At 69.4% G+C, this 55,693-nt stretch carries 56 protein-coding genes (2 of these 56 running past the window's edge); 36 read left to right on the top strand and 20 right to left on the bottom strand.

Annotation, left to right across the window (positions count from 1 at the left end):
• Positions 1-1,891 carry the 5' portion of an elongation factor G-like protein EF-G2 gene (locus ACFWN2_RS37195; protein WP_382435249.1) on the bottom strand. The gene continues 164 nt to the left of window position 1, outside the view, so the window shows 1,891 of its 2,055 coding nt (coding positions 1-1,891); the start codon lies at positions 1,889-1,891; its stop codon lies beyond the left edge, outside the window.
• A 371-nt stretch (positions 1,892-2,262) separates the two neighbouring features.
• Here ACFWN2_RS37195 and pdxS point away from each other — a divergent pair, with 371 nt between their 5' ends.
• Positions 2,263-3,156, top strand: a complete 894-nt coding sequence (gene pdxS, locus ACFWN2_RS37190; protein WP_382435248.1) for a pyridoxal 5'-phosphate synthase lyase subunit PdxS — start codon at positions 2,263-2,265, stop codon at positions 3,154-3,156.
• A gap of 60 nt (positions 3,157-3,216) precedes the next feature.
• On the opposite strand, the gene helR is transcribed toward pdxS, so the two are convergent.
• Positions 3,217-5,394 carry an RNA polymerase recycling motor ATPase HelR gene (helR, locus tag ACFWN2_RS37185; RefSeq protein ID WP_382435247.1) on the bottom strand — a complete coding sequence of 726 codons (2,178 nt, stop codon included), beginning with the start codon at positions 5,392-5,394 and terminating at the stop codon, positions 3,217-3,219.
• A 178-nt stretch (positions 5,395-5,572) separates the two neighbouring features.
• Between helR and ACFWN2_RS37180 the strand changes: the two genes are divergently transcribed.
• On the top strand, positions 5,573-6,184 hold the full coding sequence (locus ACFWN2_RS37180) for a hypothetical protein (protein ID WP_382435246.1): 612 nt from the start codon (positions 5,573-5,575) through the stop codon (positions 6,182-6,184).
• Entirely contained in the window at positions 6,130-6,390 is a 261-nt protein-coding gene (locus ACFWN2_RS37175) for a hypothetical protein (protein ID WP_382435245.1), read from the top strand. The genes ACFWN2_RS37180 and ACFWN2_RS37175 overlap by 55 nt, the downstream gene beginning before the upstream one ends.
• On the opposite strand, the gene ACFWN2_RS37170 is transcribed toward ACFWN2_RS37175, so the two are convergent.
• Entirely contained in the window at positions 6,387-6,941 is a 555-nt protein-coding gene (locus ACFWN2_RS37170) for a helix-turn-helix domain-containing protein (protein ID WP_382435244.1), read from the bottom strand. The two genes, ACFWN2_RS37175 and ACFWN2_RS37170, sit on opposite strands and share 4 nt — an antisense overlap.
• Before the next feature lie 58 nt (positions 6,942-6,999).
• Between ACFWN2_RS37170 and ACFWN2_RS37165 the strand changes: the two genes are divergently transcribed.
• Together ACFWN2_RS37165 and ACFWN2_RS37160 are read left to right on the top strand one after the other, a co-directional pair.
• A complete protein-coding gene (locus ACFWN2_RS37165; RefSeq protein WP_382435243.1) occupies positions 7,000-7,701 on the top strand; it encodes an AzlC family ABC transporter permease in 702 nt (233 codons plus the stop codon).
• On the top strand, positions 7,680-7,988 hold the full coding sequence (locus tag ACFWN2_RS37160; protein WP_382435242.1) for an AzlD domain-containing protein: 309 nt from the start codon (positions 7,680-7,682) through the stop codon (positions 7,986-7,988). The genes ACFWN2_RS37165 and ACFWN2_RS37160 overlap by 22 nt, the downstream gene beginning before the upstream one ends.
• On the opposite strand, the gene ACFWN2_RS37155 is transcribed toward ACFWN2_RS37160, so the two are convergent.
• On the bottom strand, positions 7,985-8,425 hold the full coding sequence (locus ACFWN2_RS37155; protein ID WP_030478062.1) for an Lrp/AsnC family transcriptional regulator: 441 nt from the start codon (positions 8,423-8,425) through the stop codon (positions 7,985-7,987). The two genes, ACFWN2_RS37160 and ACFWN2_RS37155, sit on opposite strands and share 4 nt — an antisense overlap.
• A gap of 74 nt (positions 8,426-8,499) precedes the next feature.
• Here ACFWN2_RS37155 and ACFWN2_RS37150 point away from each other — a divergent pair, with 74 nt between their 5' ends.
• From ACFWN2_RS37150 to ACFWN2_RS37130, 5 genes are all read left to right on the top strand, one after another.
• Positions 8,500-9,687, top strand: coding sequence for a trans-sulfuration enzyme family protein (locus ACFWN2_RS37150; RefSeq protein WP_382435241.1), 1,188 nt, complete (start codon positions 8,500-8,502; stop codon positions 9,685-9,687).
• 140 nt (positions 9,688-9,827) lie between these two features.
• On the top strand, positions 9,828-11,162 hold the full coding sequence (locus ACFWN2_RS37145) for an amino acid permease (RefSeq protein ID WP_382435282.1): 1,335 nt from the start codon (positions 9,828-9,830) through the stop codon (positions 11,160-11,162).
• 69 nt (positions 11,163-11,231) lie between these two features.
• The gene (locus ACFWN2_RS37140; protein ID WP_382435240.1) at positions 11,232-12,095 is read left to right on the top strand and encodes a DUF1963 domain-containing protein; all 864 of its coding nucleotides are present in this window, start codon (positions 11,232-11,234) and stop codon (positions 12,093-12,095) included.
• Positions 12,096-12,119: 24 nt separating this feature from the next.
• Positions 12,120-12,752: a pyridoxal 5'-phosphate synthase glutaminase subunit PdxT gene (gene pdxT / locus ACFWN2_RS37135; protein WP_382435239.1), complete on the top strand. Its 633-nt coding sequence runs from the start codon at positions 12,120-12,122 to the stop codon at positions 12,750-12,752.
• Positions 12,749-13,498: a YebC/PmpR family DNA-binding transcriptional regulator gene (locus ACFWN2_RS37130; protein ID WP_382435238.1), complete on the top strand. Its 750-nt coding sequence runs from the start codon at positions 12,749-12,751 to the stop codon at positions 13,496-13,498. Before pdxT ends, ACFWN2_RS37130 begins: the two co-directional genes overlap by 4 nt.
• A 58-nt stretch (positions 13,499-13,556) precedes the next feature.
• Here the strand turns inward: ACFWN2_RS37130 and ACFWN2_RS37125 are convergent, their stop codons facing one another.
• The gene (locus ACFWN2_RS37125; RefSeq protein ID WP_382435237.1) at positions 13,557-14,030 is read right to left on the bottom strand and encodes an Imm1 family immunity protein; all 474 of its coding nucleotides are present in this window, start codon (positions 14,028-14,030) and stop codon (positions 13,557-13,559) included.
• Positions 14,031-14,381: 351 nt separating this feature from the next.
• Positions 14,382-15,305, bottom strand: coding sequence for an alpha/beta hydrolase family protein (locus ACFWN2_RS37120; RefSeq protein ID WP_382435236.1), 924 nt, complete (start codon positions 15,303-15,305; stop codon positions 14,382-14,384).
• 110 nt (positions 15,306-15,415) lie between these two features.
• Between ACFWN2_RS37120 and ACFWN2_RS37115 the strand changes: the two genes are divergently transcribed.
• On the top strand, positions 15,416-15,994 hold the full coding sequence (locus ACFWN2_RS37115) for a TetR/AcrR family transcriptional regulator (protein WP_382435235.1): 579 nt from the start codon (positions 15,416-15,418) through the stop codon (positions 15,992-15,994).
• On the opposite strand, the gene ACFWN2_RS37110 is transcribed toward ACFWN2_RS37115, so the two are convergent.
• Complete coding sequence (locus tag ACFWN2_RS37110) at positions 15,962-16,141, bottom strand: DUF397 domain-containing protein (RefSeq protein ID WP_382435234.1); 180 nt, start codon at positions 16,139-16,141, stop codon at positions 15,962-15,964. The genes ACFWN2_RS37115 and ACFWN2_RS37110 overlap by 33 nt on opposite strands.
• Complete coding sequence (locus ACFWN2_RS37105; protein ID WP_382435233.1) at positions 16,138-16,974, bottom strand: helix-turn-helix domain-containing protein; 837 nt, start codon at positions 16,972-16,974, stop codon at positions 16,138-16,140. The genes ACFWN2_RS37110 and ACFWN2_RS37105 overlap by 4 nt, the downstream gene beginning before the upstream one ends.
• Before the next feature lie 127 nt (positions 16,975-17,101).
• On the opposite strand from ACFWN2_RS37105, the gene ACFWN2_RS37100 reads away from it, so the two are divergent.
• Together ACFWN2_RS37100 and ACFWN2_RS37095 are read left to right on the top strand one after the other, a co-directional pair.
• Positions 17,102-17,602, top strand: coding sequence for a DUF4262 domain-containing protein (locus ACFWN2_RS37100; protein WP_382435232.1), 501 nt, complete (start codon positions 17,102-17,104; stop codon positions 17,600-17,602).
• Complete coding sequence (locus ACFWN2_RS37095; RefSeq protein ID WP_382435231.1) at positions 17,599-18,066, top strand: GNAT family N-acetyltransferase; 468 nt, start codon at positions 17,599-17,601, stop codon at positions 18,064-18,066. Before ACFWN2_RS37100 ends, ACFWN2_RS37095 begins: the two co-directional genes overlap by 4 nt.
• 337 nt (positions 18,067-18,403) lie before the next feature.
• On the opposite strand, the gene ACFWN2_RS37090 is transcribed toward ACFWN2_RS37095, so the two are convergent.
• Positions 18,404-18,967 (bottom strand): TIGR03086 family metal-binding protein, encoded by a 564-nt coding sequence (locus ACFWN2_RS37090; RefSeq protein ID WP_382435230.1) that lies wholly within the window; start codon positions 18,965-18,967, stop codon positions 18,404-18,406.
• A 143-nt stretch (positions 18,968-19,110) separates the two neighbouring features.
• Here ACFWN2_RS37090 and ACFWN2_RS37085 point away from each other — a divergent pair, with 143 nt between their 5' ends.
• Positions 19,111-20,586, top strand: a complete 1,476-nt coding sequence (locus tag ACFWN2_RS37085; protein ID WP_382435229.1) for a peptide MFS transporter — start codon at positions 19,111-19,113, stop codon at positions 20,584-20,586.
• Positions 20,587-20,751: 165 nt separating this feature from the next.
• Here the strand turns inward: ACFWN2_RS37085 and ACFWN2_RS37080 are convergent, their stop codons facing one another.
• Together ACFWN2_RS37080 and ACFWN2_RS37075 are read right to left on the bottom strand one after the other, a co-directional pair.
• On the bottom strand, positions 20,752-22,032 hold the full coding sequence (locus ACFWN2_RS37080; protein ID WP_382435228.1) for a cytochrome P450: 1,281 nt from the start codon (positions 22,030-22,032) through the stop codon (positions 20,752-20,754).
• Positions 22,033-22,063: 31 nt separating this feature from the next.
• Positions 22,064-22,657 carry a TetR/AcrR family transcriptional regulator gene (locus ACFWN2_RS37075; RefSeq protein WP_382435227.1) on the bottom strand — a complete coding sequence of 198 codons (594 nt, stop codon included), beginning with the start codon at positions 22,655-22,657 and terminating at the stop codon, positions 22,064-22,066.
• A gap of 140 nt (positions 22,658-22,797) precedes the next feature.
• On the opposite strand from ACFWN2_RS37075, the gene ACFWN2_RS37070 reads away from it, so the two are divergent.
• The 8 genes from ACFWN2_RS37070 to ACFWN2_RS37035 all read left to right on the top strand — a co-directional run bounded on the left by ACFWN2_RS37070 (position 22,798) and on the right by ACFWN2_RS37035 (position 33,738).
• Entirely contained in the window at positions 22,798-22,950 is a 153-nt protein-coding gene (locus ACFWN2_RS37070; protein WP_382435226.1) for a hypothetical protein, read from the top strand.
• Positions 22,951-23,679: 729 nt separating this feature from the next.
• Entirely contained in the window at positions 23,680-26,073 is a 2,394-nt protein-coding gene (locus ACFWN2_RS37065; RefSeq protein WP_382435225.1) for a PQQ-dependent sugar dehydrogenase, read from the top strand.
• A 147-nt stretch (positions 26,074-26,220) separates the two neighbouring features.
• Positions 26,221-27,420: a glutamate-cysteine ligase family protein gene (locus ACFWN2_RS37060; protein ID WP_382435224.1), complete on the top strand. Its 1,200-nt coding sequence runs from the start codon at positions 26,221-26,223 to the stop codon at positions 27,418-27,420.
• Positions 27,417-28,706 carry an ergothioneine biosynthesis protein EgtB gene (gene egtB, locus ACFWN2_RS37055; RefSeq protein WP_382435223.1) on the top strand — a complete coding sequence of 430 codons (1,290 nt, stop codon included), beginning with the start codon at positions 27,417-27,419 and terminating at the stop codon, positions 28,704-28,706. The genes ACFWN2_RS37060 and egtB overlap by 4 nt, the downstream gene beginning before the upstream one ends.
• Positions 28,707-28,710: 4 nt before the next feature.
• Positions 28,711-29,436 (top strand): ergothioneine biosynthesis protein EgtC, encoded by a 726-nt coding sequence (gene egtC, locus ACFWN2_RS37050; RefSeq protein WP_382435222.1) that lies wholly within the window; start codon positions 28,711-28,713, stop codon positions 29,434-29,436.
• On the top strand, positions 29,433-30,404 hold the full coding sequence (egtD, locus tag ACFWN2_RS37045; RefSeq protein ID WP_382435221.1) for an L-histidine N(alpha)-methyltransferase: 972 nt from the start codon (positions 29,433-29,435) through the stop codon (positions 30,402-30,404). The genes egtC and egtD overlap by 4 nt, the downstream gene beginning before the upstream one ends.
• A 63-nt stretch (positions 30,405-30,467) precedes the next feature.
• Positions 30,468-32,060: an alpha/beta hydrolase gene (locus tag ACFWN2_RS37040; RefSeq protein WP_382435220.1), complete on the top strand. Its 1,593-nt coding sequence runs from the start codon at positions 30,468-30,470 to the stop codon at positions 32,058-32,060.
• Between the two features lie 76 nt (positions 32,061-32,136).
• Complete coding sequence (locus ACFWN2_RS37035; protein WP_382435219.1) at positions 32,137-33,738, top strand: alpha/beta hydrolase; 1,602 nt, start codon at positions 32,137-32,139, stop codon at positions 33,736-33,738.
• Here ACFWN2_RS37035 and ACFWN2_RS37030 read toward each other — a convergent pair.
• On the bottom strand, positions 33,723-34,055 hold the full coding sequence (locus ACFWN2_RS37030) for a hypothetical protein (protein ID WP_382435218.1): 333 nt from the start codon (positions 34,053-34,055) through the stop codon (positions 33,723-33,725). The genes ACFWN2_RS37035 and ACFWN2_RS37030 overlap by 16 nt on opposite strands.
• Positions 34,052-34,771, bottom strand: a complete 720-nt coding sequence (locus ACFWN2_RS37025) for a TSUP family transporter (protein WP_382435217.1) — start codon at positions 34,769-34,771, stop codon at positions 34,052-34,054. The genes ACFWN2_RS37030 and ACFWN2_RS37025 overlap by 4 nt, the downstream gene beginning before the upstream one ends.
• A 63-nt stretch (positions 34,772-34,834) precedes the next feature.
• Between ACFWN2_RS37025 and ACFWN2_RS37020 the strand changes: the two genes are divergently transcribed.
• A complete protein-coding gene (locus tag ACFWN2_RS37020; protein ID WP_382435216.1) occupies positions 34,835-36,601 on the top strand; it encodes a LamG-like jellyroll fold domain-containing protein in 1,767 nt (588 codons plus the stop codon).
• On the opposite strand, the gene ACFWN2_RS37015 is transcribed toward ACFWN2_RS37020, so the two are convergent.
• Together ACFWN2_RS37015 and ACFWN2_RS37010 are read right to left on the bottom strand one after the other, a co-directional pair.
• The gene (locus tag ACFWN2_RS37015; RefSeq protein ID WP_382435215.1) at positions 36,561-37,481 is read right to left on the bottom strand and encodes a sigma-70 family RNA polymerase sigma factor; all 921 of its coding nucleotides are present in this window, start codon (positions 37,479-37,481) and stop codon (positions 36,561-36,563) included. The two genes, ACFWN2_RS37020 and ACFWN2_RS37015, sit on opposite strands and share 41 nt — an antisense overlap.
• The gene (locus ACFWN2_RS37010) at positions 37,478-38,440 is read right to left on the bottom strand and encodes a helix-turn-helix transcriptional regulator (protein WP_382435214.1); all 963 of its coding nucleotides are present in this window, start codon (positions 38,438-38,440) and stop codon (positions 37,478-37,480) included. Before ACFWN2_RS37010 ends, ACFWN2_RS37015 begins: the two co-directional genes overlap by 4 nt.
• A gap of 181 nt (positions 38,441-38,621) precedes the next feature.
• On the opposite strand from ACFWN2_RS37010, the gene ACFWN2_RS37005 reads away from it, so the two are divergent.
• Positions 38,622-38,813, top strand: coding sequence for a S1 RNA-binding domain-containing protein (locus ACFWN2_RS37005; RefSeq protein WP_089912976.1), 192 nt, complete (start codon positions 38,622-38,624; stop codon positions 38,811-38,813).
• Positions 38,814-38,851: 38 nt separating this feature from the next.
• Here the strand turns inward: ACFWN2_RS37005 and ACFWN2_RS37000 are convergent, their stop codons facing one another.
• Positions 38,852-39,709, bottom strand: a complete 858-nt coding sequence (locus tag ACFWN2_RS37000; protein WP_382435213.1) for a hypothetical protein — start codon at positions 39,707-39,709, stop codon at positions 38,852-38,854.
• Entirely contained in the window at positions 39,706-40,167 is a 462-nt protein-coding gene (locus ACFWN2_RS36995) for a hypothetical protein (RefSeq protein WP_382435212.1), read from the bottom strand. The genes ACFWN2_RS37000 and ACFWN2_RS36995 overlap by 4 nt, the downstream gene beginning before the upstream one ends.
• Positions 40,168-40,302: 135 nt before the next feature.
• Between ACFWN2_RS36995 and ACFWN2_RS36990 the strand changes: the two genes are divergently transcribed.
• The gene (locus ACFWN2_RS36990; RefSeq protein WP_382435211.1) at positions 40,303-41,037 is read left to right on the top strand and encodes a class I SAM-dependent methyltransferase; all 735 of its coding nucleotides are present in this window, start codon (positions 40,303-40,305) and stop codon (positions 41,035-41,037) included.
• Between the two features lie 4 nt (positions 41,038-41,041).
• Here the strand turns inward: ACFWN2_RS36990 and ACFWN2_RS36985 are convergent, their stop codons facing one another.
• Entirely contained in the window at positions 41,042-41,518 is a 477-nt protein-coding gene (locus tag ACFWN2_RS36985; RefSeq protein WP_382435210.1) for a hypothetical protein, read from the bottom strand.
• Complete coding sequence (locus tag ACFWN2_RS36980) at positions 41,518-42,951, bottom strand: helix-turn-helix domain-containing protein (RefSeq protein ID WP_382435209.1); 1,434 nt, start codon at positions 42,949-42,951, stop codon at positions 41,518-41,520. Before ACFWN2_RS36980 ends, ACFWN2_RS36985 begins: the two co-directional genes overlap by 1 nt.
• A 381-nt stretch (positions 42,952-43,332) precedes the next feature.
• Between ACFWN2_RS36980 and ACFWN2_RS36975 the strand changes: the two genes are divergently transcribed.
• The 7 genes from ACFWN2_RS36975 to whiA all read left to right on the top strand — a co-directional run bounded on the left by ACFWN2_RS36975 (position 43,333) and on the right by whiA (position 50,614).
• Positions 43,333-43,827: a hypothetical protein gene (locus ACFWN2_RS36975; protein ID WP_382435208.1), complete on the top strand. Its 495-nt coding sequence runs from the start codon at positions 43,333-43,335 to the stop codon at positions 43,825-43,827.
• Between the two features lie 3 nt (positions 43,828-43,830).
• Positions 43,831-44,235, top strand: coding sequence for a Rieske (2Fe-2S) protein (locus tag ACFWN2_RS36970; protein ID WP_382435207.1), 405 nt, complete (start codon positions 43,831-43,833; stop codon positions 44,233-44,235).
• Positions 44,236-44,341: 106 nt separating this feature from the next.
• Positions 44,342-44,809 (top strand): Rieske (2Fe-2S) protein, encoded by a 468-nt coding sequence (locus ACFWN2_RS36965; RefSeq protein ID WP_382435206.1) that lies wholly within the window; start codon positions 44,342-44,344, stop codon positions 44,807-44,809.
• Between the two features lie 42 nt (positions 44,810-44,851).
• Positions 44,852-46,753, top strand: coding sequence for an excinuclease ABC subunit UvrC (gene uvrC / locus ACFWN2_RS36960; protein WP_382435205.1), 1,902 nt, complete (start codon positions 44,852-44,854; stop codon positions 46,751-46,753).
• A 1,052-nt stretch (positions 46,754-47,805) separates the two neighbouring features.
• Positions 47,806-48,663, top strand: a complete 858-nt coding sequence (gene rapZ / locus ACFWN2_RS36955) for an RNase adapter RapZ (RefSeq protein WP_170176399.1) — start codon at positions 47,806-47,808, stop codon at positions 48,661-48,663.
• A 5-nt stretch (positions 48,664-48,668) separates the two neighbouring features.
• The gene (yvcK, locus tag ACFWN2_RS36950; RefSeq protein WP_382435281.1) at positions 48,669-49,637 is read left to right on the top strand and encodes a uridine diphosphate-N-acetylglucosamine-binding protein YvcK; all 969 of its coding nucleotides are present in this window, start codon (positions 48,669-48,671) and stop codon (positions 49,635-49,637) included.
• Positions 49,628-50,614, top strand: coding sequence for a DNA-binding protein WhiA (whiA, locus tag ACFWN2_RS36945; protein ID WP_030478101.1), 987 nt, complete (start codon positions 49,628-49,630; stop codon positions 50,612-50,614). The genes yvcK and whiA overlap by 10 nt, the downstream gene beginning before the upstream one ends.
• Positions 50,615-50,654: 40 nt before the next feature.
• Here the strand turns inward: whiA and ACFWN2_RS36940 are convergent, their stop codons facing one another.
• Positions 50,655-53,003: an ATP-binding protein gene (locus ACFWN2_RS36940; protein ID WP_382435204.1), complete on the bottom strand. Its 2,349-nt coding sequence runs from the start codon at positions 53,001-53,003 to the stop codon at positions 50,655-50,657.
• 90 nt (positions 53,004-53,093) lie between these two features.
• On the opposite strand from ACFWN2_RS36940, the gene ACFWN2_RS36935 reads away from it, so the two are divergent.
• From ACFWN2_RS36935 to tpiA, 4 genes are all read left to right on the top strand, one after another.
• Positions 53,094-53,300, top strand: a complete 207-nt coding sequence (locus ACFWN2_RS36935) for a hypothetical protein (RefSeq protein WP_382435203.1) — start codon at positions 53,094-53,096, stop codon at positions 53,298-53,300.
• A 116-nt stretch (positions 53,301-53,416) separates the two neighbouring features.
• Complete coding sequence (gene gap, locus ACFWN2_RS36930; RefSeq protein WP_382435202.1) at positions 53,417-54,421, top strand: type I glyceraldehyde-3-phosphate dehydrogenase; 1,005 nt, start codon at positions 53,417-53,419, stop codon at positions 54,419-54,421.
• A gap of 17 nt (positions 54,422-54,438) precedes the next feature.
• A complete protein-coding gene (locus ACFWN2_RS36925; protein WP_382435201.1) occupies positions 54,439-55,632 on the top strand; it encodes a phosphoglycerate kinase in 1,194 nt (397 codons plus the stop codon).
• Positions 55,632-55,693 carry the beginning of a triose-phosphate isomerase gene (gene tpiA / locus ACFWN2_RS36920; RefSeq protein ID WP_382435200.1) on the top strand. 727 nt of this gene lie beyond the right edge of the window, so the window shows 62 of its 789 coding nt (coding positions 1-62); the start codon lies at positions 55,632-55,634; its stop codon lies beyond the right edge, outside the window. The genes ACFWN2_RS36925 and tpiA overlap by 1 nt, the downstream gene beginning before the upstream one ends.

Raw genomic sequence — 55,693 nt, 5'->3', positions numbered from 1 at the left:
CCTCGGTGCCGAGCACGCGGCCGCGCCGTCCGGACAGGTCGCCGAGCACGGTGCCGAGGTGCTCGTCGGGCAACCGGATCGCGAGCTCGTCCATCGGTTCCAGCAGCTGGGTGCGGGCGGCGGCCGCGGCCTCCTTCAACGCCAGCGCTCCTGCCGTCTGGAACGCGGCGTCCGACGAGTCGACCGAGTGCGCTTTGCCGTCGACCAGGGTCACCCGCACGTCCACGACCGGTGTGCCGTCGCGCAGGCCTCGTTCCAGCTGTGCGCGCACACCCTTCTCGACGGACGGGATGAACTGGTGGGGGACCGAGCCGCCGACGATCTTGTCGACGAACTCGAAGCCGGAGCCGCGGGGGAGCGGTTCGACCATGATGTCGCACACCGCGTACTGGCCGTGACCTCCAGATTGCTTGACGTGCCGGCCGTGGCCTTTCGCGGACCCCGCAAAGGTTTCGCGGAACGGCACGCGCACCGGTTCGGTGTCGATCTCCGCGCCGCCGGCTCGCAGGCGGGCCAGCACGACGTCGGCGTGCGCCTCGCCCATGCACCACAGCACCATCTGGTGCGTCTCGGCGTTGCGGTCCAGGCGGAGCGTCGGGTCGCTCGCGACGAGGCGGTTGAGGTTGCGGGCCAGGTTGTCCTCGTCGCTGCGTGTGCGTGGCACGACGGCTATGGGCAGCAACGGTTCTGGCATGTCCCACGGCGCCATGAGCAACGGCTGTTCGGGCGCGGACACGGTGTCACCGGTCTCGGCCGTGGTGAGCTTCGTGAGCGCGCACAGGTCGCCGGCCACGCAGTACGGCACCTCGCGCAGGGACGAGCCCAGCGGCGAGTAGATGTGGGCGACGCGTTCGTCCGCGTCGTGGTCCTCGTGGCCGCGGTCGGCCATGCCGTGACCGGAGACGTGCACGGGGCGTTCGGGGCGCAGTGTGCCGGAGAAGACGCGGACCAACGACACGCGGCCGACGTAGGAGTCCACTGCTGTGCGGACCACCTCGGCGACGAGTGGCCCGTCCGGGTCGGCGGCCATGCGGGGCTGCGGGATGCCCTCCACCGATGTCACGGCGGGAACCTCGTGCTCCAGCGGTGACGGGAACGCGCGCGCGATGCCGTCCAACAGCTCCGTGAGACCCATGCCGGTGGCGGCGCACACGGGCATCACGGGGTGGAACGAGCCGCGCGAGACGGCGGTCTCCAGGTCGGCGATCAGGGTGTCCTGGTCGATCTCCTCGCCCGCCAGGTAGCGGTCCATGAGGGTCTCGTCCTCGCTCTCGGCGATGATCCCCTCGATCAGCGCCGCCTGTTCGTCCGGGTAGTTCTCACCGGACGTCAACAGGCCTACCAGCGCGTCGCCCTCCTGCATGTACAACGGCACGACGCCCGCGCCGAACGCGGCCTGGCACTCGATGACCTCGTTGCCGAAGTTCGCACGGTGGTGGTCGGTGCGTGTGATGACCACGGCGCGAGGCATGCCGACGAGAGCGCACTCCTCCCACAACGCGATGGTGGCCGCATCAACGCCCTCGAAGGCGTTGACAACAAAAAGGGCCGCGTCCGCGGCCCGAAGTCCTGCCCTGAGCTCACCCACGAAGTCGACGTAGCCGGGGGTGTCGATCAGGTTGATCTTGATGTCCCCGTGCTGGATCGGGGCCACCGCGAGGCCTACCGAGCGTTGTTGTCGCACGGCGGCCGGGTCGTGGTCGCAGACCGTGGTGCCCTCGGTGACCGATCCCGCGCGGGTCAGCACGCCGGTGGCGGCGAGCAGGGCCTCGGTGAGCGTCGTCTTGCCCGCGCCGGACGGGCCCACGAGCACGACGTTGCGGACCTTGGCCGGGTCATCTACAGCGACCGCGCCTGCCGATGTGCCGTTGTCGGAGTGCTTGCTTCCCATGGCGACCTCCGTCAAGTCGTAGTGTTCGATCTCACACCCGTTGACGTTCCGGTACAACCCCGCGCAACCCGCTTGGTTGAGAGCGGTTTCGGTCAAGAAGCCGGCACGCGGGTCGCGAGGTCGCGTCGGTCGTCCGGTCAACCGCTCGTGCCGAACTCGGCGGAGCCCAGTTCGGTGCGAGCGATTCGGCCGGACGACCGACTTCCCGGCGACCGAGCCGCCGCTCCGGAGGAGCGGCAGTGAGCACGGTCACGACCTGCGGTTGATCGCCAAGTGGCCTTCTGAATCGCGGCGCCAGTGGCTTGGGCGAGGGGGCCACACCGGACGTACCGTGAATTCACCAAGACTTCCCCTCGTGAAAGGTTGCCCAGGTGAGCACTGATCAGGTCACGGGTACCGCCCGCGTCAAGCGCGGCATGGCCGAGATGCTCAAGGGTGGCGTGATCATGGACGTGGTCGACGCCACCCAGGCGAAGATCGCGGAGGACGCCGGCGCCGTCGCCGTCATGGCGCTCGAGCGCGTTCCCGCCGACATCCGCGCCCAGGGCGGCGTCGCCCGCATGAGCGACCCCGACCTGATCGACGGGATCATCGAGGCCGTCTCGATCCCGGTCATGGCGAAGGCCCGCATCGGCCACTTCGTCGAGGCCCAGGTCCTCGCGTCGCTCGGCGTCGACTACATCGACGAGTCCGAGGTGCTCACCCCGGCCGACTACGCGAACCACATCGACAAGTGGGCGTTCACCGTCCCCTTCGTCTGCGGTGCCACGAACCTGGGCGAGGCCCTGCGCCGCATCACCGAGGGCGCGGCCATGATCCGCTCCAAGGGCGAGGCCGGCACCGGTGACGTCTCGAACGCCACCACGCACATGCGCAAGATCCGCCAGGAGATCCGCCGCCTGCAGAACCTCCCCGAGGACGAGCTCTACGTCGCCGCCAAGGAGCTCCAGGCGCCGTACGAGCTGGTCAAGGAGGTCGCGCAGAACGGCAAGCTCCCCGTGGTGCTGTTCACCGCCGGCGGCATCGCGACCCCGGCCGACGCCGCGATGATGATGCAGCTCGGTGCCGAGGGCGTGTTCGTCGGTTCGGGCATCTTCAAGTCCGGCAACCCGGCCCAGCGCGCCGAGGCCATCGTGAAGGCCACCACCTTCCACGACGACCCCGACGTCATTGCCAAGGTGTCGCGCGGCCTGGGCGAGGCCATGGTCGGCATCAACGTCGAGGACGTGCCGGAGCCGCACCGCCTGGCCGAGCGCGGCTGGTAGGGAATCGTGACCGAAGGCGCATCGCTTCGTGCGGTGCGCCTTCGGTCGTAACCGGCCGAATCAGCCCGTTGTGCGCACCGTCTCGACCAGGCCGGACAGCGCGGCCGGCAGCGGGTCGTGGTGCAGCACGCCGAGCCGTTGTGTGGCACGGGTCAGCGCCACGTACAGCTCCGCCGCGCCCCTCGGTCCGTCGGCCAGGATCCGTTCCGGCGCCACGACGAGCACCGAGTCGTACTCCAGGCCCTTGGTCTCCGCGGCGGGCACGGTGCCGGGCACGCCGGGCGGGCCGATCACGACGCTGGTGCCTTCGAGGTCGGCCTCCAGCTTGGTGAACTCGTCGAGGGCGGCCGGCAGCTCGTCCTCGGTCAGCTGCCGTGCCCACGGCTGGACACCGTTGGCGCGCACCGACTCCGGGGCCACGACGTCCGGTGCGAACTCTGCTAGCACCTGGGCGGCGACGGCCATGATCTCGGCCGGCGTGCGGTAGTTGACCGTCAGGGAGCGGTACTCCCAGCGGCCCGGCACGTACGGGTCGAGCATCTGGCCCCACGAGGTGGCGCCCGCCGCGGCACGGCGCTGCGCCAGATCGCCCACCACCGTGAAGGAACGGCCGGGGCAGCGGCGCATCAGCACTCGCCAGTCCATTTCGGACAGTTCCTGCGCCTCGTCCACCACCACGTGCCGGTAGGTCCAGGCGCGGTCGGCCATCGCCCGCTCGACGAGCGTGCGCTGGTCGTGGTCCTCGAAGCGCTCGGCCAGATCGTTGGCCTCCAGCATGTCCGAGGCGAAGAGGTGGTCCTCGTCGTCCATGTGGTCGAAGCGGCCGACCATGCTGTCGAGCACCTCGGCCGCGTACCGGGCCTCGGAGGCGCGTTCGGCCGCCGCGGCCTGGTCCTCGGCCTGCTCGGTGCCGTCCTTGCCCAGCAGGTCGTGCAGCTCGTCGAGCAGCGGCACGTCCGAGACGGTCCACGCCTCGCCTTCGGTGCGGTGCAGCGACGGGTCCGCGCCTGCCGCCGCGAGCTGCTCCGGCGACGAGTACAGCGCGCCCAGCAGCTCGAACGGCGTCATGATCGGCCACAGGGCGTCGAGCGCCGCGATGAACGCGTCGTCGTCGTCCAGGTCCTTGACCAGGCCGGAGCGCATGTCCTCCCAGGCCTGCTTGTCGGACCGGTTCATCCAGCCCTTGCCGATGCGGCCGATGGCGCGCTCGGTCAGGACGTACGTGACGATCTCGCGGAACACCGCGCGGGCCTCGTTGTGCGGCAGGCCGCTGTCGCGCGCCTCCTGCCGGGCCCACTCGGCGACGTCCGGTCCTACGTGGACGACGACGTCCTTCATCCCGATCGGGATCGGGTCCTCCGGAACGCGCTGACGGGCCGCGACGGCCGCCTTCAGCACGTCGACCATCGCGCGCGAACCCTTGAGCCGCGCGACGTCCGGGGTGTCCTCGGCGGTCGCGAGCAGACCGGGCAGCAGGCTGCCGGCGGTCGAGAACACGACGTCCGACTCGCCCAGCGACGGCAGCACGCGGCCGATGTGGTTCAAGAACGCCGGGTTCGGGCCGACGACGAGAACGCCGTGCCGCTCCATGCGCTCTCGTTGCGTGTACATCAGATAGGCGACGCGGTGCAGCGCCACGACCGTCTTGCCGGTGCCGGGACCGCCCTCGATCACCAGCACGCCGGGGTGGTCGAGCCGGATGATCGCGTCCTGTTCGGACTGGATGGTCGCCACGATGTCGCGCATGCCCGCGCCGCGCGGCGCGTTCAGCGCCTCCAGCAGGGCCACGTCGCCCCGCTCCTCGCCGAGCTTGCCGAACACCTCGTCGGTGAACCCGGCCACGTCGCGGCGGCGGGTGAGGAACTGGCGGCGCCGGCGCATGCCCTCGGGGGTCGCGCCGGTGGCGGTGTAGAACGGCCGCGCCGCCGGTGCACGCCAGTCCAGCAGCAACGGCTCGAAGTCGTCGAACTCGTCGAACAGGCCGATCCTGCCGATGTAGGAGACGTCCCCACCGGCGCTGTCCAGGCGGCCGAAGCACAGGCCGTAGTCGGCCACGTTCAGGCGCTTCATCTCGCGGTGCCGGGCGCGCACCTCGTTGTCGCGTTCCATCGCGGTCTCGCCGGTGCCACCCAGCGCGGACTGGTACGCGGCCTTCACGCGCGCGCGTTCGCCATCAAGCCGTGCGTAGAGACCGGCCACGTAGTCGCGCTCGGACTGCAGTTCTTCTTCGTAACCCACGTGCTCCCCAGTGCGCCTGGTTTTGTTGCTTGAGGCGATGAGTGTGAACGATGGACGGGGTCTTGTGGCAAGGCCCCCTCTCTGCTATACGTTTGAATGGAAGAACGGGCCGGTCGCACGCGCGACCCGGCCCGTTTTTCGTTGGCGCGGACGAGGCGTCGCTGGTCATCATGGCCAGGTGAACGTGCCTTTCCGCTGGGACCTCGTGAAGCCCGACCGGCTCGGGTCGCTGCTCGACGGCGTCGCGATCCCCGAGGTGACCTACCTCGCAGAGCTGTCCCGGTGCGCGGGCAAGGTGCTCGCCCGCAGCGGTGACGGCGACCTGGTCTTCGTGGGACGGTCGCTCGACTCGATGTTCGACCTGCTCGGCGGCGCGCTGGAGGGAACGGGCCGCGGTCTCGCCAGGCTGCCGCTGTCGTTGCGGGGACCGTTCACGCGGCTCGAAGTCCTGGCGGCGCGGGAAGCGGCGGAGAACCTCGGGATCACACCGCACGCGCTCGCGCGGCGCACGCGGCCGGTGACGTTCGTCGACGTGGTGTCCTCGGGCTCGACGTTCGGGCAGCTGTTCACCCTGCTGGACGACTGGACCGCCGAGGAACGGGAGACGTGGCCCGCGATCCGGCTGAAGCTCCGCTTCGTGGGGATCACGAGCGAGCGGGACCCACCCCGAAGAAGTGGCGCTGGCAGCAGCACGCCGACTGGACGCGCCGCCTGCCGGCGTCGTCCGTGGTCAACGTGTCGCTCCACCCGTACGTCTGGTCGTACTTCGGTGACCACCAGGTCAAGCTGACGCGTTCGCACCCGCCTAAGCGCTGGGTGAGCGGTCCTCTGGAGACCAAGCGGGACGAACGCACCCGCGAGGCGCTCGCGGAGGCCGTGAAACTCGTGGAACTGGGTCGCACCGAGGAGGTCCGGCGGATGATCGCCCGCGCCATCCAGGGCGAACCCGCGCTCGCCGAGCCGTGGCTGCGCACCCTGCACAGCCGCCTCAGCTAGACCGTGTGCTCCATGACCATCATCGCCGTCGTGCCCGGCTCCAGCGCCTTGCAGACGTGCGGCAGGTCGCCCGGATACACGATGTAGTCGCCCGGTCCGAGCTCGATCGGGTCGTCGGCGAGCCCCGCGAGGCACCGGCCGGACGCCACGATCATGTGCTCGACGCTGCCCGGCACGTGCGGCAGCGACTCGCGGGCGCCGCCCGGTTCGAGGGCCAGCCAGTAGATGTCGTGCTTGGTGCCAGGACGGCACGCGGCCAGCAGCGTCGCGGAGTAGTGCGCGCGCTCGGAGTGGATGACGGGGCCCTCACCCGCGCGGATCACCTGCACGCGCGGCACGGCGGGTTCGACGAGCTGGCTGAACGGGACGCCGAGCGCCACGCCGAGTGCCCACAGGGTCTCCACGCTGGGGTTTCCCGAGCCGGACTCCAGCTGGGAGAGCGTCGACTTCGCGACGCCGGCCTTCTTGGCGACCTCGGACAGCGACATGCCGGTGCGATCGCGCTCACGCCGGAGGTTGGCCGCGATGAGGTCGAGTGGTGCGTTCGACACAGAAGTCCATCCGTTCGTCTTGACGAACACCGATCCCAGGTGTTCATCTTAATGGGTGGTGCGTTCGATTTGGCGAACTCTTGATGCTGTGCTCCTGCGTGACGTCGCCGCAGTGGCACTGGGGGCCGCGGTGACCGGTGCGAGCTTCGGCGCGATCTCCGTCGGCTCCGGCCTGCCGTGGTGGATGCCGGTGCTGATGTCGCTGGTGATCTTCGCGGGTGGCTCGCAGTTCATGGCTGTAGGTGTTGTCGCCGCAGGTGGCAGCCCTGCGGCCGCCGTGCTGGCCGGTCTGGTGCTCAACGCGCGGCACCTGCCGTTCGGTCTCGCGGTCGGGGACGTGCTCGGCAAGAGCCCGCTCGCCAGGATCGTCGGCAGCCACCTGCTGATCGACGAGTCGACGGCGTTCGCGATGGCGCAGAGGGATCCCGCGAGAGCGCGTGCGGCCTACTGGGCGTGTGGCGTGTCGTTGTTCTTCAGCTGGAACACGGGCGTGCTCATCGGTGCGCTCGTGGGGCAGGCGATCGGCGACCCGATGACTTTCGGCCTGGACGCGGCGTTCCCGGCGGCGCTGCTGGCCCTCACACTCCCGGCGCTGAAGGACGCGGCGACGCGCAACGCGGCGCTGACCGGTGCGGCGATCGCGCTCGCGACGACGCCGTTCCTGCCCGCCGGTGTGCCCGTGCTGCTCGCGCTGGCCGGCCTTTTCGCTTTCCGCACCACGAAGAAGAAGGAGGAGCCGTGCCCGTCACCGCAGTCCTGATCCTGGCCGCCGGCACCTTCGCCATCCGGTTCGCCGGACCGTTGCTGCGCGACCGAGTCACTCTGCCCGAGAAAGTCCGCGAACTGCTGTCCGCCTCCGCCACGGTGTTGCTGCTCGCTCTGGTGGCCGTCTCGGCGTTGACGAACGGCAAGCAGTTCGGCGGATGGGCGCTCGCGATCGGCGTCGCCGTGGGCGGACTCGCGGCGTGGCGCAAACTGCCTTTTGTCGCAATTATTGTCGTGGCCGCGGCGACGACCGCGGGACTGAGGTTCCTCGGCGTGGCCTAATGCTTTCTGACGTGGGAGAAAAGGAGGTTCGTGTGAACCTCCGTCACCTCCCGGCGGCTCGTGAACTTGTCGAGCACGAGCCGTTGGAGATGGCCGACGTCGGACACGGCCACGTGCACCAGGAAATCCTCCGGACCCGTCACGTGGGAGAGCGCGAGCGTTTCGGGGAGCGACAGCACGTAGGCCATGAACGGGTCGACGATCTCCTTGGTGTGCGGGCGGATCTTCACCGCGAGCATCGCCTGCACGTGCTGCCCGACGGCGCCGGGATCGATCTCGGCGTGGTAGCCGGTGATCACGCCGCGCTCCCGCAACGCCCGGTGCCGCACGACCGCCGTCGACTGCGCGACGTTGACGCGTTCGGCCAGGTCCTTGTTCTGCAGCCGCGCGTCCTTCCGCAGCTCCCGCACGATGGCCTCGTCGATCGAATCCAGCACGGCTCTTCTCCGTTCCACCGAATCGCCTGCGGTGTTGTGCCCATCCTGCCGAGGAAGTCTCCACCATTCGGGCCATGACGCGCATCGAGACCATCGCAGTGCACGGCGGCCGCGACGACCTCGCGGAGCTCGGCGTGCACGCTCCTCCCATCGACCTGTCCACCACCTACCCCGTGCCCGACCAGGCGCTCGGCGGGGAGGCGCTGGGGGACTGGGCCACCGGCGCCGCGCGGGCCACCTCGCCCGTCTACGCGCGGCTGCACAACCCGACGGTGGCCCGTTTCGAGCAGGCGCTCGCGGCTCTTGAGCACACCGAGACGTCCGTCGCGTTCGGCAGCGGCATGGCCGCGGTGACCGCCGTCGTCCAGGCCGCCTGCGTGATGGCCGGAAAACCGCACGTCGTGGCCGTGCGGCCGCTGTACGGCGGCACCGACCACCTGCTGTCGTCCGGTCTCCTGGGCGTCACGACCACGTACGTCGAGGCGGGCCTGGTGGCCTCCGCGATCCGGCCGGACACCGGGCTCGTCGTCGTCGAGACCCCGGCGAACCCCAACCTCGACCTCGTCGACATCGAGCACGTCGTGCGCCAGGCCGGTGCCGTGCCGGTCATGGTCGACAACACCTTCGCGACGCCGATCCTGCAGAACCCGGCGCTGCACGGCGCCTCGTACGTCCTGCACTCCGGCACCAAGTACCTGGGCGGGCACGGCGACGTCCTGGGCGGCGTGGTGGCCTGCTCCGAGGAGCTCGCGGCGGCGTTGCGGCAGGTCAGGATCATCACGGGCGCCGTGCTGCACCCGTTGGGCGGCTACCTGCTGCACCGCGGCCTGGCCACGCTGCCGTTGCGCGTCGAGGCGGCCTCCCGGTCGGCCGCGGTGCTGGCCTCGCGGCTGGCCGAGCACGACGCCGTGGAGTTCGTGCGCTACCCGTCCATGTCACGGCAGATGCGCGGTACAGGCGCGATGATCGCGTTCGGTGTGCACGGCGATCCCGTCGAAGTCGTGCGCCGTCTCCGTCTCATCACGCCCGCCGTCTCATTGGGTTCCGTCGACACGTTGATTGAGCATCCCTCGGCTTTGACGCATCGCCTGGTTCCGGGAGAAGAACTGCGGGCATCCGGCGTTCCGGACAATTTGCTGCGCATTTCCGTGGGCCTGGAGCACGTCGAAGACATTTGGGATGACCTAAACGCAGCGCTGTGTGACGTCGCTTACGTTAAGTCTTCCCCAGGTGATTTCTTGGTGATGACGGCCACTCGCTAGGGTTCCCCGCATTCAGCGCGTCGGGGCGCGGGAGGTTCCGACGCGAGCATTTTTCCGTTTTCGGAAGGAACCTCCTCGTGAGTTCTGTGGAAACTGATGCGGACGGCTACACCAAGGCGCTGAGCAAGCGTCAGGTGCAGATGATCGCAATCGGTGGCGCGATCGGCGTCGGCCTCTTTCTCGGTGCGGGCGGACGTCTCGCCACAGCGGGGCCGTCGCTGATCCTGTCGTACGCGGTGTGCGGTCTCGCGGCGTTCTTCGTCATGCGCGCGCTGGGCGAACTGGTGCTGCATCGCCCCGTGTCGGGCAGCTTCGTCGAGTACGCCCGCGAGTTCATCGGCCCGTGGGCCGGCTTCACGTCGGGCTGGCTCTACTGGCTGAACTGGGCGATGACGGGCATCGCCGAGATCACCGCCATCGCGATCTACATGCACAAGTGGTTCCCGGACCTGCCGCAGTGGATCACCGCTCTCGTGGCGCTGGTGGTCCTCGTGGCCATCAACCTGCTGTCGGTGAAGCTCTTCGGTGAGCTGGAGTTCTGGTTCTCCGTCATCAAGGTGACTGCAATCGTCGTGTTCCTGGTGGTGGGCGCCGGCCTGGTCATCGGCAACGCGGACATCGGCGGAACGACGGCCTCGGTCTCGAACACCCTCGGCCACGGCGGCCTGTTCCCGGCGGGCGTCGGCATCGCCCTCATGACGTTGCAGGCCGTCGTCTTCGCCTACGCCGCCATCGAGCTCGTCGGCATCGCCGCAGGTGAGACCAAGGACCCCGAGAAGGTCATGCCGCGCGCCATCAACGGCGTTGTGTACCGCATCGCGATCTTCTACGTCGGTTCGGTGCTGCTGCTGACGATGTTGTTGCCGTGGGACCACTTCACCGGCACCGAGTCGCCGTTCGTGACCGTGTTCTCGGCGCTGGGCATCCCGGTGGTCGGCGACATCATGAACGCCGTCGTGCTGACCGCCGCGCTGTCCTCCTGCAACTCCGGTCTCTACTCGACCGGCCGCATCCTGAGGTCGCTGGCGCAGAAGGGCGAGGCGCCCGCGGTCACCGGCCGGATGAACTCCCGGCACGTGCCGTACGGCGGCATCCTGTTCACCGGTGTCGCGTACCTCTTCGGCGTGGTGCTCAACTACATCGTGCCGAAGGAGGCGTTCGACATCGCGATCGCCGTGGCGTCGCTGGGTGTCGTGTCGACCTGGGCCACGTTGATCATCTGCCAGCTGCGACTGCGCAAGAAGGCCATGGCCGGTGAGATCCAGCGGCCCTCTTATCGGATGCCGGGCGCCCCTTACACCTCGTACGGCACGCTGGCGTTCCTCGCACTGGTGATCGGGCAGATGGCGTTCGCGGGAACGGCCGAGAAGATCGCGTTCTGGTCGATTCCGGTGCTCGCACTCGTGTTGTTCCTCGGATGGCGTTTCGTGAAGTCGCGTGAGGCGCAGCAGAACGAGCTCGTCAGCGTCGACTGACCTGCCCGTCTCGAATGGCCTCCTCGTCCCAGGACGGGGAGGCCTTTTCGTACCCCCTATTGTTCCTCCATGACTTTTGACTTCGGCAACCGGATGACCCCCTTTCGCGACAAGGCGATCGAGCGGGGAATCCCCTCGGAAGACGTCGACAACTGGTTAACGCTCACCCGCCCCTGCGCGACGCTCACGCAGGCCGGGGACGGACCGGTGGTGGGCCGGTTCGGCGGCCCGCTGCTGCTCCCGGCGGACGTCCCGGTGCCCGCCCACCCGTACGTCGGCTCCCTCGACCTCGCCGCCCTGCCCGCCGGCATCACCGACCTCGACCTGCCTGCCGACGGCCAGTTGCTCCTGTTCGCGTTCCCCGAGGACGAGGGCGATCCCGTGAGCATGGGCAGCGTGGTCTACGTCCCCATCGGCGCGGACGTGGAGGAACGGGACCTCAACGCCTGGAACGAGTGGGACATCGACGACTACGACACGATGTTCAAGGAGTTCCCGCAGGGCCCACTTCGCGCGACGGCCGACGTGTCCCTGCCCAACCACCACGCGTTCCAGCCCCTCGGGGAGCGCAGGGCGGGCCCCATCCCCGGGCACCCGCGCGCGGAGGCCCTCGTCGACGCCTGGCAGGACACCCGCGAAGGCATCATCAACGCCGACGCGACGCTTCAGATCGGTGGTTACGCGGACGAGGAGGCCATCTACACCGACCCGCTCGACGCCGTCGTGCGCCGCGCCAAGTGGGCGGTGGAGAAGGGCAAGTGGGACGGACCTGTGTCCGAGGACGTCGCCGACTGGGTGCTCCTGGCCGACTGGTACGCCGGGGCGGACGTCAGCGGCTGGGAGAGCGCCACCGTCCACTGGGGGATCCAGCGCGACGACCTGGCCGCGCGACGCTTCGACCGCGCCTTCGCCCAGGTCTTCTACAACCCCTGATCCGGCTCGAATAAGCTGGTGAGCATGGTTGTCGCTGCTCCTCCCGTCATCGGCGTGCTCGCCCTCCAGGGTGATGTCCAGGAACATCTCGTGTCGCTCGCCAAGTGCGATGTCACCGCACGGCCCGTGCGTCGCGTTGAAGAGCTGGACGAACTGGACGGGATCGTCATCCCCGGCGGCGAGTCGACGACCATGAGCAAGCTGCTCGACAACTTCGGGCTGCTGGAGCCGTTGCGGACGAAGATCAAGGCGGGCTTCCCGGCGTACGGGTCGTGCGCGGGCATGATCCTGCTGGCCGACGACGTGCTCGACGGGCGCGAGGACCAGCACCAGCTCGGCGGCCTGGACATCACGGTGCGCCGGAACGCGTTCGGGCGGCAGGTCGACTCGTTCGAGACCGACCTCGACCTCGCGGGGGAGACCGTGCACGCGGTGTTCATCCGTGCGCCGTGGGTGGAGGCGGTGAACGGTGACGTCGAGGTGCTCGCTACGGTGCCCGTTACGGCTGAGGCGGGCGATGCCGCCGGTAGGATCGTCGCGGTCAGGCAGGGCAACGTGCTGGCCACGGCGTTTCATCCGGAGCTCACGGGGGATGAGCGCGTCCATCGCCTGTTCGTGGACATGGTTCGTGGTTTGACTGGTTCGGAGGAGAAATGAGCGGCCACTCCAAGTGGGCGACCACCAAGCACAAGAAGGCCGCCATCGACGCCAAGCGCGGCAAGCTCTTCGCGCGGCTGATCAAGAACATCGAGGTGGCGGCCCGCACCGGTGGTGGGGACCCCGACGGCAACCCGACGCTGTTCGACGCCATCCAGAAGGCCCGGAAGAACTCGGTGCCGCTGGACAACATCGAACGCGCCCGCAAGCGCGGTGGCGGTGAAGAGGCCGGCGGCGCCGACTGGCAGACCATCATGTACGAGGGCTACGGCCCCAACGGTGTCGCGGTGCTCATCGAGTGCCTCACCGACAACCGCAACCGCGCAGCCACCGAGGTCCGCACGGCGATGACGCGCAACGGCGGTTCGATGGCCGACCCCGGTTCGGTGTCGTACATGTTCAGCCGCAAGGGCGTCGTGATCGTGCCGAAGCAGGGCACGACCGAGGACGACGTGATGATGTCGGTCCTCGAAGCGGGTGCCGAGGAGGTCAACGACCTGGGCGAGGCCTTCGAGGTCGTGTCCGAGGCGGGCGACCTGATCCCGGTCCGCAAGGCGCTGCAGGAGGCAGGCATCGACTACGAGTCGGCGGAGTCGAGCTTCCTGCCGTCGGTGTCGGTGCAGCTGGAGGCCGAGGGCGCGAAGAAGATCTTCAAGCTGATCGACGCGCTGGAGGACTGCGACGACGTGCAGAACGTCTTCGCGAACTTCGACGTGTCGGACGAGGTCATGGCCGAGGTCGGCTGATCCGGATTCGACGGGAACGCCGGTCGCGCTTTGTGCGTGGTCGGCGTTTTTCGTGTTCTCAGGCGATGCCGCCTGTGTCCTGCCACTGGATGCACGTCGGCCGAGTTCCGGTTTGGTGGAACTCGTGCAGCGCTTTCTTGATGGTTTCCAGGGTGAGGGCTGATCTGGGCGGGAAGAGTGTCGGGTTCTGCTTGTCGATGTACAGGACCGGCGGCCAGAGGGTGATCTCTTCGTTCGAGACCGATGCCCAGGACCAGGACTCGCCGGTTTCGCTGTTCGGGTCAGGCCCGTAGTAGTGCAGCGCTCCGATGGTGCTTTCGGGGTCGAGGTCCATCTTGAACATCCGGTCGGGCAGGTCCAGGATCCCGAACGTGGGCAGCTCTTGGGCCGCGATCTGCGTGGGGTGAGGCTGAACACCCTGTTGGAGCAGGTCTGCCAGCACACGATCGAGGTCCGACTCCGACCTCGCCAGGACTGGTTCGTCGGCACGGTTCATGCCGGCGTAGTACCAAAACTCCAGGGTGAGGCTCACCGAGCTTCCTTTCCGCGTGTCTCAAGTGACCGCAACCATCGGGGTCGAGGTAGAAGCCGCTGGTGATGTAAGACGGAAGGTCTCTTCGCCGCTGCTCTACCCAGGTCGGCTCTGGCGCCGTACCGACCTCGAACCTGGCCCTGATCTGGTCGACTCCGCGCGTCAGCGACCAACTGCCTGCAGTCCTCGGCGCTGTCAGAGGCCTGCCGCAACGCCTGAACCGCCTGCTCAGCCAACCCCACAACTCGGCTGAGCACAGCCGTGACACCAGCGAACGACATCCCGCCCCCCGAACGCAGTGTGTGGCTTGGAAGAGCTCCAAGCCACACACACACACACACGATCAGGTGGTCACTTCACGTCGAGCCGACCGACCGGGTCGAGGTCCTCCGCCTGCAGCCGCTTCCACGCCAGGTCGTCGCCACCCAGCACGTCGTGCAGGAACGCGGCGGACGCCCGCCGGATCAACGCGACGCGCGCGGGGCTCTCGTCGGTCGTGTCCGTGGCGTTGTAGCCGTGGATGCCGCCGAGCGAGTGCTCGCCGCCGAACAGGGTCAGCAGCGCGCGGGCACCGGGGCTGTGGTGGTGCACGTCGGTGAACCAGTCGGGGCCGCGGGTGCCGAGCAGCGACTGGTCGTGGTCGCCCGCGACGGTGAGGATCGGCGTCGTGAGCTCGGTGAAGTCGGGGGACATGAACGCGCCGAAGTTCTCCTGCGCGAACGGGGTCAGGTCGTCGCCGCCGTGGCCCGTCGCGGCGAAGAGCACGCCTGCCTTCACACGCGGGTCGCGCAGGTTCGGGCCTGGGCCGTCCGCGCCGATCACGCGGGCGCCCAGGAGCATGCCCACCGTCTGCGCGCCCCACGAGTGGCCCGCTACGGCGATGCGGTCGGGGGAGGTGCGGCCGGCCAACCCCGGAACGGCGGCCAGGACCTGGTCGAGGTCGTCGAGCACGCGCTGGACGTCCTGGACGCGGAACCGCCAGATGTCGGCGTAGCGGGGGTCGGCCGGGGTGAGGCCGAGGGTGAGCGAGTCGAGGAACGTCGGTTGGACGACGACGAGACCGTTGCCCGCCCAGAAGTCCACGAGCGGGTCGTAGGCCGACATCGACCCGCTGAAGCCGTGGGCCAGCACGACGATCGGGAGGCCGGTGCCGGACGCCGGTGCGGTCACGCGCACCTGGAGGTCGTCGCCGCGGTCCGGCGCAGGCAGGACTACCGGTTTGACGCTGATGAAGGGCGTGGTGAAGGTGGGCAGCGCGGTGCTGGTCACAGGCATGACAAAGTTCCTCTGGGTGCCGAGGGGAAGCTGATAGGCTCCTAACCGGAGCGTGGTTCCGAATATACGGAGCAGTGCTCCGCTTGGCAAGCGTGGAGAGGAGCTGTCGCGTGGGTGCAGGGGAGCCGGTGGCCGCGAAGCGCGCGGACGCGCGGCGCAACGAGAAGGCGTTGCTCGACGCCGCCGCCGCGGTGTTCGTGAGTGACGGGGTGGACGCGCCGGTGCGCCGGATCGCCGCCGAGGCGGGCGTGGGCATGGGGACGATCTACCGGCACTTCCCGACGCGCGCGGACCTCGTCGTGGCCGTGTACCGGCACCAGATCGACGCGTGCGCCGAGGCCGGTCCCGCGCTGCTCGCGTCGGCGGAGTCGCCGTTCGCCGCGCTGCGGGACTGGGTGGACCTCTTCGTGAACTTCCTCGTGACCAAGCACGGCCTCGGCGCCGCGATGCGCACCGACCCCGACGGGTTTGCGAGCCTGCACGGGCTCTTCCTCGACAGGCTGCTGCCGGTGCTGGCGGAGATCCTGGACGCGGCGCGCGAGGCCGGCGAGATCAGGGCGGACATCCCGCCCCTGCACCTGTTGCGCGCCATCGGCGACATCTGCGCGGGGGCAGAGGGAGCCGGCCCCGACTACGACGCGCGGTTCGCCATCGGACTACTGCTCGACGGGTGCCGCTACCTCGGCTGAGGTCAGTCGCAGGAAGGCCGACCACGCCGCTGCGCTCACGGGCAGGTGGGTGGCCGGTGCCTTGCTGTCCCGGATGCCAACGCCCTGGCCGACCTCGACGCAGTTGTTGCCATCGCCGGTGTAGGAACTCTTGCGCCACTTGGTCATTGGAGGTCCTCCAAGATGCTGTTGATCACCGCCCTCGATTCTTCCTCATCCAGGGCGATGGCAGCGAGGTCCTTCAGGATGTTCTCGTAGACCTCGACGGTCTCCTTGTCGTCGAAGAACAGCCCGCACTTGACGCTCTCGATGTAGACGACCGGTGGGTACTTCGGGAACCTCATCAGCCGGAAGTCGCCTGCCGCGCCCGCGTGCATGCCTGCTGACCTCGGGACGATCCGGATGGTGATGTACTTCCGCACGGACAGCCGCAGCAGGTGGGCGAGTTGCTCTCTCCACACCTCCTCGCCGCCGACCGGGAGCAACAACGCCTGCTCGTGCAGGTAGAAGGTGAAGGTCCGGCTGTATTCGAGAATCTCCGCTCGCGCGACCCTCGCCTCGACGGTCGCCGGGATCTTCTCCGGCGGGACCGTGCGCGCTTTGGCGGTGACGGCTTCGATGTACTCCCGAATCTGGATCAGGCCCGGCACGACGATCATCGACCAATCGGTGATCTCGTTGGCTTCCCTCTCCTGGTTGATCAGCGTGCGGGCCTGGTCGGGCAGGCCGTCTTCCGGAATCTGCACGTAGAAGCTGCCGACCTCGCGGAACAGGGCGAGCAGGCGTTCGCGCTCGACGAGCGGCACGCGGCAGTAGGCGAGCAGGGTGGCGACTTCCAGCTCGGTGACGCCGCCCTTGCCGGACAACATGTCGGAGAGCTTGGCCTCCTGCCAGCCGAGCAGTTCGGCGAGCTGGCGCTGGGTCAGTCCGGTGCTCTCGACGGCGGCGCGGACGCCGTTGCCGAACTCGCGGCCCACCACGCTGGACGATCTCTTGGGCATCCCCGGAAGGTAGGGCCGACGAGCGCGAAAGCTCTATCGTTTCGCGTCAAATCTGCCTGAAGGTGGGAGCGTTGGAACAGCTCCAAGCAGGCATAAGGCGCTTCGGGGGTGCCGTAGGCTGGGTGCCGTGCTTTCCGACGAAGACATCGAACTGCGGGCGCGGCTGCTGTCCGCGGCCGACCGGCACGGCCACACCAACATCGTCGTGAACCCGGACGCCGAGGGCCCGGGGTACGTGTTCTCGGTGGGGGCCTGGCGGCGGTTCGGCGTGGCGGAGGCCGTCGTGATCGGGCTGCCGCAGGGCATGGGCGAGAACCTGGTCAACATGTACGTGAAGCGGGCCAGCGGTGGTGAGCGGTTCCAGCCGGGCAAGCTCTACGACGACTTCTTCGAGGGCGTGCCGGTCGCGTTCGAGCGGGTCTACAAGGGGTTCTACCCCGAGTTCTTCGGGAGCGCCTACCTGCTCTACGACGGGTCGGACTTCGCCGCGCTGCAGATCATCGTGCCCACGCCGCAGGGGCAGTGGCCGTGGCAGCCGGACGCGCCGGAGGGGTTCCACGACCACCAGATGATCCTCACCGAGAGCGGTCTGCCGGAGAGCTGGACGCCGGGGATCACCGGGCCGTGACCGTCCACATCGGACCGCTGACCGCCGCGCACGCCGGTGAGGTCATGACGATCCAGCGCGCCGCGTACCTCCAGGAGGCGCGCCGGTACGGGGCCTGGGACCTGCCGCCGCTCGTCGAGACGCTGGCGGAGATCCGCGCCCACCTCACCGACGGCACGCCCGCGTTCGGGGCGTTCGACGGGCCTCGGCTCGTCGGGTCGGTGCGCAGCCGGGTCGACGGTGACCGCATGGAGGTCGCGCGGCTGTCCGTCGCGCCGGACGTCCAGGGCGGCGGGGTCGGGCGCAGGCTGCTGGCGGCGATCAGCGAGGGGGCGCCGGAGGCCGTGGACACGGTCTGGCTGTTCACCGGGGCCGAGAGCGACGGGAACATCCGGTTCTACGAGAGCGCCGGGTTCGTCCGGGTCAGCGAGCACCTCGACGCCGTCGGCATCCGGTGCGTCACCCTGGAGCAGAAGGTCATCTGACGTTCAGGGGCCGGTCACGAGCGGCTGGCACGCTCTTGAGCGGTCCACCCACGACCAACCACCGGTGCGGACGTCGATCACACGTCGGCTGATCCGTCCGGCACCCGCTGCCCCCGGCGCATCCGGCGCCGGGGGCAGCGTCGTGTTTTCGGGGAGACCAAAACGTTGTCAGGAGGTCGTTGTCCACTTTTCGGGCGGCGACACCGGACAACGATCTCCCTGTAGAAAGGCGGTGCGGCCGGTCCGGGGGGATCCGAGGCCGCGACCGGGGGAGGAGCGCCCCGCAACGCGGGAGGCACAGGGGGATGCGTTGCGGGGTGCTTCACGGCGCGGCGGGCTACGGCTTGCGTCCCAGAAGTCCGATCAGCCGCGTCTGGTCGTCGGCGTCAGGAGAAACGGGGACAGGTGAGTCGAACATCGACGAACCGCTCCAGTCGTCGATGTTGCCCTCCACGTAGGACAGGACGGCCGAGGCGAGAGCGGGGTCGATCCGTTCGTCCGCCCCGATCGAACGGGCCAGGTCCCAGGCGTGGACCGCGAGATCCGCGGTCATCTGCCAGCAGTACTCCTCGCCGTCCATCGTGCCGCTCGACACGCTCACGGACTTGCCCAGCGCGGACGGCTCCAGCCACGCCTCGCGGGCCGCCGCGGCGGCCACCACCCAGGACACGAGCGGGTCGTCGCCCAGGTTGTCGTGGTCGAACCGGTCCCCGACCTGTTCCACCGTGCAGCCGGCGAGCAGTTCCGGCGCCCAGAGCTGCTCGTGCACGAGGTGGCCGACGAGGTCTCTGACCGACCACTCCCGGCAGGGGGTGCCCAGGGTCCACTGGTCCGGTGCGATCTCCCGCACCCTCCGGTCGAACTCCGTCATCGCCACGCCGTGCGCCTGGATCAAGTCCATCCCAGCAGTGCATCAAATCCTGGCCGAACCCGCACCCCGGCGTGAGAGCTGGGCCACTCGGGCGCAACCTGATTTGCCAGCAGTACACGCGTTCGGCGTAATCTCGACCGGATCCGCCGTGACATCGTTGACACGAGAGGACGATGACTGTGAGCGCTCCTGGCGCCAGCATCTCCGCGCAGGACAAGGGATTCTTCGGGCACCCCCGAGGCCTGTCCACGCTGTTCTTCACCGAACTCTGGGAACGGTTCTCGTTCTACGGGATGAAGGCCATCCTCGGCCTCTACCTGTGGACAGCCGTGTCCGAGGGCGGCCTGGGCGTCGACAAGGCGCTCGCCCTGTCCGTCGTCGCCATCTACGGCACAGCGGTCTACATGTCCGGTGTGGCGGGCGGCTGGCTCGCCGACCGGGTCTGGGGCGGGCAGCGCTCGACGTTCTACGGCGGCGTGCTGATCATGTGCGGTCACATCGCGCTGGCGATCCCGATCGGCATCACGGGCGTCTACCTCGGCCTGATCTTCATCGTCTTCGGCACCGGCCTGCTCAAGCCGAACATCTCGACCGTCGTCGGCGGCCTCTACGACCGCGACGACTCGCGTCGTGACGCCGGCTTCACCGTCTTCTACATGGCGATCAACATCGGTGGCTTCGTGTCGCCGCTGATCACCGGCGCGCTCGCGGACGGCATCGGCTTCCACGCCGGGTTCGCCGTCGCCGCGGTCGGCATGGCGCTCGGCCTGGTCCAGTACCGCATGGGCCGCAAGCACCTGCGCGGCTCGGCCGCCGTGGCGCCCAACCCGTTGCACCCCAACGAGAAGGGCCGCGTCTACGGCCTCATCGGCGCCATCGCGGTCGCGATCGGCGTGGTCGGTGTCATCTCGTACCTGCTCGGTGGCGTCGAGGGCGTCATCCTGATGATCAGCGTCATGTCGATCATCCTGCCGATCACGTACTTCACCGTCATGTACCGCAGCAAGAAGACGCTGCCGCAGGAGAAGCCGCGCGTGCTCGCGTACATCCCGCTGTTCGTCGCGGCGGCGATGTTCTGGCTGATCTTCGAGCAGAGCGCGTCGGTCATCGCGGAGTTCGCCGACTCGCACGTCGACAACCACGTGTTCGGCTGGGAGTTCCCGGTCGCCTGGTTCCAGTCGATCAACCCGATCATGATCATCGCGCTGGCGCCGGTGTTCGCGTGGCTGTGGCTGAAGCTCGGCACCCGCGCGCCGTCGACCCCGCGCAAGTTCGCGGGCGCCCTCGTGCTCGTCGGCCTGTCGTTCGTGCTCATGTACTTCGCGAGCAACTCGGCCGCCGACGGCAAGGTGACGCCGCTGTGGCTCGTGGTGATGTTCCTGATCATGACCGCGGGTGAGCTCATGCTCTCGCCGGTCGGCCTGTCGGTGACGACGAAGCTGGCGCCCAAGGCGTTCGCGTCGCAGACGATGAGCCTGTGGTTCCTCGCCGTCTCGGCCGGTACCGGTGTGGCGGCGCAGCTCGTGAAGTTCTACACGACGAGCCCGTCGGCGTACTTCTTCACGCTGGGCGGCGCGGCCGTGGTGCTCGGCATCGCGCTGGCGATCGCGGCCCCGGCCATCAAGAAGCTGATGGCGGGCGTCGAGTGACCGCTTGAGAGATAGGTGAGAGGAAGGCCCGTCGCGGCGGCGGTGCGGCGGGTCTCCCTCTCGCCTTCAAGCATGCCTTACGGAGATGTGTCATTGGGGCACGAACATTGCTCCAGCCGGGTGAAGTCGAGCACTCGTCGCAACAAATTTCGCCCCAGGTCAGCGTTACTTCACCACCAGTGACCGTTTGGTTTCGTTCGCTCGAACCGGAAGTCGCAACGCGCCCCGGATCAACTTCGACTTCCTGCGCGTCACGGGTCCGTCCGCGACGAGGTTCGGGAAGCGCTTGAACAGCTCGTGCAACGCGATGGAGCCCTCGATGCGGCTCAGTCCCGCGCCGATGCAGTAGTGGATCCCCGCGCTGAACGCGAGGTGCTCGCGCGCGTTGGACCGTGTCGGGTCGAACTTCAGCGGGTCCTTGAAGATCCGGGGATCGCGGTTCGCCGCGGCCAGCATCAGCATCACCGGCATGCCCTTCGGCAACGAGACCCCGGCCAGCTCCAGGCGTTCGCCGGGCCAGCGGATCGTGTACTGCACGGGCGGGTCGAGCCGCAGCACCTCCTCCACGAACCCCTCGGCGTACTCGGGGCTCTGGGACAGCGGCGCGACGGTGTGCGGGTTCTCGAACGCCTTCAGCACGCCGTTGCTGATCAGGTTCACCGTCGTCTCGAACCCGGCGAACAGCAGCAGACCGGTCGTGGCGACGAGATCCTCGCGGCTCAGGTCGTCGTGCTGCGCGACGAGGTGGCTGACGATGTCGTCCTTCGGGTCGCGGCGGCGCTCGTCGATCAGGACGTCGATGAAGTCGTTGTACTCGACGATCGTGGCGTGCAGGTTCTTGAGCTGCTTGTGCGACCACACGCCGTCGAGCGTCTCGGCCAGCGAACTGCCCCACCGCGCGAAGAGCGCCTTGTTCTCGTCCGGCACGCCCAGCAGGTCCGCGATCACCTGGATCGGCACCTGCGACGCGAACTCGGCGACGACGTCGAACCGGTCGTCCAGCCGGTCGAGGTAGCCGGTGACGATCTTCTTGATGGACTCGGTGCAGTCCTTGAGCGCGCGGGGCGTGAAGAACGGCTGCACGAGCTTGCGCAGGCGCGTGTGGTCAGGCGGGTTCTTCATCAGGAACGAGTCCTGCACGGGGTTGACGATCTTCTCGCCGTTCTGGACCAGCGTGATCGGCACCATCGACGCCTCGTCGAACGTGGCGGTGACGAACCTGCTGTCCCGCAACACCGAATCGCAGATCGCGCGGCTCGGCGTGACGTACGCGCCCATGCGGCTGCGCACCATGTCGCCCTTCGCGCGCACCTTCTCGTACATCGGGTACGGGTCGCGGTCCGGCGGCGAGGCCATGACGCCCGCGTACGGGTCGCCCAGGAGCGCATACCCGCGGACGAGCGTGCGCAGCGCGAAGAACTGGGCGGTGGTCTTCAGCGTGGACATGGGTCCACAGTGAGGTTTCGAGCTTTAAGACTCAAGAGCTGCGGCGGTGCCTGCGCACGGTTTCCTCGACCAGGTCGAGCACCGGTTCCATGTCGTCGGCGGGCAGGCCCATCGCGAGGTGCGAGACGAGGCCTTCCAGGACCAGTTCGAGGAAGTTCGTCAGCACCGTCACGTCGACGTCGTCGCGCAGGTTGCCGGCCTCGCGCTGGCGGATGAGGCGCTGGCGGGTGGCGGCGGTGAGCTGCTCGCTTCTTTCGGCCCACCGCGCGCGGAAGTCCGGATCGGTGCGGAGCCTCCGCGACACTTCGAGGCGCGTGCCGAGCCAGTCGGCCGCGTGCTCCCCGGTCCGCTTCTCGGGCTCGTCGAGGAGGTCGCGCATGACCTGGACCAGGCCCTGCTCGGCCACCACGTCCGCCATCCGGAGGGCGTCGTCCTCGGCCAGCGCGAGGAAGAGCGACTCCTTGTCGCGGAAGTGGTGGAAGATCGCACCGCGGGAGAGACTTGTGGCCTCTTCGAGACGGCGTACGGTGGCACCCTCGTAGCCGTGTCGCGCGAAACAGGCACGCGCGCCGTCGAGGATCTGACGGCGGCGGGCGTCGAGGTGGTCCTGACTCACCCTGGGCACTGGTAGATGGTGGCAGGGGGAGGGTGGGAAATCCAATCCGTACGTACGGATTGAACGTGTGATCCTTTCGAGTGGATCATGCGGCTGGGATGTGCTGGGGTGTGCCGGGTGGGTGCGGGTTCGTCCTATTGTCTCGGCTCATGGAGACGCAGGAGATCGTCACGCTGTCGGCGCTGGTGGAGCGCCTGGGATGGCGGCGGCGGGAGTCCGTTGGCGTCCATGTGGTGGATTTGCTGGTTGCTCGTCGTGTTTCGGATTTGATTGCGGCGGTTGCTGAGAACCGGGAGCGGTGAGGGGGCTGGCGGTTCGGCGCCTGGTTTGCTTGGTTGGTTGCGCCTCTCTCGCGTCCGCTCGGTCGCCTGCTTCTCTCTTGCGCGGCGCCCTCTCTTGCGCCTGCTTCCCTCGTGTGCGCTCGGGCTCTCTCGCGCCTGCTTCTTTGGTGCGGGCTCCGCCTCTCTCGCGCACCTACCTGTCGCGCGTACTCACCTCTTGCGCACTCACCTCTCGCCCACTTACGTCTCGTGCGCTCGCCTCTCTCTCGTGTGCTCCGCTTCTCTCGCGCCCGCTTCTCTCTCGTGTGCACCCGTCTCTCTCGCGTACCTGTCTCTCGTGCGCACCCACCTCTCGCGCGTCCGCCTCTCTCGCGTGCCCACCTCTCTCGCGCCGCCTCACACGCGCACCCAACCTCTCTCGCCCCCGCACCCCCTGCCCCCGGCAAGCCCGCCCCACCCCACAACCGCCCCACCCCGCAACCGCCCCACCCACCGACCGGGATCCGTCTCGGGTTCTCGGTAAGCGCTTTCCCGCACCCCCCAACCGGGGTTGACTCAGGCGCCTCGCAGTGGTGTGATCTGCGCAACAATTAGGAAAGTTTCCTGTCTGAACAACTGAATCCCGCCGCCGCTCCCGTCGTGATCCCCCGACCCTGTCCTGTGGGAGGCACAACAGTGGCACCGAGAAGAGGCCGGACGTCGCGTGCGTTCGGTGCGTTGGGTGTTGCCTGCGCAACGGCCATCGCCGTGATGTCGGTACCGGAGTCCGCCCTCGCGGCGCCGGTGCGGTACGAGGCCGAGAACGCGACCATCTCGCAGGGCGTGGTGGAGTCCAACCACGCCGGGTTCTCCGGGGCCGGGTTCGTCAACGTCGACAACGTCGTGGGCAGCTCCGTCGAGTTCACCGTCACCGCGGCGAAGGCGGGGCCGGCGCGGCTGGTCTTCCGGTACGCCAACGGGACCGCGGACAACCGGCCTGCCGATGTCAGTGTCAACGGGGCGTTGGCCGTGGACGAGCGGGCCTTCGCGGGTACCGGTGCGTGGACTACGTGGGTGTCGGCTGAGAACTCGGTGACCCTCAACGCCGGCGTGAACAAGATCAAGGTGACCTCCACGGGCGCTACCGGTGGGCCGAACCTCGACTTCCTGGAGGTCGAGCAGGCGGCGCTGGAGCAGGAGGCCGAGGACGCGGTCGTCGGGCAAGGGGTCGTCGAGTCGAACTGGGCCGGGTTCTCCGGGCGCGGGTTCGTCAACTACGACAACGTCATCGGGTCGTCGGTCGAGTACACGATCAACGCCGAGTCCGGGGGCGAGCACGACCTCACGTTCCGGTACGCCAACGGGACTACCGTCGACCGGCCCGTGTCGGTGACGGTGGACGGGGGTGGCGCGCAGGTCGTGTCGTTCCCCGGGACCGGGGCGTGGACCACGTGGCAGACGCGGACGGTCAAGGCGACGTTGCACGCCGGTGCCAACCGGATCAAGGCGACCGCCACCACCGCCAACGGCGGGCCCAACGCGGACAAGCTGACGGCCGTGCTGGTCGGGCCGCCCGACGACGAGGCGCCCACGCCGCCGCGCAACCTGCAGTTCGTGAGCTCCACGCACAACTCTGTGTCGTTGAAGTGGGAGGCGGCCACCGACAACGTCGGCGTCACCGGGTACGACGTCTATCAGCACGGGCAGCTCGTCACGAGTGTCGGCAACGTGCTGGAGGCCACGGCCACCGGGCTGCGGCCCGACGTCGAGTACGACTGGACCGTGTTCGCGAAGGACCGCGCCGGCAACGTCTCGCAGGCCTCGAACAACGTGCCCGGCCGCACCAAGCCCGCGCCCGTCGACAACCAGGCGCCGACGACTCCGGGCACCCTGCGGTCGACCGGCACGACGTCCACCAGCGTGTCCCTCGCGTGGAGCGCGTCGACCGACAACGTCGGCGTCACCGGGTACGAGATCCACTTCGACGGGGCGCTGAAGCAGACCGCGGACGGGTCGGCCACGTCGGCGACCGTCGCGGGGCTCACCACCGGCCAGACCTACGTGGCCAAGGTGCGGGCCAAGGACGCGGCGGGCAACCTGTCGGCGTTCTCCGGCGAGATCTCCGTCCGGCCGACGGCCGGCGGTGGCAGCGGGGTGCCGAACCCCGGCGCGGTCAAGCAGATCGTGGCCGGTGTCGACGTGGCGTGGGGGCTCGCGTTCCTGCCCGACGGGTCGGCGCTGGTGACCGAGCGCGAGACGTTCAACGTGCTGCGCGTGACCGAGGCCGGTGCCAGGACGACGATCGGCAAGGTGCCCGGCGCGATGGGCACGAACGGTGAGGGCGGTGTGCTCGGCATCGAGGTGTCGAAGAACTTCGCCAGTGACCGGTTCGTCTACGTCTACCACACCTACAGCGGCGGAAACCGGCTGGTCAGGGCCCAGTTCGACGGCTCGCAACTCACCGGCTGGACGACGTTGCTCGACGGCGTGCCGAAGAACCGCTATCACAACGGCGGACGGCTGCGGTTCAGTCCGGACGGCCGGTACCTGTTCGTCTCGACCGGTGACGCGCAGAACGGCAACAACGCGCAGAACCTCAACACCAACGCCGGCAAGATCCTTCGCCTCAACGCGGACGGCTCCATCCCGTCCGACAACCCGTTCCCCGGCAAGGCGATCTGGAGCTACGGGCACCGCAACGTGCAGGGCCTCGACTTCGACTCGCAGGGCAGGCTGTGGGCGTCGGAGTTCGGCAACTCCCAGCAGGACGAGGTGAACCTGATCACCAAGGGCGGCAACTACGGCTGGGAACCGTGCGAGGGCACGATCGGCAACTGCGCCGGCACCGTCGCGCCCAAGAAGACGTGGCCGACCTCGCAGGCGTCGCCCTCGGGTCTGACGATCATCAACGACCACGTGTTCGTCGCGACCACCGTCGGCCAGCGGATCTACCGGATGCGCATCGACGCGAACGGCAACCTCGTCGACCAGCAGATCTACTTCCAGGGCACCTACAACCGCCTGCGGACGGTCGAGGTGGACCAGGAGGGCGACATCTGGCTGACGACGACGACCGACAAGGACGGGTCGGCCGGAAACGACCGGATCCTCCACATCGACGTCGTCTACGAGGGCGGGCGCGTGCCCGCGAATGCCAGGACGTAAGACGTCTCGCCAACCAGTGGGACGGCTGCCCGTATGCACGCGTGCATACGGGCAGCATCACTTATTTCGTAAGGATTCGAGAGCTGCGAGTGTCAGACCCCGCGTGTAGCGTCGAACGGGCCAGACGATCACGGGGAGTGTGGCAGCGTGACTGCGTTGCGTAGCAAAAGGGCGCCGGCGAGATTCGCCGATCGCGCCGAGGCCGAGGCTTATGTGGCCTCGGTCTGTTTCAAGCACGGACCTCCGAGGCTCTTCGGCGTCGAGCTCGAATGGACCGTTCACCACGCCGAAGACCCTGCTCAGGTCCTCGATCGACATAGGCTCGCCGCGGCACTCGGCGACCACGCACCACCCACTCTCGTTCCGGACAGCCCCCAGCGGCCGCTTCCCAGCGGCACACCGCTGACCGTCGAACCGGGCGGGCAGGTCGAGATCTCCACACCTCCCTGCACCAGCCTCCCGGACCTCTTCCGGACGGTCTCCCAGGACATAGCCCAGCTCACCGCGATGCTCGCCGACCACGGTCTCGTGCTCGGCGACAAGGGCGCTGACGTGCACCGACGTCCTACCAGGATGCTGCAGGTGCCCCGCTACGCGGCGATGGAGCACGCGTTCGCCCCGCTCGGCGACGACGGCATCTCGATGATGTGCAACACCGCGGGCCTGCAGGTGTGCATCGACTTCGGCGAGCAGAAGCACGTGCAGGACCGGTGGGCCGCGGTGCACCAGCTCGGGCCGGTGATGATCGCGTTGTTCGCGAACTCGCCGAGCATCGGAGGCATGCACCGGGACTGGGCGTCCGCGCGCATGCGGGCGCTCTACGGCTGTGATCCCGTGCGCACCAGACCCAGCGCCGTGTGCGCCGATCCGGCCGCCGCCTACGCTAGAAGAGTCGTCGACACCCCCGTCATCGTGGTGCGCGGTTCCGGTTCCAACTGGATCCCGGAGCGCCCGTTCACGTTTGCGCAGTGGGTGAACGGGGCACACGATCGTGCCCCCACCAGCGACGACCTCGACTACCACATGTCGTTGATGTTCCCGCCGGTGCGGCCGCGCGGGTACATGGAGATCAGGTACCTCGACACGCCCGCTCCCGGCGGGTGGATCGCGCCGAGTGCGCTGCTCGTCGCGCTGTTCAGCGATCCGTCCGTTGTGGACGGTGTGCTGGCGGCGACGGAACGGGCTGCCGGGCGGTGGCTTGTGGCCGCACGGCACGGGTTGGCGGACGAACGCATCGCGCGTGCCGCGAAAGACGTTGTGGCCCTGGGCATCGAAGCCTTGCCCCGTACGGGTCTCTCCCACGACCAGATCAGCGCCATCAGCCGTGAGCTTGAGGGGAAGCTGTGACCGAACAACTCCGCGAGCAGGTGGCGGAGGAACTGTTGCGCTCGCGCGCGCGTTCCACCGCCCTGACCGACGCCGTCGACGAGCACGACCTCGTCCGGCAGCACTCGAAACTGATGTCGCCGCTGGTCTGGGACCTGGCGCACATCGGCAACCAGGAAGAGCTGTGGCTCGTTCGCGACGTCGGCGGACGCGAACCGGTGCGCAGCGACATCGACGAGTACTACGACGCGTTCAAGTTCTCCCGCAGCGTGCGGCCCGAGCTGCCGCTGCTGAACCCGCGTGAGACCCGCCAGTACGTCGGCGACGTGCGCGGCAAGGTGTTCGACGTGCTGGAGAAGGTGCGGCTGGAAGGCCGCAGGCTCGTCGAGAACGCCTTCGCGTTCGGCATGATCGTGCAGCACGAGCAGCAGCACGACGAGACGATGCTCGCGACGCACCAGCTGCGCAAGGGCGACCCGGTGCTGCACGCGCCGGCACCGCCCGCAGGAAGTCTTGTTCCCACAACGGAAGTGTTCATTCCGGGCGGACCGTTCGAAATGGGCACTTCGGACGAACCGTGGGCGCTGGACAACGAACGGCCTGCGCACGGCGTGCACGTCGACTCGTTCTTCATCGACACCACCCCGGTCACCAACGCCGAGTACGCCCAGTTCATCCTCGCCGGAGGGTACGACGACCGTCGTTTGTGGACGGACGAGGGCTGGGAACACCGGACGACGGCCAAGCTCGTGGCGCCGAGGTTCTGGCAGCGCGAGGAGAACTCGTTCGTGCGCACGGCGTTCGGCGTGACCGAGCCGATCGTGCCGGACGAGCCCGTTGTGCACGTGTGCTTCCACGAGGCGCAGGCGTACGCACGGTGGGCGGGCAAGCGTCTGCCGACGGAGGCCGAGTGGGAGAAGGCGGCCCGGTTCGACACCGCGACCGGCAAGACCCGCCGCTACCCGTGGGGTGACGAGGAACCGACCGAGGCGCACGCGAACCTCGGCCAGCGCCACCTGCGGCCGGCCCCGGTCGGCGCCTACCCGGAGGGCGCATCGCCCGCCGGGGTGCACCAGCTGATCGGCGACGTCTGGGAGTGGACCTCCAGCGACTTCGGTCCGTACCCCGGCTTCGAGGTGTTCCCGTACAAGGAGTACTCCGAGGTCTTCTTCGGTCCGGACTACAAGGTGCTGCGGGGCGGTTCGTTCGGCACCGACCAGTCCGCGGTCCGCGCGACGTTCCGCAACTGGGACTATCCGATCCGACGGCAGATCTTCGCCGGCTTCCGCTGCGCCAGGGACGCCTAGGCCGATGTGCCGCCACCTGGCTTACCTGGGCGCCGCCGTGCCCGTCGCCAGCCTGCTCTACGACGCACCGCACTCGTTGGAGCACCAGTCCTACGCGCCCGCCGACATGCGGGCCGGGGGAACCGTGAACGTCGACGGCTACGGCGTCGGCTGGTTCCCCGGCCCGGTGCGGTACCGGCGCGCCGGGACGTTGTGGAGCGACCCCAACCTGCGCCAGCTGGCGCAGGTGGAGTCGACGGCGTTCCTGGCGGCGGTGCGGTCGGCGACCACGGGCATGCCGGTGACGGACGCGGCGTGCGCGCCGTTCACCGACGGCACGTGGCTGTTCAGCCACAACGGACGTGTCGACGGCTGGCCGCACACCGCGGCGGGGCTCGCGAAAACGCTCGACGTGACCGACCTGCTCACGATGGACGCCCCGACCGACTCCGCCCTGCTGTGGACGGTGCTGAGGCGTCGTCTGGAGACGGGGACGGACCCGGCGGGGGCGCTCGCCGAGCTGGTGCGGGAGGTGGCGGACGCGGCTCCGAAGTCGCGGCTGAACTTCCTGCTGACCAACGGAAAGGTGCTCGCGGGGACGACGTGGACACACGCCCTGTGGGTGCTGCAGAAGGGCCAGGGCGTGACCATCGCGTCCGAACCGCTGGACGACGACCCGGGCTGGCGGGAGATCCCCGACCGGCACGTGGTCACCGCGGATCCATCCACTGTGGAGGTTCGACCGATATGACCGAGCCGGTGCTGGACGTTCATCTCAAGCCGGAGGACGCCGCACACGCGCTACGTGCCGACGTGCGGGCCGGACTGACCGCGGACCCGAAGTGGGTCTCGCCGAAGTGGTTCTACGACGCCGTCGGCAGCGCGTTGTTCGAGGACATCACGCGACTGCCCGAGTACTACCCGACCCGTGCCGAACGCGAGGTGCTCGCCGAGCGGGCGGGCGAGATCGCGGCGACCACGGGCGCGCACTCGCTGGTGGAGCTGGGTTCCGGCTCGTCGGAGAAGACCAGGCTGCTGCTGAGCGCCCTGCGCGAGCACGGGACGCTGCGGGAGTTCGTGCCGCAGGACGTGTCGGTGTCGGCGCTCACCGAGGCCGCGCACGCGATCATCGCGGACTACCCCGGCCTGCGCGTGCACGGCGTGGTCGGCGACTTCACCCAGCACCTCGCCCTGCTCCCCGGTGAGTCGCCGCGCGTGGTCGCGTTCCTCGGCGGCACGATCGGCAACCTCATTCCCGAGGAGCGCGAGAAGTTCTTCCGGACCGTTCGCGACGTGCTGGAGCCGGGGGAGTGGCTGCTGCTCGGCACCGACCTGGTGAAGGATCCCGGCACGCTGGTGCGCGCGTACGACGACGCACAGGGCGTGACGGCGGAGTTCAACCGCAACGTGCTGAACGTGCTCAACCGCGAGGTCGGCGGCGACTTCGACGTCGACGCGTTCGAGCACGTGGCGCTGTGGAACGCCGAGCAGGAGTGGATCGAGATGCGCCTGCGGGCGAAGCGGGCGATGACCGTCACGATCGCCGAGCTCGGCCTGACCGCCGAGTTCCGCGAGGGCGAGGAGCTGCGGACCGAGGTCTCGGCCAAGTTCCGCGAGGACGGCGTGAAGCGGGAGCTGGAGGAGGGCGGCTTCGCGCTGCACCGCTGGTGGACCGACTCGAAGGGCAGGTTCGCGGTCTCGCTCGCCCAAGCCGTGTAAGCGGGGTCACAACCCTCCGATAGGCGGGTACACACGGTGCACGCCCGGTGATGGGCTGCAACGATGACTTCCGCATCTACGCGTGCCGTGCGCGTGGCGCTGGCCAGTGCGCTCGCGCTCGGCACCGTCATCACCGGCCTGGGCAGCGCGTCCGCCCAGCCCGAAACCGCTTCCGCCGCCAGACCTGCGCAATGGGGTCCGTGCGCGGCGGACGTGCTCGCCGAGATCCCCGCGGCCGAGCGCACGAAGGTCAGCTGTGCCGTTCAGGTGGTGCCCGTCGACCACTCGCGCCCGCGCGGGGACTCGACGGGCATCGTCATGATGAAGCGGCCCGCCGGCGACCCGGCGAAGAAGATCGGCTCGCTGTTCATCAACCCCGGCGGTCCCGGTGGCGCAGGCCTGATCTACAGCGCGTACGGGTCCAGCTTCTTCACGCCGGAGATCCTGGAGAAGTTCGACCTCATCGGGTTCGACCCGCGCGGTGTCGGCCGCAGCGCGCCGCTGCGCTGCTTCCGCACCCAGGAGGAGGCCGACGCGGTCAACGTCGGCTGGTACGCGCTGCCGATCACCAAGGACGAGATCGCCAGCTCGATCCGGCAGTCGAAGGCGTACACGGACTACTGCAAGATCAACGCCGGTCCGCTGCTCAACCACATGTCGACCGAGGCCGTCGCGCGCGACCTCGACGTGATGCGCGAGGCGGTGGGGGACAGGCAGCTCACGTACGTCGGGTTCTCGTACGGCACGCTGCTCGGCGCGACCTACGCGAACATCTTCCCCACCAAGTCGCGTGCGCTGGTGCTGGACGGCAACGTCGACCCGCGGCTGCGGCTGACCGACGGCGCGCAGTACGACCGCGAGCGCGCCCGTGGTTTCGAGATCGCGCTGGACGCCATGCTGAAGCGCTGCGACTCCGTGGGTGTCGAGCGGTGCGCGTTCGCCGGTGACGCGCGCAAGAAGTTCGACGCGCTCCGCGACTCGCTGCGCAAGGGCCCCACGACGTTGCCCAACGGCACCCAGGTGACGCTGACCGACGTCGTCGGCCGCACGGCGAGCAACCTGTACAGCCCGACGACGTTCAAGGCGCTCACCGCGTGGCTGCAGTCGATCCACGCCGCGCAGAACCCCGGTGTCCTGGGTGTTCAGTCCGTTGTGGACGTTCCGGTGGTGAACAACCTCGGTGGCCGTGCCGACGTGCGGGCGCTGCCCGAGACGCCGTACACGAGCGACGACTCGTACTACGCCGTGAACTGCATCGACAAGCCGTTCGCACGCACGAACCGCAACTGGGCCTCCACGGCCGACAGGTGGGAGAAGGAGTCGAAGACGTTCGGCCGCTACCAGGCCGCGTCCGACCTGCTCACGTGCCCGACGTGGCCGACCCGCAACCCGGACCGCTGGATCGGGCCGTGGAACAAGAAGACGAAGAACCCGGTCGTCGTGGTGGGCAACTACTACGACCCGGCGACGCAGTACCTGTTCTCGCAGCGCATGGCCAAGCAGCTCGGCAACGCGCGGCTGATCAGCGTCGACTCGTTCGGGCACTGCATCCTCGGTGACTCGGCCGGTGCCGACGCGGCGGTGACCCGGTACCTCGTCGACCTGACCGCGCCGGCCAACGGCCAGGTGTTCCAGCCGAACGCGCAACCGTTCTGATGTTGTACCCGCCTGTCGCCGGACACCCGACGATAGGCGGGTACAAACGGTGCACGCTCGGTGATGAGGTGCATCCGTGACGTCATCTTCTTCTTTGCGTGTGGTGCTCGCGAGCGCGCTCGTGCTCGGCACCATCGTCTCCGGTGCGGGTTCGGCCTCGGCCGGGCCCGCACCCTCCGTCAGACCCGCTGCCTGGGGGCAGTGCGCGGACGACGTGCTCGCCACCCTTCCGTCGACCGTGACGCCCGAGGAGCGGGCGAAGCTCACGTGCGCGGTGCAGGAAGTGCCCGTCGACCACTCGCGCCCGCGCGGTGAGAAGACCGGCATCGCCATGATGAAGCGCCCCGCCAACGACCCGGCGCGCAAGATCGGCTCGATCTTCCTCAACCCCGGTGGTCCCGGCGGTTCCGGCCTGATCCGCGGCGCCATCGCGAAGAACTACTTCCAGCCCTCGGTGCTGGACCGGTTCGACGTCGTCGGCTTCGACCCGCGCGGCGTCGCCCGCAGCGCGCCGATGCGCTGCTTCCGCACGCAGGAGGAGGCCGCCGCCGTCAACGACGGCTGGTTCTCGCTGCCCATCACGCAGGCCGAGATCGCGAGCTCCATCAAGCAGTCCAAGGCCTACACGGACTACTGCAAGATCAACGCGGGTCCGCTGCTCAACCACATGTCGACCGAGGCCGTCGCGCGCGACCTCGACGTCATGCGCGAGGCCGTGGGCGACGCCCAGCTCAACTTCGTCGGCTTCTCGTACGGCACCCTGCTCGGCTCGACGTACGCGAACATCTTCCCGTCACGCACCCGTGCGATGGTGATCGACGGCAACGTCGACCCGCGGCTGCGGCTGACCGACGGCGCGCAGTACGACCGCGAGCGCGCCCGTGGCTTCGAGATCGCGTTGGACGCCATGCTGAAGCGCTGCGACTCCGCCGGTGTCGCCAAGTGCGCGTTCGCCGGCGACGCCCGCGCCAAGTTCGAGGCGCTCAAGGTCGCGCTGGCCAAGGGCCCGGCAACGCTGCCGAACGGCACGAAGGTCACGTTGTCCGACGTCGTGGGCCGGGTCGCGGGCGACCTGTACTCGATCGCCCGGATCGCGCCGCTGGCCGCGTGGCTGCAGAGCATTCACAACGCGCTGAACCCGTCTCTCGGGTTCAGCGTCCAGTCCACTGTGGAGCTCGTGGCGCCGCTGAACAACGGTGCCGGCCGCTACGACGTCGACCCGCTGCCCGACACCCCGTACACGGCGGACGACTCGTACTACGGCGTGAACTGCATCGACAAGCCGTTCTCCCGCACCACCCGCACGTGGGCCGCCACGGCGTCGAAGTGGGAGAAGGAGTCGCCGACGTTCGGCCGTTACCAGGCCGCGTCGGACCTGCTGACGTGTGCCACGTGGCCGACGCGGAACCCGGACCGCTGGATCGGGCCGTGGAACAAGAAGACGAAGAACCCGATCGTCGTCGTGGGCAACTACTACGACCCCGCCACGCAGTACCTCTTCGCGCAGCGCATGGCGAAGCAGCTCGGCAACGCGCGGCTGATCAGCGTGGACGCGTTCGGGCACTGCATCCTGGGCCGCTCGGCGGACACGGACGCGGCGGTCGCCCGGTACCTCGTGGACCTGGTGGCGCCGGCGGATGGGCAGGTGTTCCAGCCGAACGTTCAGCCGTTCGCCTGATCCCTCCGTCGGACGCGGTGGCGGTGCTCCAGCAGCGCCGCCACCGCGGCCAGCACCAGCACCACCGCCGTGACCAGCCAGAACGGCCGGTAGTCGTAGACCACCTCGACTCCGGGAAGCCGGGCGCTCATCTCCACCGCGCTCAGCGTCTCGTAGCTCTCCTGGCCGGTGTACCAGTCCGGCTGGCTGCCGCACCGCGCTCCAGGCTGCGAGCACACGTTCTCCAGGCCCTTCAGCTCCCGGACCGGCGCGTACACGCAGGCCATCAGCGCGGCGATCGTGCCGACGCCCAGCACGACCCACGACGGAATCCTCACGACAGCAGGCTCCTCACGATCAGCACCACCGCGCTCGCCCCCGCGACCACGAGCATCGGCGTCCGGATCCCCTTGGCGTCGAACCGCGTGCGCAACGGCCCCGACAGCAGGAACCCGGCCACCAGGAACGGGATCAGCGCGAGCCCGGTCCACAGCTGGTGCGCGTGCACCTGACCGGCCGTGACGAGCCCGAGGATGGACGCGCCGGAGCCCAGCACGAAGAACGCCGCGAGCGTCGCCCGCACCTGCGGCCCCGCCTGGTTCTGGTAGAGCAGCCCCACCATCGGCCCGCCCACCGCCGTCGCCGTGCCGAACGAGCCGCTCGCGAACCCGGCCGTGACCAGCGACCTCGGGCGAGGTTCCGGGCGCCACGCCGTGATCGACAGCAGCACGCACGCCAGCACCGAGCCGCCCACGACGAGTCCGAAGCCCTTCGGGTCGAGCGCGTCGACGATCCAGATGCCGAGGACCGTGCCGGGCAGGCGGCCGAGCATCGCCCAGCCGACACCGCGCCAGTCGACGTGCCGGAACTCCCTGGCCAGCGCCATCGACGCGTGTGCGGCGGCGGTCATCAGGATCGGCACCGGCAGCAGCGACGGGTCGAGCAGTGCGAGCAGCGGGACTGCGACCAAGGCCAGGCCGAAGCCGATCAGGCCCTGCAACAGCCCTCCGAACGCGACGACCACGCCGGCGACCGCCAGCAACCCCCAGGACATGGTTAGCGATGCTATCGACCTGTGTTCGCCTGGTGTTCGCCCAGCGCACCTACGCTCCGCGCCATGAGTGCGTCTCGCCGTTCCTTCCTGCTCGGCTCCGGTGCGACCGCCGCCGCTGCCGCGCTGGTCACGCCCGGTTCCGCGGCCGCTGACAACGCTGTCGGGTACGGCAGGCCCGACCCCGAGGCGCGCCGGTTCACGCTCGCCGTGATCCCGGACACGCAGTACATGTTCGACCTCGACCGCGGCGACTCCGCGCCGTTGAAGGCGACGCTGCAGTACCTGGTCGAGCACCGGAAGTCCGAGAACATCGTCTTCATCAGCCACCTCGGCGACCTCGTCGAGAACGCGCGCCAGAGCGAGATCGACGACATCAGCGAGCGGTTCGAGGTGCTCGACCGCCGCCGGATCGGGTACAGCGTGCTCGCGGGCAACCACGACGTGCCCGACTCGCGGCTCGACGACCAGCGCGGCCGCACGCCGTACCTCGACCGGTTCGGGCCGCCGCGGTTCCGCACCTCGCCGACGTACCGCGGTTCCAGCGCCGACGGCTACAACTCGTTCCACGTCTTCCGCGCGGCCGGTCGCGAGTGGCTGGTGCTCGCACTGGACTGGCGCATGTCCGCGAAGGGGTTCGAGTGGGCGCGCTCGGTGCTGAAGCAGCACCCGAAGCTGCCCGTCGTCCTCACCACGCACGAGCTGGCGTTCGACGGCGGTGACGGCGCCGCGGCGATGTCCGACTACGGCCGCAGGCTCTGGAACGAGCTGATCAAGGACGACGACCAGGTCTTCCTGACGCTGAACGGACACTTCTGGCCGCCGGCGCGCACGACGATGAAGAACTCCTTCGGCAACGACGTGCACGTGCACATCACGAACTACCAGGACCGCTACTACGGCGGCGGCGCGATGATTCGCCTCTACCACTTCGACCTGGACCGCCGGACGATCGACGTCCGCACGATCTCGCCGTGGCTGCTCGGCAAGAAGTCGCTCAACCCGTTGGAGCGCGGGGAGACCGAGCTGACCGGACCGGCCGACCGGTTCAGCGTGCCGATCGACTTCGAGCAGCGGTTCGCCCGGTTCGACCCGCCGGTCCTGCCTCCCGCACAGCCCGCGCGGGACGTGCTGGTGCGCGGGACCGTCGCGTACTGGCGGCTCGGTGAAGGGCTGAAAGACCTGTCGGGCAACGGGAACGACCTCCGGCAGACCGGCACGCTGACGGCCTCGGACGACCACCACCGGTTCGCGCCGTCGCACCGGTCGCTGCACTTCGGCAAGGACGGCCACCTGTCCACCGCGGAGTCCGCGCCGCTGAACCGCGAGACGTTCGAACGCGGGTACACGATCGAGGTCTTCCTCAAGCTGCCCAACGGGTTCGACCACCCGTGGTGCGGTCTGCTCACCAAGCTCGCGCCCGGCTCGGCGGCCGGCAGGACCGGTGACGACCCGAGCGAGCCGATCGCGACGCTGAACGTGGCTGGCGGCGGTCAGCTGCAGTGGGCGGTGTTCCCGCGCAATCAGGCGGGCATCTCCACGAACTGGGGCCACGAGATGACTTACGAGACGTGGTGGCACGTCGCCGTCGTCAACGACGGCACGCACACCACGCTGTACGTCGACGGATCTCCCTTGCTGCGCAACCCTTCCACGCCCGCGCGCGGCATCTCGACCGCCGGTGACCCGTGGCTGGTCGGCGCCTACGCGTACAACGGGGTCGTGGAGAAGTCGTTGCACGGCCGGCTCGGCGACCTGCGGATCGTGAACCGCGCCCTGGACCGTTCCGAGTTCATGCGGTCGAGGGCAGCCCGAACCGCGGGAACAGACTGAGGTCGAAGAACGACGTGACGCGCGTGATCCGGTCTCCGTCGACCTCCAGCACCTGGAGGTTGAACGGCCGGAACACGCCGTCCTCCGCGCGCAGGTAGAGGCCGAAGGCGGGCTGGCCGTTCGCCTCCGTCGCGACCATCCTGGCGCCGTGCGGGACCGCCGGGCACTGGTGGGCGAGGTGCCACGCGACCATGGCCGGGCCGCGGTAGAACTGCGGGAACGGCGGCATCTCCCAGACGACGTCCTCGGCGAACATGCCGATGATCGCCGGGATGTCCTTGGCCTCGAACGCCTTCACCCACCGGTCGAGCAGCGCCTTGGCGTCCGCCGGCTCGACCACCTCGTCCTCGGTGAGGTCCTTGAGCTGCGCGTGCGCCCGTTGCAGGGCGCTGTTGACGGCCGCGACCGTCATCTCCAGCTCGTCGGCGGTCTCGGCGGCGCTCAGCCTCAGGACGTCGCGCAGCACCAGCACCGCTCGTTGCCTCGGCGGCAGGTGTTGCAGGGCCGCGACGAACGCCAGCCGGGTGGACTCCCGTTCGGTGACGATCGCGGCCGGGTCGGTCGGGAACGGCTCCAGCCACGGGACCTCGTGGTCCTGCGTGAGCGGGTCGTCCTCGGTGGAGCCCTGGGTGCCGAGCCCGAACGGCAAGGGGCGCCTGGACTTCCCGTCGAGCGCGGTGAGGCAGGCGTTCGTCGCGATCCGGTACAGCCAGGTGCGCACCGACGAACGGCCCTCGAACCGGTCGTAGGACTTCCACGCGCGCAGGTACGTCTCCTGCACCAGGTCCTCGGCGTCGTGCAGCGAGCCGAGCATCCGGTAGCAGTGCGCGAGGAGCTCCCGTCTGAACGGGTCCGCGACGGTCTCGAAGTCCACTGTCATGCCTGAGCTCCGATCGACTTCCGCAGCCGGGTGATGAGCGTTCCCACGTGGTCCTTGAGCCGTTGCGGCTCGTGGATCTCGAAGTCGAGGTCCAGGTACAGCAAGTAGAACACGATCCGGTCGAGCGCCTCGGCGCCCGTGCGCATCAGGCAGGACGTGTCGTCGATCGGTTCCAGCGACACCGACATCGGCGACGTGCGTTCCGCGACCACCTGCAGCGGAGCGTGGATCCTGAGCACGGCCTGGTAGGTGTAGACGTTGGACGAGATCTGGCGGGAGACGAACTTCCCCAACGACTCCGCCGGTGGTTCGCGCGGCGTGAAGCGGGCGGCGAGAGCGGGCTGCGCGGTGACGCGGTCGACCCTGAACGTCCGCCAGTCCTCTTTGGACACGTCCCACGCGACCAGGTACCACCGGCGGCCGGTGTGCACGAGGCCCTGCGGTTCCGCGAGCCGCGTCGAGGGCTCGCCGCGCGTCGAGGCGTAGGTGAACCGCAGCTGCTGGTGGTCGCGGCAGGCGGCGGCGATGATCGTGAGCGTCTCCGGGTCGACGGTCGGGCCCGCGGTCATCAGGGGAGTGGTGTGCGTCTGAAGTGCCTGCACGCGGCGGCGAAGACGGGACGGCAGAACCTGTTCGAGCTTGGTGAGGGCGCGGACCGACGTCTCCTCGATGCCCGCGACGCTGCCGTTCGCCGCCGTCCTGAGCCCCACCGCGACGGCGACCGCCTCGTCGTCGTCGAGCAGCAGTGGGGGCAGTTCCGCGCCCGCGCCGAGCTGGTAGCCGCCGGCCGCGCCGGGCAGCGACGTGACGGGGTACCCGAGGCTGCGCAGCTTGTCGACGTCACGGCGAATCGTGCGGACGTCCACGCTCAGCCTGTCCGCGAGCTCCGGGCCCGTCCAGTCGCGCCGCACCTGCAACAGGGACAGCAGCTTCAGCAGCCGTGCGGACGTCTCCAGCATGGGACGGATTCTAGATTCCATTGCGGACAACGGCCTGCGGTGGTTAGGGTTGCGCTCATGACTGCCGGGTCGGCCTTGTGCCGTGAGCGGAACGGTTGCCAGGCCCTGACTTGATCAGGGCCCCTCCATCCCGCGCCTGTCCACCTCTGGGACACGCGCACGGGAGAGGAGGTGATGCGCAATGCTTCCCAACGTTGGTGATGTCTTCTCGGGAAAGGTCGTCTCGACCGTTCCCTTCGGTTCCTTCGTCGAGCACCCCGCCGGTGCACACGGGCTCCTGCACGGCCGCCAGGCCGAGGTCGGTGCCTCCGTGCAGGTGAAGGTGCTCGCGGTGGACGTCGAGCAGCAGCGCTTCAGCCTGGAGCTGGCGTGACGTGAGTGCTCGGGCAGAGGCGCCCTGCCCGGGCCATCTCACGACCTGCGATATTCCGCGCACTCGCCGGTCAGGCGGTTGTGCAGGGTCTTGCGGTGCCCGTCCTCGACGGGTGCCGGTCCCAGCGCGTCCGCGGGACTCGTGATGTCGTGCAGCAGCCGGTACAACACCACATCCGTTGCGGTGTAAAGCCAATCGTCCGCCCTGCCGGGTGGCGCGGCCGGCCCCATCGCGTTCTCGAACCACGCCGGGAACAGCAGATCGTTCGCGACCGCGTCCTCGATGCGGGCGCGGATCTGCTGACGCGTGCGCTTGATGGCCTCGTTGCCGGCCGACTTGGCAGCGGTGTCCCTGGCGTGCGTGTCGTCGTCCGGCGCTTCCGGGCGTTGGCGTGCGCTGATGGCGTGCCACTGCTTGTAGTGCTTGCGCCACAACGACTCCGCGTTGGCGGGGAGGTGCGTCAACGACTCGGCGGCCTCGATCGCCTCGTGCGCCTTCCGGTCGTACTCGGCGATGGCCTTGCGGGTGTCCTTGGCCTCCTGCGGCGTGAACGTCCTGCGCGCGTAGGCCTCCTGGCCCTGGAAGATCCTGGCGATCGCGTCGGTCTCGATCTCCGGCCAGCTCTCGAAGTCGGCCCTGCGGGTCTCGCCGGCCCGGACCTTCCTGTTGAGCGCCACCAGAAGGCGTTCCAGCCGGTGCACGCTCTCCGCCAGTTCGGTGACCCGGTCGTTGGTCCTGGTCAGCTTGCGGGTCGTGTCCTTGAGCTGGTTGGTCTGGCTGAGCTGCTCGTGCGCCGCGTCGGTCTGGGCGTGGTCGAGGCGGGTCTCCAGCGTCTTCAGGTCCTTCCTGAGGCGCTCGACCTTGCCTTCCAACGCCTTGACCGGGTCGATGTTCACTTGAGCGTCCTCCAGGCCCACCAGGCGATGCCCGCCGCGGTGATGAGTGTCGCCCAGCCGTTGAGCAACGGGGTCAGGAGGGTGGCCGTCAGCGCGGCGGTGATGGCGGCGGTCCTGGCCCTGGGTTCCCAGGTCCTGCGGCCCGCCGGGTCGACCAGGACCGAGGCGGCCGTGGCGACCGCGAGCAGCAGGGAGAGCAGGGACCAGGCGTCGAACCAGCCGACGGCGACGATCAGGGCCGCCGCCGTGGTGGCCGCCGCGATCGCGCGGTTCGGGGTGGTCAGCCTGGCCGCCTCCACGTCCCTGCGGGCCTGCATCACCGCCTCGACCTCGTCGTTCGTGGTGCTCAGGAGGGTGGGGAAGTCGGGGCTGCCGGGGCCGGCCGCTTGGAGGGCTCGCAGGGCTGTTCGCAGGGACTGCTGGCGGTCGGCCAGGCGGGCGAACGGATCGGCTGCCATGCCCCGAAATCGTGATCAAGGCGGCTGGGCGGGGCTAGGGCTGGGAGGGGAGTTGGTCCGGTTGCCGACGAACTTCCCTCACTCGGCCTAATACCGTCGTGGCACGCGGATCGATCACTCGGCAGTATGGGGATCATGCCTGCCGATCACGGAAGTTCCGCCGACGTGGCCCTGGAGAACGACTACGACCTCTTCGCCGAGGCGTACACGGCCGAGAACGAGACCAGCCTCATCAACGCCTACTACACCCGGCCCGCGATCGTGGACCTGGCCGGGGACGTGGCGGGCAGGCGGATCCTCGACGCCGGGTGCGGCGCCGGTCCCGTGTCCGAGGCGCTGCGCGACCGCGGCGCCGTCGTGGCAGGCTTCGACCGCAGCGCCAAGATGGTCGAGCTGGCCCGGCAGCGCCTCGGTGCCGACGCGGACCTGCGGGTCGCCGACATCACCGCCCCGCTGCCGTACGCCGACGGCGCGTTCGACGACGCCGTCGCGGCGCTGGTGCTGCACTACCTGGAGGACTGGACCGCACCGCTGTCCGAGCTGCGGAGGGTGCTGAAGCCCGGCGGGCGGCTGATCGTGGTCGTCAACCACCCCGTGCTGCTCAAGCTCATCCATCGCGAGACCGACTACTTCACGACCGCCAAGTGGACCGACGAGTACGACTTCAACGGTCAGAAGGCCGTGCTCACCTACTGGCACCGGCCGTTGCACGCGATGACGGACGCCTTCACCGCCGCCGGTTTCCGCACGGCCGTCATCAGCGAACCGCCTCCGGCGCCGGAAGCCCACGACCTCTTCCCCGAGGACATGGCGAGGTTCCCCTCCGGCGCGTTCCTGAGCTTCATCTTCTTCGTGCTGGAAGCCGCCTGACCCGTCATGACCTCCTGCGGGCCTCCGGAGGCCACACGACCTCGATCGGTACACCGGAGGCACGCGCCTGCTCGACCACGTCCGCCGTGCCGCCCTTGCCCTGGGCCGGCACGCCGTCCCACACCGCCACGAGCACCTCGACGGAGGCGAGCATGCGCTCGTTGGCCGCCACGTAGGCCAGGCGTCCGCTCGACATGTGCGGCAGGACGCTGACCACCGTGGCGGCGGCGCGCAGCTCGTCGTAGTCGGCCACCTGGTGCGGTTTCAGGCGATCGCGGTAGTCCAGGGCCGGCAGGACCACCTCAACCTCGCCGCCCAGCGCCAGGACGGCGCGGGCGAAGACCTGGTCCGCGCCCGGTGCCAGGCACGTCACGCCCACCAGCGAGCCGCCCAGCCGTTCCAGGGTCTCCGTGATCGCCGCCTGGACGGCGGGGACGCACTCGGGGACCAGGTTGCTGTGGCCGGTGATGCCCACCCGCATCACGCTGTCCGTATCGCTCTGATCGCGTCCCTGGTGTCCTGCACGGCGGGGATGTGGCGGTGTCGTGCCGCTTCCTTCGCGAAGTCCTCCAGCTTGCGGAGAACGCGCCCCGAGGAGAGCTTCGCCGCCGTCGGCAGCACCTCGTTGATCAAGCCGCACGCTGCCTCCGGGTCTCCCGCGACCATCTTGGTGCGCGCCAGTCCGATCACGTCGAAGGCGCGGTTGCGCACCTTGGACGGATCACGTAGTTCCAGGGCCCGCCGGATGTGCCGTTCGGCGAAGACGGCCTGGGTGGGGTCGTGCATCGCGAGGTCGCGGCAGCGGGCGCCGATGACGCCCTCCAGCTCGGCCTCGTCGAAGCTGTGCAGGTAGCGCGGCTCGTTGTCCGCGTCCCGCTGGGCGAAGCTGTCCTGCGCCATGCCCACCGCCTGGTGGAACTCGCGCGTCTTGCCCATGCTCGCGTAGGCCCAGGCCTCGCGGGTCAGCAGCAGGGCCTTCAACGTCGGCGTGCCGGTCCGGCGGGTGCCGTACTGGCCCAGTTGGACGAGCTCCAAGCCGTCCTCGGGGCGGCCCAGGTCGAACATCTGCCTGGCCATGGCGGCGAGGCAGAGGGCCGCGAAGCCGTCGTTGTGGCCGGCCTTGGCCATGCGGATGGCCAGCACGTAGTAGCGCTGGGCCGCGTTGTGCAGCCCGGCGTCGAACGACATGCTCGCCGCCACCTTCGACAGTTCGGCGCCGATGAAGAACGCGCGTTCCGTCGTCGGGCCGGACGGGGCCCTGCCCAGGCGTTCCGCCAGCTCGTCGAGCTGACCGAGGACGGCCTTGCGGGCCAGTCCGTAGCCACCGCGGCCGCCCCAGCCGCGCAGGCCGTCGGCCACGCGCTGCAACGCGAAGAGCTCCTCCTCGCTGATCGCCGAGTGCGACGACCACTTCGACAGGTTCTGCAGGGGGTGCAACCACCGCTGCAGCGGCTCGACCAGTGCGGACCCCACCGTCACCGCGGCGGCTCCTGTGAGCGCCGCTCGTCTGCTGATCGCCAAGTCGCTCCTCGCCGTCTCCTCGACCGAACGTGCGATGCTCGTCGCCTCCCAGGGGGCGGCGAGCACGTCTGGCGGGCCCGATTCGGGGGAGCCCACCTGAGCTGGGATGACGACTCGGTCGAACCACAGTCGTTCGCCAGGTACACCGAGCACTTGCGCGAAGTGGCGCAGCCGGTCGAGGCGGTCGATCTGGTTCTCGCCCGACTCGTAGCGGGAGAGCTGCGCCTGGCTGATGCCGAGCCACCCGGCCATGCGGTCCTGGGTGACCCGGCTCAAGTGCTGGGGGTGGTGCCGGTACGCCGAGATCAGCGCACCCATGTCGCGGTCCGTGCACGCGGCGGCGATCGCGGGGTGGTCCCAGAAGTCGTTCGGGACCTCAGGTGGTCCGTGCACGTCCGCACGAGCGTTGCGGCGGCACCGGTGACACAGCCGATCGGGGTTGTCGGCGGCGATGAACGCCCCGCAAGGGCAAGCGCGTCTGGATGTGGGTCTCGCTGCATCCATCGGCCTCGCCCCCGTCACTGAGCGTTTCCCCAGTGTACGGAGGTGTGATCGTCAGTCCATCCATCTCATGCATAAGACGTAATGGATTCGCGTGTCGCAGTCCTGGTGCCCCCGTGCGGCGGATGAGCTTCATACGCGTGATGCATGAGGTGCATGCATCACGCGAGTGGTGTTGGCGGGAACTGAGAAGCACCCTGCACAACGTCAGGCTGCGGGTCGATCCCCGTGGCCGTGGCCAGTGCCACCCACCAACGGGGAGGACAACCGCCGATGAGCCTCACGACCGCGGAGACCGGTACCGGGAGTGCCGGGATCCCACAGAACAGAGGACACGCACGCGCGATCGGCGAGGCCGTCGCCGGCTACCGGTTGCTCGGCTGGCAGGTGAGCGTCACCGAGCAGGGCGTGTTCCTACCCCTGGGCCCCGCCACGACCGCTCTGGCCATGCCGGCGCGGATCGGGTCGCGAGTCCTGGCCGATCTGAAGTCGCGCATGCTCGCCGGGCCGGTCACGGTCATCCCCGGCCCCCGCGAACACTGGATCTTCCTCGCGGAGCTGGTGGCGCTGCTGCCCACGCACCTGAAGGCGCCGCCGGAGGTCCAGTTCGTGCGCTCGCCGCACCGGATCGCGCTCCCGCCCACGATGACCAGGTACGGATCGCTGCGGTGGGCGAACCCGCCGTCGCACTCGCGGCACTGGTTCCCGCCGTTCACCGCCGTGCTCGCGCTGGCCCGGACGGCGGCCGCGGAGGACCAGCGCCGATAATCGGTGCTCGTGGATCGTCGAACGGTGTTGTTGTGTGGGCTCGCCGCCGCTTTGAGCGCCTGTGGCGAGCCCGCTCCTCGCAATACGGGCGGTGTCGGGACCGCCCGGCCGGGGGATCGGGTCGTCGCCGTCTCCTCGGTGCCGGAGAAGTCCGGACTGCTCGTGGACATGCCGGGAAACGCCCAGCTGTTGGTCGTGCAGCCTCGATCGGGTGAATTCCGTGCGTTCAATCCCTCGTGCCCGCACGTCGGTTCGTTGGTGAACCCACCTGCCGGTGGCGCGATCACGTGCCCGTTGCACGGGAGCACTTTCGACCCGTCCACAGGAGAAGTCCGCAAAGGACCTGCGACTTCCGGGTTGGCGGAGGTCGCGATTTCCCGTTCGGGCGATGATTTGGTGCTCGCGTGAGACCTGTGCATTTGCTGTGCATCGTGCTTCTCGCTGAACTTTGGCCGATCTGTTCGCGTAATGCTGTGGTGTGAGCCCGAACACCCACCACCACGGAGGATCGGTCGTGAACACCGAAAGCCTGGTCAGCAGGCGGGCGGCGCTGTGCGGAATCGCGGTTGCCCTCGCTGTTCCCAGCGGACTCGTGACGGCGTGCAGCAGTTCCACCCCGGCCGGTTCTGGAAACTCCACACCCACGCAGGGGGGATCGGAACCGACGGGTTCCGCGGGTTCCGCCGGAACCTCGCTGGTCGCACTGGCTGACGTGCCCGAAGGCGGAGGGGCCGTCGTCGACGCCCCCGGCGGCAAGAAGATCGTCGTCGCGCGCATCTCGGCGACCGAGGTGAAGGCCTATGACGCGACGTGCCCGCACCAGGGTTCGATGGTCGCGGAGCCTTCCGGCGGCACCATCACCTGCCCTTCGCACGGAAGCCAGTTCGGTGCTTCCGACGGCGCCGTGAAGAAGGGGCCGGCGACGACCGGTCTGAAGGCGGTCGGGGTGAAGGTCGACGGTGACCAGGTGGTCCTGACCTGACCCTTTCTGTTTTTGTCAGACCGCGTCGATAGTCTGGACGGCGTGGCAGATCCCTCGACGTATCGCCCTGCTGTGGGCACGATTCCTGAGGCTCCCGGCGTCTACAAGTTCCGCGACGCCGGTGGCCGGGTCGTGTACGTCGGCAAGGCGAAGAGCTTGCGCAGCAGGCTGAACTCGTACTTCGCGGATCTGGCCGGTCTGCACCCGCGCACGCGCCAGATGGTGACCACGGCGGCCTCCGTCGAGTGGACCGTGGTCGGCACCGAGGTCGAGGCGCTGCAGCTCGAGTACAACTGGATCAAGGAGTTCGACCCGCGCTTCAACGTCCGGTACCGCGACGACAAGTCGTATCCGGTGCTGGCCGTGACGCTGCACGAGGACTACCCGCGGCTGCATGTGTACCGGGGTCCGCGCAAGAAAGGCGTGCGGTACTTCGGGCCATTCGCCCACGCGTGGGCCATCCGCGAGACGCTGGACCTGCTGCTGCGGGTGTTCCCCGCGCGCACGTGCTCGGCGGGCGTCTTCAAGCGGCACAACCAGATCGGCCGCCCGTGCCTGCTCGGGTACATCGACAAGTGCTCGGCGCCGTGCGTCGGCAAGGTGTCGGCCGACGAGCACCGCGACATCGTGCTCGACTTCTGCGACTTCCTGGCGGGCAAGACGGACCACATGGTCCGCCGCCTCGAACGCGAGATGCTCCAGGCGTCCGAGGAACTGGAGTTCGAACGCGCGGCCCGTCTCCGCGACGACCTGGGCGCGTTGCGCCGCGCGATGGAGAAGCAGGCCGTCGTGCTCGGCGACGGCACGGACGCCGACGTGATGGCGTTCTCGCAGGACGAGCTCGAGGTCTCGGTCCAGGTGTTCCACGTGCGCGGCGGCCGGGTGCGCGGCCAGCGCGGCTGGGTGCTGGACAAGGTCGAGGCGGTCGACGACGGCGCGATCGTCGACCAGTTCATCATGCAGTTCTACGGCGACAACACGGAGAGCACCCCGCGCGAGGTGCTCGTGCCGGTGCTCCCGGACGACGCGCAGGCCCTGGAAGACCTGCTCTCCGAACAACGAGGCTCCCGCGTAGCCCTGCGCGTCCCACAACGCGGAGACAAGCGCGCGTTGATGGAAACGGTGGCGCGCAACGCCTCCGAAGCCTTCGCACAACACAAACTCCGCCGCGCCGGCGACCTCACCGCCCGCTCGGCGGCGTTGCAGGAGATCCAGGACGCGCTGGCCCTGGACACCGCCCCGCTGCGCATCGAGTGCATCGACATCAGCCACGTCCAGGGCACCGACGTGGTCGCCTCCCTGGTCGTCTTCGAGGACGGCCTGGCCCGCAAGTCCGAGTACCGCCGCTTCGCCATCAGGGAGGCGGCCACCGAGGGCGACGTGGCGTCGATCGCCGAGGTGGTCCGCCGCCGCTTCCAGGCGATGCTGCGCGAGACCGCCTCGGGCGGCCCCAACCCGGGCATAGACCCGGACACCGGCAAACCCCGCAAGTTCGCCTACCCGCCCAACCTCCTGGTGGTCGACGGCGCGGGCCCCCAAGCCGCAGCGGCCTCCGACGTCCTGGCAGAACTGGGCATCACCGACGTGGCCGTGGTGGGCCTGGCCAAACGCCTCGAAGAGGTCTGGGTCCCCGGCGAGGCCGACCCGCTGATCCTCCCGCGCACCAGCGACGCCCTCTACCTACTGCAACGAGTCCGCGACGAGGCGCACCGCTTCGCCATCGCCTACCACCGCCAGAAGCGCTCGAAGCGCATGACCACCTCGGAGCTCGACGAGGTCCCGGGGTTGGGGGAGACGCGCAAAGCCGCGCTGCTCAAGCACTTCGGCTCGGTGAAGAAGCTACGACAGGCCACAGTGGACGAGATCAGCGACGTGCCGGGCGTGGGCCGTCGCACCGCCGAGGCGGTGGTGGCGACGCTGGCCTCGCCAGGCGGGAAGGCCTGATGCGCACCGCCTTTGCCCGCCGGTCTGGCCCGCGGGCCGGCTGTGCCGCGCCTGCAGGTGTCGCCGTGCCGGCTGGCTTTGCTGCGGTGGTCGGTTCGGCCGAGCCAGTCGGCTTGGCCGCAGCATGTGAGAACCTCTCGCCGACCGCGGATCCGTTGCGGGCTGGGAGTTTTGCGGCAGGCAGCGACTGCTGTCTACGGCACTGCTGTCCTCGGCACTGGCCCGAGCACCCCCTTCCAGCCTGCTCCAGCAAGGGCTCTCCGCACCCGCTCCCGGAAATCTCCGGCAGCGGCGCGCCGCGTCTGCCCACCGCACCCGTTCCACGCGGTCCAACCCTGCCCGCCGCACCCGACTCCGCCCTCCGACGCCAGCCCGCCGCACCCGGCTCCGCCCACCTCCGGCACCAGTCCGCCGCACCCCTTCCACGCGGCGCAGGCTCCTGCCAGCCGCACTCCGCGCCACTCGGCCCAGCCTCTGCGCGGCGCCTCCCCGAAGACCCGGCCGCCCGCCGCACGACTCTCGCCCCACCCGGTCCGGCCTCTGCATGGCGTTTCCCCACCGAATCGGCCAGCCGCCGCACGACCTCAGCCGCCCGTCGCGCGACCTCCGTCCCACCCGTCCCAGCGTCCGCGCGGCACCTCCCCACCGATCCGGCCGGCCGCCGCACGGCCTACGCCGGTCCCACCCGTCGCGCGACCTCCGCCCCTCCCGCCCCAACCTCCGTGCGGCACCTCCCCACCAACCCGGCCACCCGCCGCACCACCCCCGCCGACCCCACCCGCCGCAAGCCCCACATCCGCCCCACCCTCCGCACCGGCCACGCTCGCCCAGCGCCCACCCCGCAGACCGGGCGAGGATCGTGATCGCGGCCACGACGCGCCCGTCTCAACTGCCCAACCTGCCGCACGCCGGAGCCGTTCCAGGGGAGACTCGGGCAGGGCTCGTCCAGCCGAGTGGCGTGGCCCAACACCGAGCTGTCCCAAACGAGAGCACCTCAGCCGTGCTCATGAACAGGTAACGGAGTCGTAGTCGTGAACGCGGAGAAGTCCGGCATCGAAGTCGCCGTGGTGACCGGGCTGTCCGGTGCGGGCCGCAGCACCGCGGCCAAGTGCCTGGAGGACCTCGGCTGGTTCGTCGTCGACAACCTGCCCCCGGAACTCATCGCCACCATGGTCGAGCTGGGCGCCCAGGCGCGCGGGGCGATCACCAGGGTCGCCGTCGTCATGGACGTGCGCAGCCGCGCGTTCACCGAGGACCTGGCCTCCATCATCAAGGACCTCGACGCGCGCGGGTACAAGCCGCGCGTGCTCTTCCTCGAAGCCACGGACGCCGTGCTGATCCGGCGGTTCGAGGCGGTGCGCCGCGGTCACCCGATGCAGGGGGACGGGCGGCTGCAGGACGGCATCGAGGCCGAGCGGATCCTGCTCACGCCGCTGAAGCAGGAAGCGGACCTCGTGGTCGACACGTCCGCGCTGAGCATCCACCAGTTGCGGGCCAAGATCGAGGACACGTTCGGCACCGAGGCCGCGACCAGGACCCGTGTCACCGTGCTGAGCTTCGGCTACAAGTACGGGCTGCCGATGGACGCCGACCTCGTCATGGACGTGCGGTTCCTGCCCAACCCGTTCTGGATCCCGGAGCTGCGCGAGCAGACGGGTCTGGATGGTGAGGTGCGCAACTACGTGCTGTCCCAGGAGGGCGCTGACGAGTTCCTTGATCGGTACCACGAACTCCTCAGGCTCATCGGGGCCGGGTACCGGCGTGAGGGCAAGCGCTACCTGACGCTCGCGATCGGCTGCACCGGTGGCAAGCACCGCAGTGTGGCCCTGAGCGAAGAGCTGGCCGGGAGGCTGGCGAGCGAGGACGGCACGGCCGTGAAGGTCGTGCACAGGGATCTGGGACGTGAGTGACGAAGTTGAAAGCTGTTGCTTTGGGTGGCGGGCACGGGCTGCACGCGACGCTGACCGCGCTGAGGAAGGTCACCGACGACGTGACGGCCGTGGTGACCGTCGCGGACGACGGGGGTTCCTCGGGACGTCTAAGGCGTGAGCTGCAGGACCTGCTGCCGCCCGGTGACCTGCGCAAGGCCATGGCGGCGCTGGCGGGCGAGGACGAGGCCAGCCAGCGCTGGACGTCGCTGTTCAAGCACCGGTTCGGCGGCACGGGGGCCCTCGCCGGGCACGCGGTCGGCAACCTGGTGATCGCCGGGCTGCTCGAGCAGCTCGGCGACCCGGTCGCGGTGCTCGACCTCACGAGCAGGTTGCTCGGCGTCCGGGGCAGGGTGCTGCCGATGTCGAACGACCCGCTCGACATCGAGGCCGACGTCACGGGCCTCGACGAGGACGTGACGGACGTGCGGCGCATCCGGGGCCAGGTCGCCATCGCGACCACCCCCGGGCTCGTGCAGCGCATCCGGCTGACTGCCCCGAACGGGCGACCTGCCGGCTGCCCGGAAGCAGTACAGGCTGTACTTGAGGCTGATCTCGTGCTACTCGGCCCCGGATCGTGGTTCACCAGCGTGTTGCCGCATCTGCTGGTGCCCGAACTGCACGACGCGCTCGTGCGCACGCGGGCCAAGAAGGTTCTGGTGCTGAATCTCGTCCCCCAACCGGGTGAAACTGCTGGTTTCTCTCCGGAGCGGCATTTGGACGTAGTCTGCGAACACGCACCCGAGCTGAAGGTGGACGCGGTGATCGCCGACGTCGACTCGGTCCCCACCCCGGACCGGCTGACGCGAGCCGCCTCGGCACTGGGCGCGCGTACGCATCTGGCGAAGATCGCCGCACCGGACGCCGCTGAAAGGCATGATCCGGAGGCGCTTGCCGGTTGCCTGAGGCAAGTGGTCGAGGAGACCGGAGTGGGAGGGACGAGCCCGTGGCGATGACGTCGGCGGTCAAGGACGAGCTGAGCAGGCTCGCGGTATCCAAGACCTGTTGCCGCCGCGCGGAGGTGTCCTCGCTGCTCAGGTTCGCGGGCGGGCTGCACATCGTGTCCGGCCGGGTCGTCGTCGAGGCCGAGCTCGACCTGGGTTCCGCGGCCCGCAGGCTGCTCAAGGAGATCCAGGCGCTCTACGGCCACCACGCCGAGGTCTTCACCATCCAGTCGAACGGCCTGCGCAAGGGCACCCGCTACGTCGTCCGCGTCGTCAAGGACGGCGAGGGGCTGGCCCGCCAGACCGGTCTGCTCGACCCGCGCGGCCGCCCGGTGCGCGGCCTGCCCGCGCCGGTGGTGTCGGGTGGCGTGTGCGACGCGGAAGCCGCGTGGCGCGGTGCCTTCCTGGCGCACGGCTCGCTGACCGAACCGGGTCGCAGCTCGTCGCTGGAGATCACCTGCCCAGGCCCGGAGGCCGCGCTCGCCCTGGTCGGCGCGGCACGCAGGATGGGCATCTCGTCGAAGTCGCGCGAGGTCCGCGGGGCCGAGCGCGTGGTGATAAGGGACGGCGACGCCATCGGGGCGATGCTGACCAAGCTCGGCGCGCACGACAGCGTGATGGCGTGGGAAGAGCGCCGGATGCGGCGTGAGGTCCGCGCCACCGCGAACAGGCTGGCGAACTTCGACGACGCGAACCTGCGCCGCTCGGCCCGCGCGGCCGTCGCGGCGGCCGCACGGGTGGCGCGCGCGTTGGAGATCCTCGGGCCGGAGGCGCCTGACCACCTGGCCGCAGCCGGTCAGCTGCGGCTCGCGCACCGGCAGGCGTCGCTGGAGGAGCTCGGGCAGCTGTCCGACCCGCAGATGACCAAGGACGCGGTGGCAGGCCGTATAAGGCGTCTGCTGGCCATGGCGGACAAGCGGGCCAAGGACCTGGGGCTGCCGGACACGGAGTCGGCGGTCACGGCGGAGATGCTCGAAGCCGAGGTCTGAGGGGCCGCGCTGCCCGACAGCAGAGCCCCTCGCTGGCGGCCTAAGGCGTCTGCCGCCCCGCCCACACCGCGAGCTGCGCCCGTGAACGCAGCCCCAGCTTCGACCGGGCGTGCGTGACGTGCCGGGCGACGGTGTGCGGTGAGATGCCGAGCCGCTGCCCGATCTGCCGGTTCGTCAGCCCCTCCGCCACCAGCGTCGCCACGTGCAGCTCACGGGCGGAGATCACCCCGTCGGAGTCGGCGAGCGGTTGTGCGGTCAGCGCGTAGGAAATGGCCTGTGCCAACGACATCCGCTCGCCCGTCGACTCCGCGGCCCGCAGCCGGCCCGCGCTGAGGCGGTCGCGGCAGACGGCCCGCGCGTCGTCCAGCAGGGCCTGCCAGTACGGCTCGGGGCGGAAGTCGTAGCGGGTGCGGACGACGGCGGCCGACGTCAGGAGCGAGAGCGCGCGTTCGTCGTCCGAACCCACGCCGAGCAGGCCCAGTGCTAGGCCCTCCAGGTCGTAGTACTGGTCCATCGGGTGCTCTGAGCCGACCTCCAGGCTCTCCCGGAACAGCTCGACGGCGTCGGGGTGGTCCTTGCGCGCCAACGCGATCGCGCCCGCGCTGTGCAGCACCGGGTTCAGCATGTGCGGCAGGCCGATCAGGCGCGTCAGCGTCAGCGCCTCGCGGACCAGCGGGGCCGCGCGGTCGGCGAAGCCGTGCTGCAGCAACGTCCAGCCGTGGGAGTTCAGGACGATGGCGCGCGCCAGCTTGTCGTCGGAGTCGCGCAGCAACGCGGCGGCCTCGTCGAAGAGCTGCCAGGCCAGTGCCGGGTCGCCGGTGTGGGCCTCGGCGGAGGCGAGCACCTCCAGCGCGCGGGCCGTCGTGCCGGGGTGGCGGCCGTCGGCGCGTTCGATCGCCAGCGACTCCTCGGCGAACCGCCTGGTCGCGTGCCAGCCGCCCCGCGTGCGGTGGTGCATCGCCGCCAGCACGGCGAGGACGCTGCGGTACTCCTGCGGCATCGGCTGCGACAGCGCCTGGTGCAGCAACTCGGTGGGGGCGCCGCGAGGTGCGCGCGGGGTCGACGTCCAGGCCATGGCGACGATCGTGAGGGCGTGCCGCGACCAGTCAGCGGTCTCCGCCGTTCTCGCGGCGGCCAGCTCCAGCAGGCCCACGTTGCGGTCCAGGCGCAGCACGAGGGACGGCGACGGGAAGAACGACGAGATCTCCGGCTCCACGACCGAACACACCCACTCGACCAGACGGTCGGCCACAAGAGAGAGGTCGCCGTGCGCGATGGCGCGTTCGTGGCAGTAGAGGCGGATCGACTCGAGCTGCCGGAACGTCGTGTGCCCGCCGACGCGGTCGACGACCAGCAGCGACTTCTGTTCGAGGCTGCTCAGCAGCTCCAGGGCGTCCGGAACGCCGCAGACCGCGCTCGCCACCCCGAGGTCGAACGGCACGCCCAGCACGGCGAGCCTGCGTGACGCGGCCTGTTCGTCCTCGGTCAGCAGGTCGTAGCTCCAGCCGATCGCGGTCCGCAGCGTGCGGTGGCGGTCGTCGGCGGCGCGCGGCCCGGTCAGCAACGCGAGCCGGTCGCCCAGCCGGGCGAGGACGTCGGCGGGGGAGAGCACGGTGATGCGCCTCGCGGCCAGCTCGATGGCGAGCGGCATGCCGTCCAGCGCGCGGCACACGGCGACGACGTCGGCCACGTTCGCGGCGTCCACCTCGAACGAGCGGTCCACCGACGCGGCACGGTCGCGGAACAGCGCCACGGCGTCGTGCCGCAGCGCCTCGGTGAGATCGGCGTCCGCGGGCGGCAGCTCCAGCTCGCCGACCGCGAAGACCTGCTCACCGGCGAGGCGCAGCGGCTCGCGCGACGTCACCAGGACGCGCAGCCGCGGGCAGCGGGCCAGCAGGTCCGCCACCACGTCCGCGACGTCGAACAGCAGGTGCTCGCAGTTGTCGAGCACGAGCAACGGCCGCCGGTGCCGCTCGACCTCGGCGACGACCGCGTCGCGCGCGGGCCTGTTCGGCAACGGGTGCGCGCCGACCGCCGCGTGGATCGCCTGCACCGCGTCGGACGCGGGCGCGAGCGCGGCCCACCACACCTGATCAGCGCGTTTGCTCACGTGCTGGACCGCCAGCCTCGTCTTGCCCGCGCCCGCTGGACCCACCAACGAGACGAGACGGTCCGTCTCGTTGCGGGTCAGCGCGGCGAGCTCCTCGCGGCGGCCCACGAAGCTGTCGAGGGGAGTGGGCACCAACGAGACGAGACGGTCCGTCTCGTCGCGCGTGGAAGCGCGCTCACGATAGGCGCGCTGACGGCACGCGTTGGAGCAGTAGCGCCGGCCCGTGACCGCCTCGGCGAGGGGGTTTCCACACGTCACGCATGTGGCGGGGGCCGTCATGACCCCTGACCGTACCGGGCGCGTAACGGCCCGTAACAGCCGCTCTTTCGGGTATTGAAGGGGCCGCCGGGGCGCCGGGACCATCCAGGGATGACAGCGCAGACCAGATCGGAAGGCCCGCTCGTGCCGCCCCAGGACCGTCCCGTCGTCGACGAGTGGCTCGCGCGGATCCACGCCGTCGTCGGACGAGGCGCCCAGGAGACGAGTCCGGAGGCCTGCCGCACCGCCGCGGAGGCCGCGGAGGAGCTGAGCGCCTACCTCTGGATGCTCCGCGCGCTCCGCCGCCGAACGGCCTAATCAGGACCCCTTTTTCTGGCTCGATACAGAGATACTGACTATCCCTGTGACCAGGGACGCAGTTCGGCAGATAGGGTGGGCTCGTTCCTGCCAAAGCTGAACGCAAGGAGTCAGTCGTGACGGTTCGTGTAGGTGTCAACGGTTTCGGTCGGATCGGGCGCAACTTCTTCCGCGCCGTGAGGGCCGGCGGCCACGACATCGAGATCGTCGCGTTCAACGACCTCGGTGACGTCGCCACGATGGCGCACCTGCTGAAGTACGACAGCATCCTCGGTCGTCTGGACGCCGACGTGCAGGTCACCGACGAGGGCATCTCCGTCGACGGCAAGGTCATCAAGGCCCTCGCCGAGCGCGACCCGGGCAAGCTGCCCTGGAAGGACCTCGGCGTCGACGTCGTCGTCGAGTCGACCGGCTTCTTCACCGACGCCACCAAGGCCCGCGCGCACGTCGACGAGGGTGGCGCCAAGAAGGTCATCATCTCCGCGCCGGCCAAGAACGAGGACCTGACGGTCGTCATCGGCGCCAACGAGGAGAAGTTCGACGGTTCGCAGACGATCATCTCGAACGCGTCCTGCACCACGAACTGCCTCGCGCCGCTGGCCAAGGTCCTCAACGACAGCTTCGGCGTCGAGCAGGGCCTCATGACCACGATCCACGCGTACACGCAGGACCAGAACCTGCAGGACGCGCCGCACAGCGACCTCCGCCGTGCCCGCGCCGCCGCGCTGAACATCGTCCCGACCTCCACGGGTGCCGCGAAGGCCATCGGCCTCGTGCTGCCGGAGCTCAAGGGCAAGCTCGACGGCTACGCGCTGCGCGTGCCGATCCCCACCGGCTCGGCCACCGACCTGACCGTCACGCTCAAGCGCGAGGTCACCGTCGAAGAGGTCAACGCCGCGTACAAGGCCGCCGCCGAGGGCCCCCTGGCCGGCATCCTCAAGTACTCGACGGACCCGATCGTGTCGGCCGACATCGTCACCGACCCGCACTCGTGCATCTACGACGCGCCGCTGACCAAGGTCATCGGCAACCAGGTCAAGGTCGTCGGCTGGTACGACAACGAGTGGGGCTACTCCAACCGCCTCGCGGACCTGGTCAAGCTCGTCGCCTCCAAGATCTGAGCAGGGGCGAAAAGTCAGTGAAGACTCTCAGCGACCTGCTCGCCGAGGGTGTCGCGGGTCGGCGCGTCCTGGTGCGCGCCGACCTGAACGTCCCCCTCGACGGAGACAAGATCACCGACGACGGCCGCGTCCGCGCGTCGGTCCCGACGATCAAGGCGCTGGCCGACGCCGGTGCCCGCGTGATCGTCACCGCTCACCTCGGCCGCCCCAAGGGCGAGCCGGACCCGAAGTTCTCCCTGGCCCCGGCCGCCGCTCGCCTCGGTGAGCTGCTCGGCACCGAGGTCGCGCTCGCGTCCGACCTCGTCGGCCCGTCCGCCACGTCCGTGGTCGGCGCGCTGACCGACGGTGGCGTCGTGATGCTGGAGAACGTCCGCTTCGACGCCCGCGAGACCTCGAAGGCCGACGCGGAACGCGCGGAGCTCGCGGACGAGCTGGCCTCGTTCGCCGACGCGTTCGTGTCCGACGGCTTCGGCGTCGTGCACCGCAAGCAGGCCTCGGTCTACGACGTCGCGCAGAAGCTGCCCGCGTACGTCGGCGGTCTCGTCGAGGCCGAGCTGAAGGTCCTCAAGAAGCTCACCGACGACCTGGAGCGCCCGTACGTCGTGGTGCTCGGCGGCGCGAAGGTGTCCGACAAGCTCGGCGTCATCGCGAACCTGCTGGCCAAGGTCGACCGGCTGCTCATCGGCGGCGGCATGGCGTACACGTTCCTCAAGGCCCAGGGCCACGAGGTCGGCACGTCGCTGCTGCAGGAAGACCAGCTCGACCAGGTGAAGGGCTTCCTCGCGGAGGCCGAGAAGCGCGGCGTCGAGCTCGTGCTGCCGGTCGACGTGCTGGTCACGGCCGAGTTCGGCAACGTCGAGCACGACGTCGTCGGCACCGACGCGATCCCCGCGGACAAGATGGGCCTCGACATCGGCCCGAAGTCCCGCGAGCTGTTCGCGTCCAAGCTCGCCGACGCCAGGACCGTGTTCTGGAACGGCCCGATGGGCGTGTTCGAGATCGAGACCTACTCCGGTGGCACCCGTGCCGTCGCGGAGGCCCTGGTCAAGTCCGAGGCGTTCACCGTCGTCGGTGGTGGCGACTCGGCCGCCGCGGTGCGTGCGCTGGGTCTGCCCGAAGACGGCTTCTCGCACATCTCCACCGGTGGTGGCGCGTCCCTGGAGTTCCTGGAGGGCAAGGAACTCCCCGGCATCAGCGTTTTGGAGTCCTGATGGCAGCCCGGCTCCCGCTCATCGCGGGCAACTGGAAGTTGAACCTCAACCACCTGGAGGC

Origin of the sequence: Lentzea sp. NPDC058436, assembly GCF_042721515.1 — a bacterium.
Classification (GTDB): domain Bacteria; phylum Actinomycetota; class Actinomycetes; order Mycobacteriales; family Pseudonocardiaceae; genus Lentzea.
This window is presented reverse-complemented; position numbering and strand designations above follow the sequence as displayed.

What these genes read in the sequence shown, in the direction of transcription:
- ACFWN2_RS37040 (WP_382435220.1), top strand. Translation starts at nt 30,468, where the DNA reads ATGACTTCCGCATCTACGCGTGCCGTGCGCGTGGCGCTGGCCAGTGCG.
- ACFWN2_RS36940 (WP_382435204.1), bottom strand. Translation starts at nt 53,003, where the DNA reads ATGACGGCCCCCGCCACATGCGTGACGTGTGGAAACCCCCTCGCCGAG.
- ACFWN2_RS36990 (WP_382435211.1), top strand. Translation starts at nt 40,303, where the DNA reads ATGCCTGCCGATCACGGAAGTTCCGCCGACGTGGCCCTGGAGAACGAC.
- egtD (WP_382435221.1), top strand. Translation starts at nt 29,433, where the DNA reads ATGACCGAGCCGGTGCTGGACGTTCATCTCAAGCCGGAGGACGCCGCA.
- pdxT (WP_382435239.1), top strand. Translation starts at nt 12,120, where the DNA reads ATGGTTGTCGCTGCTCCTCCCGTCATCGGCGTGCTCGCCCTCCAGGGT.
- egtC (WP_382435222.1), top strand. Translation starts at nt 28,711, where the DNA reads ATGTGCCGCCACCTGGCTTACCTGGGCGCCGCCGTGCCCGTCGCCAGC.
- ACFWN2_RS36935 (WP_382435203.1), top strand. Translation starts at nt 53,094, where the DNA reads ATGACAGCGCAGACCAGATCGGAAGGCCCGCTCGTGCCGCCCCAGGAC.
- ACFWN2_RS37065 (WP_382435225.1), top strand. Translation starts at nt 23,680, where the DNA reads ATGTCGGTACCGGAGTCCGCCCTCGCGGCGCCGGTGCGGTACGAGGCC.
- ACFWN2_RS37070 (WP_382435226.1), top strand. Translation starts at nt 22,798, where the DNA reads ATGGAGACGCAGGAGATCGTCACGCTGTCGGCGCTGGTGGAGCGCCTG.
- ACFWN2_RS37025 (WP_382435217.1), bottom strand. Translation starts at nt 34,771, where the DNA reads ATGTCCTGGGGGTTGCTGGCGGTCGCCGGCGTGGTCGTCGCGTTCGGA.
- ACFWN2_RS37015 (WP_382435215.1), bottom strand. Translation starts at nt 37,481, where the DNA reads ATGACAGTGGACTTCGAGACCGTCGCGGACCCGTTCAGACGGGAGCTC.
- ACFWN2_RS37140 (WP_382435240.1), top strand. Translation starts at nt 11,232, where the DNA reads ATGACTTTTGACTTCGGCAACCGGATGACCCCCTTTCGCGACAAGGCG.
- ACFWN2_RS37010 (WP_382435214.1), bottom strand. Translation starts at nt 38,440, where the DNA reads ATGCTGGAGACGTCCGCACGGCTGCTGAAGCTGCTGTCCCTGTTGCAG.
- ACFWN2_RS37145 (WP_382435282.1), top strand. Translation starts at nt 9,828, where the DNA reads ATGATCGCAATCGGTGGCGCGATCGGCGTCGGCCTCTTTCTCGGTGCG.
- ACFWN2_RS37085 (WP_382435229.1), top strand. Translation starts at nt 19,111, where the DNA reads ATGACTGTGAGCGCTCCTGGCGCCAGCATCTCCGCGCAGGACAAGGGA.
- ACFWN2_RS36985 (WP_382435210.1), bottom strand. Translation starts at nt 41,518, where the DNA reads ATGCGGGTGGGCATCACCGGCCACAGCAACCTGGTCCCCGAGTGCGTC.
- ACFWN2_RS36975 (WP_382435208.1), top strand. Translation starts at nt 43,333, where the DNA reads ATGAGCCTCACGACCGCGGAGACCGGTACCGGGAGTGCCGGGATCCCA.
- ACFWN2_RS37150 (WP_382435241.1), top strand. Translation starts at nt 8,500, where the DNA reads ATGACGCGCATCGAGACCATCGCAGTGCACGGCGGCCGCGACGACCTC.
- ACFWN2_RS37130 (WP_382435238.1), top strand. Translation starts at nt 12,749, where the DNA reads ATGAGCGGCCACTCCAAGTGGGCGACCACCAAGCACAAGAAGGCCGCC.
- ACFWN2_RS37110 (WP_382435234.1), bottom strand. Translation starts at nt 16,141, where the DNA reads ATGACCAAGTGGCGCAAGAGTTCCTACACCGGCGATGGCAACAACTGC.
- ACFWN2_RS36995 (WP_382435212.1), bottom strand. Translation starts at nt 40,167, where the DNA reads ATGGCAGCCGATCCGTTCGCCCGCCTGGCCGACCGCCAGCAGTCCCTG.
- ACFWN2_RS37090 (WP_382435230.1), bottom strand. Translation starts at nt 18,967, where the DNA reads ATGGACTTGATCCAGGCGCACGGCGTGGCGATGACGGAGTTCGACCGG.
- ACFWN2_RS37105 (WP_382435233.1), bottom strand. Translation starts at nt 16,974, where the DNA reads ATGCCCAAGAGATCGTCCAGCGTGGTGGGCCGCGAGTTCGGCAACGGC.
- ACFWN2_RS37005 (WP_089912976.1), top strand. Translation starts at nt 38,622, where the DNA reads ATGCTTCCCAACGTTGGTGATGTCTTCTCGGGAAAGGTCGTCTCGACC.
- ACFWN2_RS37020 (WP_382435216.1), top strand. Translation starts at nt 34,835, where the DNA reads ATGAGTGCGTCTCGCCGTTCCTTCCTGCTCGGCTCCGGTGCGACCGCC.
- ACFWN2_RS37080 (WP_382435228.1), bottom strand. Translation starts at nt 22,032, where the DNA reads ATGTCCACGCTGAAGACCACCGCCCAGTTCTTCGCGCTGCGCACGCTC.
- ACFWN2_RS37120 (WP_382435236.1), bottom strand. Translation starts at nt 15,305, where the DNA reads ATGCCTGTGACCAGCACCGCGCTGCCCACCTTCACCACGCCCTTCATC.